Raw genomic sequence first — 57671 nt, forward strand, 5'->3', positions numbered from 1 at the left:
TGTAGTCCTTGCAGTAATCGCCGCTAAGGCCCTGACGCGCAACACCGAAGGTAGCCATGTGAAGGTCGAATACCGTGGTTACCGGCACCTTACCCTTGGTCTTGGTGTCGAGATATACGACCGGGACCTGTCTCTTATAGACTTCGCCGGTGTCGAGTTCGTAGGTGTTTACGCTCTCAACTCCCTGCTTATGTGAAAGAAGAGAAAGCGCGCAATCGAAGGTCTCATTGGACTTTCCGTCCTTAATGAGGGTGTTCCACTTGCCTTCGCTCTCCTTCTTCTTCGGGAAACGATAGCCGACGCCGCCGTATACTATACGGGCCTTGTTGGCCTTTGCATCCCACATCGCCATCTTCCACTCGGGGTTGTCCTCGTCTGCATAATCGGCGAGGTCAACGGCCTTTACGAAGCGGCTCATTTCATATGCGCCGTTCTTGCCCTTCTCGAGTATTACGAGATGCGGCATGTCGGTGTAGTTCTTCTGGTACTCTACGAAGTACGGAACCTGCCTGTCGACGTAGAATTCCTTAAGTATTACGTGGTTTACTGCCTGCCAGAACGCTCCGTCCGAACCGGTCTTTACAGGTACCCAGAGGTCGGCGTACTTTGTATTTTCGGCATAGTCCGGGCTCATGACGACGAGCTTTGCTCCGCCGTGCCTGAGTTCCGCGTAGAAGTGGCAGTCCGCTGTCCTGGTTCTATTGGGTGTTGCGCCAAGGCTTACGACGTAACCGGCATTGTACCAGTCGGCTGATTCGCAAACGTCGGTCTGCTCGCCCCATATTTCCGGTGAGGACGGCGGAAGGTCTGTATAATAGTCGTAGAAGCTCATGGAAACGCCGCCGATGAGCTGGTGATACCTTGCGCCCGCTGCGTAGCTTATCTGGCTCATCGCCGGGATGACCGAGAAGCTGATGTTTCTGTCCGGGCCGTACTTCTTAATAGTGTATATCTGGGCTGCGGTGATTATCTCGGCCGCATCCTCCCAGTTGTACCTTCTGAAACCGCCCTTACCTCTGCTCCACTTGATGGCCTTGCTGGTCTCGGCGTTCTCGACGATACTTGCCCATGCGTCTACCGGGTCTGAGTACTTGCCCTTTGCCTCGCCCCATGCGTTCAAGAGGGCTTCCCTGATGTAAGGATACTTTACCCTGACAGGGCTATATACGTACCAGGAAGAGGATATGCCTCTCTGGCAGCCTCTGGGCTCGTAAGGCGGAAGGGTGGACTCGAGGAGCGGATAATCCACTGCCTGGAGTTCCCAAGTGATAATACCGTCCTTTACATAAACCATCCAGGAACAGCCGCCCGTGCAGTTGTTGCCGTGGGTGCTCCTGACGGTCTTATCATACTGCCAACGATTGCGGTAAAACTCTTCCCAACCGCGCTTGGCAGGTTCGAAAATATCTTTTATAAGCGTAGACATTTATTTCCCTCCTTTTCCGCCGTAATTTCTCCACAGGGCATCGTGGGCTGTGCCGCTGTTTCTGTTCCTGTAACGATCACCCCAGCCTATTGCAAAAATGATGAGCAGGCCGATAGCAACCACAATGCTGATGCCTATAAACTTGCCGGAAGACTGCTCGGGCTGAGCCCCAACGCTTGTGACAAAGGCCTTAAGGTCTTCGACCTCACCCTCGGTCACCTGTCTGGTTGCATAGATCTGGGACATGACCGGCGAGCCGCCGCCGTTGATCCATGCTGCCATGAGAAGGTCCTGCTTGCCTGTGAGTGTCGGCCCGAGAGAGCCTCCGCCCAAAGACCCTGTTGCACCTACCGAATGACACGATATACACGCCGCCCCGCCTGCAGAGAACTTTACCTCACCGGTAAAAAGCTTCCTGCCTTCCTCGGCTCCCGCAAATGCGGCCGCAGGCACCAACACGGTCAGAAGAACTACCGCGGTGAATGCCGCAAGCAACACCTGCAACTGCTTCATTGAGATTACGCTACGTACTTGCATTTATACCCTCCTTCCTTTTATGTAAGAATTAAGAGCGCATTCGCCGCTTTTTTCGATTCGGCTGGCGCGGCGACGCCACCCTTATTTGAACCCTTTAACCGAGAAAAATGGTACACCTCCCCTTGCGGGCATGGATGTACGCACAGTGGCGATTATATTTAAATGCCACCCCATTGTCAAGATAAATATTAAATAATTTTTAATGATACTTAGGAAGAAGGAATTACGTGTCTGCAACTGCGGATTAAACGGAAAAGAGACCTTTATTTACGCGGAAAAGCTACTCTGAATGTAGTGCCCTTGCCCTCCTCGCTCTCAACGGATATGGCCGCTCCGTGCGCGTCCATTATGCCCTTTACAATAGAAAGCCCAAGCCCTGTGCCATCGGCAACGCTTCTTGCGCCGTCAGCCCTGAAAAAGCGGTCGAATATCTTTTGCTGCGAGGCCTTGTCAATGCCGACACCGGTATCCGATACCGTAACAACACAATATTTAGCGTCCGAGCGCACGGCTACATCTACATATCCGCCTCGCCTGTTGTACTTTATGGCATTATACACAAGGTTCACGAAGGCCTCGGTAATGCGCTCTCTATCGGCCGATACCACGGAATCATCCGCGTCTAGTTTTAGTAGAACGCCCTCTTCTTCGGCCTTTTGCCCAACGAGCCTGAAGACGTCGTCTATTACGTCCTTCACTCTGACATCGGCCCTTGTCATGCCGAGTATGCCGGCCTCGAGCCTTGCGACCTCGAGGATTCTGTCTATCATAAACGACATGCGGCCAACGGAATTGGATATGCCCTCGAGCGCTGTTATATACTCTGCGCTTTCGCGCTTCTTCGCCAGCGTCACATCGCAGTAGCTTTTAATCACAGCCGCAGGCGTTCTAAGCTCGTGCGAGGTCTCGGAGACAAAGCGCTGCTGCCGCTCAAACGAGGTCTCGAGGCGGGAGAGCACGGTATTGAAGCTCTCGGCCAGTGGCCTCAATTCATCTGACACGCCTTCGGTGTCTATGCGCCTCATAAGGCTTTTCTCGGTTATAAGCCCGACCTCGCGCGTAAAGAACCCTATGCCTCGAAGCGCATAACCAACGGCCGTGTATATGGCAGCGGCCGTAAGAAGAAACACTACCGTAAGTACCAGGAACGTGCGCCGCTTGAACACTGAGAGAAGCACATATGTTTCTGTAAGCGATTCAGAGGCCTGCACTATGATACTTTTGCCTTTGGGAGTAACAAAGCGCTGCTCTATCAGCCTGTGAGGCTTTCTATCAGGGCCGGTAATAAACGAAAGCTCGGGCTCAACCGAAGGCAGCCGAAACGGCAGCGCTGCGCCCACTATGGATAACGACGGCGAGGACTCAAGTACCTTGCCGCTCTCATCCGATATCTGGTAGTAATGGCCGGAGAGAGGCTCTGCGTAGTCGCCAATCGCTATGTCGGCCAGTTCGGCAAGAGAATCGCGTCCGTCCCTGCCGTAGATGTGCCCGGCAATCAGCTGCACCTCATCGTGCAGATGCTCGTCTACCGCGCCTATGGCTATGTTCTTCAAATTATAATAAAGGTAGAACCCAAGGGATGCGTATATGGCAGCCGACGTAAAAAGGAACACTGCAACGAGCCGCGACTTTATGGATGATGAAAATATCACCGAAGACCGACTCCGCTTATTCTTCCTGGCTTCTTAGCATGTAGCCCGAGCCCCTGACCGTCTGTATGAGCTTAACTTCCCTGTCCTTGTCTATCTTCTTTCTAAGATAGTTTATGAACACGTCCACAACGTTCGAATCCCGCTCGACATCCTCCTCGTATATACGCTCGCTTATGGCCTGACGGCTGACTACCCTGTCCTTATTGTACGCCATGAGTTCGAGTATCGAGTACTCCTTTGCCGAGAGCGCTATCTCCTCGCCGCCCCTTCTGACAATTCTCGCGGCCGTGTCTATCTCGAGGTCCGCTATCCGTATAACCGACTGCTTTGCCGAAGACTTTCTTCTAAGAAGCGCGCGCACCCTGGCAAGCAACTCACCGAACTCGAAAGGCTTTGGAAGATAATCGTCTGCGCCGGCATCGAGCCCCTTGATTTTATCCGCAACGGAATCAAGGGCCGTAAGAAGTATTACCGGGACCTCGGACTTTGCCGCTCTAAGCTTCTTTAACACGGCAATGCCGTCCATCTTCGGAAGCATTACGTCGAGTATTACTACGTCGACCGGATAATTCGCAGCCATATAAAAGGCCTCCTCTCCGTCGTACGCAACGTCGACGTTGTAGGAGGCCTCTTCAAGGCCCTTCTTTATTATATTGGAAAGTTCCTTTTCGTCCTCAACAAGCAGAATACGCACGTTCCACCCTTCCGGTTAAAGACGCTTCCATGCCTCTTACAGAATCAATTGACCTCGTCCTTTTCATAGTACTTCGAGCCGCTTATCATCGAAGAAAGAAGCCCTCTTCTCTCGCCTATCTCATGGAGTATCAATCCGGCAAGGTGCGCTGCTATGAAGAAGAGCAGGAAACCGTACCCGACTTCGTGGACCTCTTCCATTGCCTCGACAAGCGGGCTTTCTTCGCCGTGCCCGTGCTTAGCGCCTTCGCCTTCCACTGCGGCCGCGCCGTTTGCCTTTTCGTGCTTCTCGTCATCGTCGGCATAGGCAACACCGGTCTCTACACTTTTGCCGGCAAGCACGCTTCCGGGGAATGTGCCAAACTCCTCGCCCGAAAGTATGACGCCTGAGAAGACCTGCATTATAAGCACCGCGAAGAGCGGGACATACAGCATGGAGGCAAGGCTGTTATGCCCTTTCTCAACAGGCGGCTTGCCCTTGAGGCCGCCAAACACCCAGCCAAGGTTCTTGAAGGCATTTATCCATCTTTCCTTCTTATAAGGAATGATATCGGACCACTGCGCGTACTTGTTGCCGACAAACCCCCAGATTATTCTTAGAATGAGCGTCACGGCAAGCACGTGCCCGACGTACGCGTGTATTTCCTTTATCGGCTTTCTTATGGCTTTTCCTGCGCCGAGTTCTTCGAGAATTTCGTAACCGACCATCGAGAGGATAAGGAATATAATAAGCCCCGCGTTGGTCCAGTGAAGCACCCTAAGGGGCCAGTCCCATACCTTTACCTCGGTAAGCCCTTCTTTTCTAACTATATCGTTCATCTTCACATCTCCTTTGCAATGACTTCGCTAACCCCCTGCGCCTACAACCCTATCTCCACAATCAACGCACCAGACATCTTCGGGCGGGATAACAATATCTCTTATCATATTATACCCCGCCCTTCGAATGTCAACATTGGGCCAGTGTTACTTCTTATCGGTCGTCGTACCCTTGGTGTTCTTGTCGTCTCTGTCCTTACGATCCCTTATGGTTCCTTCATCAGCATCGACATAGAGCTTTTCAACACCGTCCTTGGTGCGTATCTTTACTTCATAGGCGCGCTTGCCTCTTTCGTACTCGACCTCGATAACCTCGCCGGGCACTTTATCCTTTGCTATCTTTACGGCCTCTTCGAGCGTTACCTTTGTCTTTTCCGCGCTACCCTTCTTACCTTCGTCCTTAGATGCATACGAATTGCCGGAAGTAAGCGCCACTGCCGCCAACACCGCTGCAAACGTTGCAATCACCCTTGAGTACTTCATGTTATACATCTCCTTAGTTGGTTTCTGTTTTGACATCTCGCCCTAGGCCGGCCGTGCTTCGGGCTTCATATGACAAAATTATAACAAACCAACATTAATCGGAGATTAAAGGTAAAGATTTTTCAGGTACTGCAAATAACCGCTGCTATAAAATTAATTGCCTGCCGCAGAGGCCTTGATATAGGCCTCCTCGCTGCTTCTTTCGTCAACGATCTTTACGGAATCACCCGATATCTCGGCAACCTTATAATAATTCTCTATTACATCGCCGACCTTTACAATGTAAACGTCTGCGCCCCTGGCAATGAAGATGGTCTTTTTCTCCGACTTATTGACATAGCCCATGAACCTGGCGTCCTTTGCAAAAACCGCCACAAGCGGCTCTGGCGGCGGCACTGGCGCAGGAATTGCTACAACCACCGGCGGCGGAGGCGCAACAACCGCCTTTGCCAGCCCTACGGGCCTGAATATATCGCGCTTGACAGATGCCGAGGGCTTGGGCCTCGTATCCAGAGTACCAAGCATGACCTTTACCGACTGGCCCCGCGTAACACCCGTAAGCGCCACGGATGAAGAGCCTTTGCCGAGCGCGACATAAAAAATAACGGCCAGCGCCCACAGGGCAACTATTACTGCAATATGTTTTTTATCAACGCCTCGCATGAATGATTACCTGTAGTACGCCGAAAGGCTAAGCTGTATTGTTATGACCGAGCCAGAGGCGCTGCCCTTTGTAAGCGCCATATCTTCTATGACGACCATCTCGGAAGTGGCGTCAAGGTACGCTATAAAACGCTTTATATGGGCGTAGCCGCCCTCGACCGGCAGCGTCACCACGTAGCGCGATATGCGGGCCTTCTTTATCGTATCGGACTTATACGTTCCCTTCGTTATCTTGAGCCCGAGCCTTTTGCCCTCGGCGTATATGGCAGAGAGCGTCTTATTTACCGCCTCTTCGTCAGGGAGCCTGCTTCTAAAAGTATCGAGGTCCTCCGAGGCTTTAGAGAACATGAACACAGGGTCGTTGCCGCGCCAATCGCCGCCTTGCCCCTTACGAAACTTTATCAGGCTCACATCCCTGTCCTGTGATGCAGCCACGGTGAACGAAAAAACCGCGTTCACGAGCAACAGTACTGCTGAAATAACGGTAACTGCGGCAGCCGGCGTCCGTAGCCACGCCAAAACGGATTTTCTGTATACCGCAAAAGCCACGGCTACGCCCTTCCCTTGTACACTGCGTGCACTGAGAACATTATCTTTTTCGCTCCGCCAATTGTCTTTTCGTCATGCGCCTTCAAAAACGCCTCGCTAAAGCGCCCCGACTTGGAAAGCTTCTCTACAAAACTCATCGCGTCGTCGAAGCTCGATGCCATGGCGTTTATCTCCACATTGCCGCTCTCGGGCTCGGGCGCTATATCGACTATCGTAACGCTTGCGGGCACGCTCTCCTCTATATGGGTAAGAAGCGTCGTCCATGAGAACGCCTTACGCCCTATGATTGAATTTACGGCCACTGTCTCGTCCTTGATTCTCATCGCCTCTTCGATAGAAGGCGCCTTGGCATTGACCAGGTACGCAGAATTTTCGGCCATAAAAGAACGCGCCGCGAAATATCCGTATGCATTGTACGCGCTGTACACGGCGGCGCACACGGCAAAAGCGGCCGTGACCCACACCGGCACGCTAAGGCGCCTGTGGCGTTTTGTCGAGAGGTCTATGTGTATCTTCGTCATTTGAGCCATATATCCGTCAGTACTTGAGCGCGCCGAACGCGGCTACAACGCTTAAGACATCCATCCCCGGCGGCGTATCCACGCCTGAAGGAAGAAGCGAGGCAGGCGAGATGGCCTCCACCTCGACGTTGCTTACGGCTGCCTTCAAGATAGACTTCTCCGCGAAATCGAGCGAATACAGCCTGTCCGGGGCGCCCTCGCCAGAGTGCGCCGCATAGTACGAGAACGACCGTTCGACCTCGCCAAGGTACTCCTCGTCGCCAGAGACGTCCTTTGTGCGGCAAAACTCGAGGACATTATCCCTTACGGCCATGAATGTGAAATACCCTTTTCTCCTAATGACGAGAGAATACGAAGCCGAAAGCCCTGCCCTGTCGGTAAAGACGTTGAATATGTCGAAGCTCTGGAGCGTTACCCTCTCGACCACCATGCCGGCCCTCTCGAGGCAATCCTCGAAGAACTCGACAAAGGCCCTTGGTGCGGCAACTGCCGCAACCCTGGCCCCCTTGTCAGGCACAAGCTTATGGTACGACACAACGCATTCCTCTGGCTTTAGGAACAATCCCTTTGCGGTCTTCATTCCTATGAGCCTTGCTTCCTCATCGGCATTTTGCGGAAGCGTTTCGAAGTCCATTATCGATATTTTGGCGACGGTATCGGGCAAGGAAAGCGTTACAGCGGAGGCCTTGCCCCTGATTTTTTCGAGAGAAAGAGAGAGGGCCTCTGCCTGCGGCAGCATGGCGCCGCCGCCCCACGCAAAAGTAGCAACGGAGAGCGCCGGCGGTTTGCCAGGCTCCGTGGCATCGAGGCGCGCGGCCGAGGCATCGGGCGACGGAGTAATCACAACGCTCGAACCTGCTGATTTAACGGTTTTCCTCAACGAACGTAACCCTGTTAATTTCTTCAAGCGTAGTATGACCGGAAAACAGACAGTCTATGGCCGCCTGCCTTAAGTTCCTCATGCCCTCGGCAGCGGCCTTTTTCTTTATGGCCGAGACAGGCTGCTTTGCGCCTATCATATCCTTTATATCGTCTGAAAGGTCGAGTATCTCGAGTATGGCCTTTCTTCCCGAGTATCCGGTATTAAAGCACTCGGGGCATCCCTTGCCTGCGTAAAACACTGCGCCCTCGGCCTTCTTCGCATCTATGCCAGAGGCCTCGAGCGCGGCGTTGTCTATACTGACGACAGCGCGGCACTTATCGCATACGAGGCGAAGAAGGCGCTGCGCCATGACGCAGTTAAGTGACGAAACGAAGTTATATGGCTCTATGCCCATGTGTATGAAACGCCCTATGACGTCGAAAACGTTGTTGGCGTGCACGGTGGTGAACACAAGGTGCCCTGTGAGCGCGGCCTGTATGGCTATCTGCGCAGTTTCCGGGTCCCTTATCTCTCCGACAAGGATTTTATCCGGATCGTGCCTTAATATCGAACGAAGCCCCTTTGCGAATGTAAGCCCCTTTTTCTCGTTAACGGGGATCTGCACAACCCCCTTAAGCTCGTACTCGACCGGGTCTTCTATGGTTATTATCTTATCCTCGCCGGTGTTTATCTCGGAAACAGCGGCGTATAGTGTCGTAGTCTTGCCGCTTCCGGTTGGGCCGGTGACGAGCACCATACCGTAGGGCTCCCTTATAAGGCGGCGTAGAAGTTTTTTATCCGGCTCTCCAAACCCAAGGGAGTCGAGGCTCAGTTTTCGAAACTCCTTGGTGATGTTCTCTTTGTCGAGTATACGTATGACAGCGTCCTCGCCGTAGATGCTTGGCATTATCGAGACTCTGAAATCTATGGTCTTCTCCTTTAGCTTTACCTTGAACCTTCCGTCCTGCGGTATGCGTTTCTCGGAGATATCCAATTCGCTCATTACCTTTATTCTTGATATTATGCTTGCCTGAAAATTCTTATCCAGAGGCCCCATGACGGCATGCAGCACGCCGTCAAGCCTGTACTTCACGATAAGCCCATCCGCGGTAGACTCCATGTGTATATCGCTTGCGCGCTTTGCAAGCGCGTCGTATATGGCGGTATCCACGACCTTGATTACAGGGCTCGAGTCCTGGCTTATTTTTTCAAGAGATAGTACGTTATCTTCCTCGCCCTGCTTTCTGGAAGCGTCTCTCCCCTTCGCGCCAAAGCCGCTTACAGCCTCGGTAAGCATCTTTCTTGATCCCTTGCCTGTTGCAAGAAGCGCGGAAACCGCGCCCACGGTGGCAACCCCTCTGCCAATGACCTTCCTGCCGCGCTGCCGTATAATGCGCTCTATGTCGTCTATGGCCGATATGTCGGTTGGGTCGCTTGTCACTATAAACGTGCCCTCGCCTGAAGGGTCCTTCATTGGCACAACGCGCGCGCCGTGCAGGGCCTCGTAAGGAATAGCGTCAAGGGCCTCGTCATCTATATGCATGGCCTCTGTCTCAACGAACTTAAGCCCGTACTGCTCGGACAAAGTAATCGCAAGGTCTCTTTCTCCGATAATGCCAAGTTTCACGCAGGCCTCGCCAAAACGCATGTCTTCGGCCTCCGACATATCGAGTGCGCGTGATAACCCCTCCTCGCTAATGAGGCTCTTCTCCACGAGAAGTTTTCCAAGCCTTTTATACGCCTTAAGCTGCATCACCCTTCACCCCTTAGAACCTTGAACCCATCTGGAATATCGGCAGATAGAGAAGTATCACGATAGTGCCGATGATAAGCCCCATGAATATCATAAGCGCGGGCTCTATCATGTTCGTCATTATCTGCATCCTATGGTCGACCTCTTCGTCGTGATAATCGGCTATATCGAGTAGCATCTCCGGAAGGCTCGCTGTTTTTTCTCCGACCGTGAACATGCGCTGCGTTATGTCCGGATAGAACGAAACCTCCTCCATGGCCGAAGCGACAGAAGAACCCTCGCGCGTCTTTTTTATCACGTAATCGAGCTTCTCTTCAAGCACCGAATTCGAGAGCACGGGCTTCGCGGTCTCTAGCGCATGCATTATAGGCAACCCGGACTTGAAAACCATCGCAAGCGTTCTCGAGAACTTTGCCGCCGCATACCCCCTGTACACGTCGCCAAACTGCGGGAACCCGAGCTTTAGGGAATCGAGCCGCCTTTTGCCGGAAGGCGTCCTTAAGTACAGCACCGCGCCGGCAAAAACCGCCGCCATACCTATCACAAGCGCTATCCAGTACGCGCGCACCAACACCGAGGCCGCAAACAGCGCGCGGCTTGCGACCGGGAGTTCTCCTGAAAAACCCTCATAGACCTTGGAGAACGTCGGCACAACATACCACATGAGAAAGCCTATGGCAAAAGTGCTCACAAAAGCAAGTATCAGCGGGTACGAGACCGAGCGCACTATTTTCTTTCTAAGCGTCTCGATACGCGCCGCGTACTCGATATAACCTTTCATGGCAGGCAGCATATCGCCTGTCCTCTCGCCCGAACTTAGCGCAGCGGTATAGAGCGGAGAAAACACGTCCGGCCTCTTGGCCATTGCCTCTGAGAGCTGCATGCCGCTTCTTACGCCGCTTGAAACGTCCCTTATCGCGCTCTTTAGCGTCACCGAGGCCGCGCCGGCGCCAAGCGCGTCGAGCGCATCCACGACCGGTATGCCTGCCTTCATGAGCGCTATAAGCCCCTTGGTAAAGACCATGAACTCGGCCCTCTTTACGCCCTTGCCGGAAAAAAGCACAGGGCCTGAAAGAAAGCCGAACATGCCCTCTGCCCTGACATCCAGGGCGTAGAGCCCCTCGCGCTCGAGCTTTACGTGCACATCGTCCTCGGACACTGCCTCCATGTCCCTCACAAACACCTTGCCCGAGTCGTTTGCGGCCTTTACCTTGTACAATGCCATAATATCCTTATTTGCCCTTTGCCAAAGCCCCTGACGTCTTCACGCCACCTGGGGCGCCGCCAGGCAAAGCAGCCCTAATCCTGTATCTGAACTCCCAATCGGAATAGCTCGTCTTTCCGGCCATATCCTCGAAGTCCTTTGGAAAATTATCCTGCTTAAACGGAGTCTCGCTGCTCTTGCTTCTTACGCCAACGATTGAGCCGTCCGGTTCCTTGATGATATCCAAATCGTCGTTTTTTCCAAGCGGATCTTTATACAGGCGCCGTATGTGGCGCTTTAGCACAGGAAACCGCCTGTCGTTCTCGAGCTCGGCTATGTCGCGCGGGAACCTGCGCTCTCCGGGCCCTGTCTCGTAATAGCTCTTTATGGCCTGCACGTACGCCGTGCCTACGAACAAAAGCTCTTCTTCCTTTTCCCTTTTGTCAACAGTGCTCCACGCGGAACCCGTAACCGCAAGAGCTACTCCGGCTATCACCACAAGAAACAGCGCGCCAAGGTAAGTAAACCCCTCATCTTCGCGAATATCGATACGCCGTTTAAACATGCCAAACCCTCTTGCCAGGGGCATCACCACTCGGAATACGGCACGCCGTTTAGCCCTTCCCCGTCGCTTCCGGAGCGAACATCCGATATGCCTTCGGAAGTATCCGAGTCAACGGTTACCCACGTATCCGTTGACTTCGTGAACGGATCCTCCGGGACCTTACGAAGGTACTTCTTACTGACAAGCTCTCCAAGCGCAGCCGGGTACTTGCCGGTATCGGCAAAGTGCTTATCAAGGGCATCGCGCATCTGAAAAAGATCTTCGCTAAGTGCAGCTTCCCTGGCCTTGATAAGATGCCGCTGGTACGTCGGCACGGCTATTGCCAGAAGAACGGCCAGCACAGAAAGCACTATCAAAAGCTCGATGAGCGTAAATCCGTTATCGTGTTTTTTTTCGCTTACCATTTCTTATACGGCGTTCCGTCTATGGCAGTGTCCTCGCTTAACGAGTACACATCGAAGACATCCTCGCCCTCCTCCGGATCTTCTGCGCTGCTCTTATAGCTTCTGAGCCCCCATGTCTTCTCAGGCGGCAGATACGCGTCCGTGTTCATAGGGTCTCTGGGGATGCGGCGAAGGAACTTGAGCTTTTTTCCAAACTCCGGCGAAGACGCGTCGTCAATGCCCTCGACAAGGACATCAAGGCTTGGCGGATAGCCAGAGGCTCCGGCCTTTTTGATAATCTTGCCGTCGTCCCACGCTTTCTTGTATGCATCGAGCGCAAGACGTATCTCGCGCAGATTCCTCTTAAGCTCTATTTCCCTGGAACGCTTTGCCGAGAGCTCGGCAAGCGGAACCGCAATCGATGCGAGTATCGCGATAATGGTGATAGTGACGAGGAGTTCGATTAAAGTGAAGCCTTTGTCGTTCATCGCGCACTACGCCTCTCGTACCGGTATTTTAAGGCGTCCTGCGCTGCGGAGCCGGCGCGCCTCCGGGCGAAAACGGTGTTGGCATGGTCATCGGCGGCGGCGGAAGCGGCGGGGCGCCAAACTTATCACTATCATCGGACGGGGATCCACTACCCGGCTGAACCGGCATGACCCCTGGCGCCGTATCATACGCAACCGGCGCGGTATCGGTATACGTCACAACCCCTGCGGCAGACGGGTCGTCCTCTCTTCCGGACCAGAACGAGCCTTCTTCGGCGCTTGGCACATCCACCCTGCGAACGATATGCGGGGTTATGGCAAGAAGTATCTCGGAGTTTACCTTGTCTCCGGTGTTACTGGCAAAGAGGCTGCCGACAAGCGGTATGTCGCCAAGCCCGGGGATCTTTATCCTGCCCTTTCTCTCTTCATCGGTTATGAGGCCGCCTATGACCTGTGTCTCTCCGTCATAGAGCCTAAGTATCGTTTCCACATTCCTTGTTCCAATCTGATAGACAACGCTTCCGCTTTGCGTAACGGTCTTTTCTCCAAGCGTGCTTACCTCGAGCCCGAGCTTTAAATCTATCTCGTCGTTTGGCCTTACAGTTGGCTCGACGTTTAGCTTAACGCCAACGTCCTGGTACTGCACGTTCTCTGTCCTGGTATCCGTTGTGCCGCTAACCGTTGCTGTTATGATGGGCACGCGCTCGCCTATGTGTATCTTGGCCTTGGCGTTATTTTTGACGCGAATCTTGGGGTTTGCCAGTATCTCTGTGGAGCCGTCCTTTGACTTGAGGTTTATAACCCCTGGCGGCAGCGTAAAGAGCATCTTCGAGCCAACGAGCTGGCTGCCGAAGTTGCTTGCGAGAAGCCCTCTTGGAGAGTCCGCGTACCCGTATGTATCCGGGTTCGGGACGTTCACGCCTATTGCGTCCGGTATGGCGAGGCCAAGGTTATAGTTCTTGCTTTTGCTGACCTCCATTATCTCAACGGCAAGTACGACTTCGGCATCGGCCTTATCGGTTGCATAAAGTATCTTCTCTGCAAGATCTATGGACGCGGGCTTGCCTCTTATGACAAGGGCGTTAAGCTCATCGTGCACGTATATGTCTTTAGCCTTGACCATGCTGCGAATGAGGTTAACGGCCTTTTTCGCGTCGATGTTGTCGAGGTAGAACACGCGTATCATCAAATCCTCGTACTGCTTGTCCTTTGCCGGAGAGGCCGGGTAGATGATAATGGTATTTTCGCTCACCACCTTCTTCGAGACGTTGTTGGTCTGAAGAAGTAGATCAAGGGCCTGCTTAAAGGTCGCGTCTTTTAGGAATATAGAAGACCTTGTGTCCCTCAAATCCGAATCGAATATGAAGTTTATGCCGGAAAGCTTCGATAATACTGAGAAAATGTTCTTTAGCCCGGCGTCCTTGAACTCGAGGGTTATGGGTGTGGCAGACTTGATGTCGAGCATCACGCCGTCCATCATGATACCGGCGTCCTTGGAGAGCTTATCGAGTTCGGCAGATGAGGCGGAATTCTTCGGGTCGAGGCTAACGGACTTCTTAAAGCTATTTCTCGCCTCTTTGATGTTGCCCTTATTCAGTGCGTCCACGCCCTTGCCGTAGAAGTAGAGCGAGTCTATGGTGTTCTTGGTTCTCTTTACATCTTCCTCGGCCTTCTTGTTTGTCGGGTCGAGTATTGCGGCAACCTGGAACTCTATGAGCGCCGAGTCGTAGTCCTTTGACTCCGTAAGCCTTACGCCGCGCTCATGGTGAGAGCGCGATGATTCCACGCGCGCGTTCCTGTACTTCATTATGTAGCCGACGTTTTCCGGGTCTTTCTTAACCGCCTCGGTGTATATGAGAACAGCCTCGTCCCAGTCGCCAGAGGCGGCTTTCTTGTCAGCGCGCTTTACAGCCTGGGATGTTGAACATCCGGCAATAAGGGAAATCGCCAGTATAGACAGGAAAATCTTGCTTAAAAAGGTCTTTTTTATGGTAGAAAACACACCAAACCCCTTTCACCTTAGGTTTTTTTAAGGTGTTACAGTGTATTTTAAATCTAATTAAGTATAAAACACCTATAATTATATGTCAACTAAATAAAGAAAAACGCAGAGTTAGGCGAAAACCATCAAAACCGCCCTCGCCCCTCTTTACTTTGTTATTTTATCATTATCGGCAGCGAAAGAAAAGGCATTACTGGAGAAACGAGAGCCGTAGATACCGCCCCTTCTGCCTGGTGGCACATGACAGCAGGCCGACGGCCTGCACCCGAATGCAAAGGATTAAGCTTCGTAACCCCTCACCTTAATCCTCTCCCCAATGCGATTGGGGAGAGGGAATTTTTAAAAAACATCGCTGCTATTGGCGCATGAGAATATCCTCGTTCGAAAATAAAATCCCTCTCCACGCATCAACGCGGGGAGAGGGAGAAAGGGAGAGGGGTGCGGGCTTGGTTTGCATTTCGTAAGCTCCGTGGTTCAGTTGACCTCGATTGCAAAACTTGCCTCTATTGCGGGGCAAGAACCGCTTGACTTTCAAGACGGTATCTACCTGGCTCCTTTTATTTTATCCATCTGCCCTCACGAATTGCGTCAACAAGATCCTGTACCGTTATAGCTCCTTCTCGTTGCCTTAGATGAAATATATTTAGCATACTATCTATTAAACTAAATAAATTGGCTCCAGCTTCCGGACCAAAGTATTTAGCATAAGAAAAATCTCCTGGCTGAACAGAAAATCTCTCAAAAAAAGCATCCATTAATTCAATTCCATCGTCCCCATCCACGCCCAAATCATAATTTATACGTGTGTTCGGTGATATTTTATCTTTTTCAATCCCCAACACATCATCTAAAAAATTTACACACTTTTCATAGATATCATCAGTCATTTCCGCACCCCTCATACATACAGTAATGTCTACAATGCTGAATGCGCGTTACATCAGCTGCCAGAATAGTCCGTAGGGTGAGCATCGCCCACCGAATCTTAACGTGCCTAATTTTACCACAAAAACCTTATACAACAAAGCGCCGTAACCCCTCACCTTTATCCTCTCCCTCAATGCGATTGGGGAGAGGAAATAATTTTAAGGAGCACCGCTGCTATCGCGCATGGGAATATCAACGCCCACAGACGTGACGCCTGCACCCGCAAATAAAAATCCCTCTCCACGCATCAACGCGGGGAGAGGGAGAAAGGGAGAGGGGTACCGGGCTTGATTTGCATTTCGTAAGCTCCGTGGTTCAGTTGACCTCGATTGCAAAACTTGCCTCTATTGCGGGGCAAGAACCGCTTGACTTTCAAGACGGTATCTACCCGGCTTTAGCGCCGTTCTATCAGCAGCTTTATAGCACCTTAAGCCCGGTGCATGCGCTTATGCGCTCAAAATCGCTGTCTTTGTGCAAAAGGGTCAAATCATTTTCGAGGCATATTGCAGCAATGACACAGTCAACGGTTTTTCTTACTGTCTTGCCGTTTTTCCTGCATATTCTATAAATTTCAGCCGCCTTCAAATAAGTTTCGATACCGCTCGGCTTCCAAATCGGAAATTCCAAAAGATAGTCCTTAACCTTCTTGAAACTATCGTCGTCCTTAATTCCCTGAAGAACTTCGACAACAATTATTTCGGCAAGTGAAATATCGTTTTCCTCTTCGATAAGCCTATGTAGAATACGGCGCTCTCTTGAATTTGCTCCATTCAAAAAATCTATCCAAACACTGGCGTCAACGAGTATCATACCCTGCTTTTTCTCGACCTGCCGAGGCAGCCGGTCCATTTAACCTTGCCCTCAAGCTCAAGAATCCGCTTCCTTTTAAACCTGCTCACCAGCTCCGTGAGGGCATAATTTACCAGGGCCTTTTTGGTTTTTTTGTGGGTAAGCTTCATAGCTTCCTTTATAAGCTTTTCATCGAGTTCGATGTTCGTTCTTAACATGGCGCTCCTCCTTTTCCAATATTCCTATACACATAAAATAGCATATTTTTGTGTACAAGACAAGCATGAAAATGTCTGTGCCTGCAAATAAAAATCCCTCTCCCCGATTATAACGGGGAGAGGGAAAAAAGGAGAGGGGCACCGGGCTTGATTTGCATTTCGTAAGCTCCGTGGTTCAGTTGACCTCAATTGTAAAACATGCGCCGGGTGTGACCCGCCCTACGCCGCTATTTGAACACAAAAGCCGGCAACTCGCTCAAATCGGCTACCACTGAAATCTCCTTTATCCCAGCAGCGAGAACCCAAATGTACGCCTCATCATCGAAATAAATGGAATAGTGCTTAAACCTATGTTTTCCACCCAACTCCTGCAGATATTTATGATGTCTTCCAACATCATGATACCATGTATTCAAAACTCGCTCTTGCCAATCCGAACCATCACAAATAAGTATCGAAGAGGAATCTATAAGCTTAGAAAATTTGCTTTCAATACATACGGCTTGTCTACATTCGAAAGCAAGTGTATAATCAAAATCTATTTTGACCCACTGCTTATCTCCATTATTATATTCATAAAAGTAATACAGAACAAGTTCTATGCCTTCAAAGCATATCTTCGGCCCAGTGCTGCAATTTGTTTTTAACGGCAGGGCTATTTTATCTCGAATTTTAAATTTCTTAAAATATCTTTCGAGAACCATAAAATCATCTCCTGGAGTCCGTAGGGTGGGCATCGCCCACCGAATCTTAACGTGCCTAATTTTACCACAAAAACCTTATACAACAAAGCGCCGTAACCCCTCACCTTTTTCCTCTCCCCAAGGCGAGTGGGGAGAGGATTTTTTTGAAAAACACCGCTGCTATCGCGCATGAGAATGTCCGCGCCCACAGGCGTGACGCCTGCACCCGAATATAAAAATCCCTCTCCCCGATAAAATTCGGGGAGAGGGATTTTTGGAAGAGCACTTTGCATGGCAAGAACCGCTTGACTTCCAAGACGGTATCTACCCGGCTTTCACACGTGAACAGCCACCATACACCGCTGGTGGCGATGTACCCTACAAACTAATCGCCATAAAATTTTATATATAAATGAATGTCGTCCTTACACTTATTTGCAAGCACCAATATTTCCTCTAGTATTTTCAACTCTTCTGCCACATCAGTTTTTTTTATAAGCCTCTCCCATTCTGATATAAACTGTGGCATCTGTATACTATTAAAAACAGTATTCCCGTACCAATCTACGAAACGCAAAAGCGGAAATGTTTCATCGTCTACACTTGGTAAAAGTCTAGGAAGAAAACTATGCGGGTCTCCAACGATAGCCAAACTTTCGCCACGCCTCAACTCTAAAGCGACATCGATTCCCATTTTATATACACCCTTGCTCCTTACCTTATCTCGCTTATGAACTTAATAAAATAACGCTAATTCGACCATTAGAAACTATACCGTAAACATAAAAACCGACACCGTATCTTCCCATTTAACTCAAAAATTCTTTTTAAAAATCGGTCAAAAAAACTACTTCGTCCTGTAGCATTCCGAGTTGCGATTAATCTACAGAAAACCTTAAATACAAATGAACACCTTCAGCACACCGTTCTGCAAGTATCATTATTTCCTCTAACAGGTTTATCTCCTCGGGTACACTCGCTTGTCTTCTAAGTTTCCTCCAATCTAAAATAAACTGTCGCATTTGAAATTTATTAAAAATTGTGTCGCCATGCCTGCTTATAAATCTCAACAACGGAAATGCGCTGTCGCTTATGTCCGGCAATAATGCAACCAAGCACCCATGTTTATCCAGAACACTTTCCTCCACCTCCCCACTTTCGCTTTCCAATGTAACACTTAACTCCATTCCTATTCCTCCTTATGGCGCACCAGAAAAGGGGACAGCGCCCTTTTTACGGCTTTTCCTTTTTTAGCCTTCCCTGCCCTGCTCGCTATCTTACCAAACCACCTAAAAAAATAAAATCCATTCACAGGCCCGCAAGGTTACCGTCAGACGCGGCAGCAGCCTTTACCTAATCATAAACCGGCAAGTTGCCTGTCAGGCTAGACATCGCGCCACATTAGCGGCGCGTACAAACAACACATTTTTGCTTCGCAGGCCTATCCGTAGGATACGTCGAGGACGCAAAAATGACCGGCAACAACGCATGACAGGCAAATCGCCGGTTTCCTGTGGCGTGAAAATCGGCGGCCTTCCCGAATCACCCCACCTCCGCAAGCTCGAGGCGGCCCTTCCACCTGGCCTTAACGACTTTGAGCGCGGCGGAGCCTTCGGCGGATTTAAGCGCAGGGTCTTTTTCAAGAAGCCCGTTTGCGTCCTCTCTTGCAGCCTTCAGTAGCGCCGGGTCCGAGAATATGCCGCTTGAACGAAACTCCGGCATGCCGGACTGCCGCGTGCCGATAAAATCCCCCGGCCCACGTATCTTCAAGTCCTCTTCGGCAATCTTAAAGCCGTCAAGCGTATCCTCTAAAACCTTCAGCCTCTTCCACGTGTCCTCGTTCTTCGTATACGCTGCCATGAGGAGGCATAAAGACGGCTTTGTGCCCCTTCCAACGCGCCCCCTTAATTGATGCAACTGCGCAAGGCCGAACCGCTCGGCATGCTCAACGAGCATCACCGTGGCGTTTGGCACGTCAACTCCGACTTCAATCACAGTGGTAGAAACGAGCACGTCGATCCTGTGCTCCTTAAAGTCCCGCATAACTGCCTCTTTCTCATCGCTCTTAAGCCTTCCGTGCATGAGAGCGACCTTAAACTCCGTGAAGATATCCTTGGCAAGGTGCTCCTTCATGCGCGTTGCGTCCTTCAACGGCAGTTCCTCGCTTTCCTCGATTAGCGGGTATACGATATACGCCTGCGCGCCTGCGTTAAGCTCCTTCTTGATGGCAGCATAGGCAGCGGTGCGCGAGGACTCTCTAACTATCTTCGTCACAATCGGCTGCCTGCCCTTTGGAAGCTCGTCTATGACAGACACGTCCAGATCGCCAAATACCGTCATGGAGAGCGTTCTCGGTATGGGAGTTGCCGTCATGACAAGAATATGCGGAGGCGCGCCGTCAGCGCCCTTTTTCTTAAGCTCGGCCCTTTGCACAACGCCAAAGCGGTGCTGCTCGTCTATCACTGCAAGGGCGAGCGAAGCGAACTCAACGTCCTTTTGTATGAGCGCGTGCGTGCCGACTATTACATCGACCTCGCCTGCTTTTATGAGAGTAAGGAGCTTCTTTCTCTCTGCCTTTGTAAGAGCACTCGTAAGGAGCGCAACGCGTAGCCCAAGCGCCTCGGCGTAGCCGTGCATGTTGATATAATGCTGCTCCGCAAGTATTTCCGTCGGCGCCATGATAGCGGCCTGATGATCGCACTCCACGCAATCGAGCGCAGCCATGAAGCTCACTACCGTCTTGCCGCTCCCTACGTCTCCCTGCACAAGGCGGTGCATGGGACTGCCGGATGCGATGTCGCGTCTTACCTCGTCTATGACCTTGTCCTGCGCCCTGGTAAGCTCGAATGGCAAGAGTTTTCTAAGCTTTTCGGCAAGCTCGCCCTTTGGCCGCACAACACACCCTGCCTCTGCCTTTTGTGTTTTCCGTTTAAGGAACAGCCCGAGCTCGAGCGAGAAGAGCTCGTCGTAGGCAAGCGCTTTCTTCGCGCCGTCGGCATCCTGCATGGTCTTTGGTAAGTGCGCCATTCGAAAGGCCTCGCTAACTGGCGAAAGACTTCGCTTCGATAGAGAGCCGCTTGTCGCAGCGCCAATGCCAAAAGCCGCGTACTCGGCAGCAATGCTGCCGATAATGCGGCGAAGCGTTCTCTGGTGCATGTTCTCGATTTGCGAGTACACCGGGACTATTCCCTCGGCCTTTAGAGCAGCCGCGCCCTCGGATGCGTCGTCGTCCTCGAACTCTACGTCAGGGTGGATGATTTCCTTCTTATGCCCGAATACTGTGACAGGGCCGTAGCAGACGAGTTTTTTACCCGGCTCGTAGAGTTTTTTCATGTAAGAGATGCGGTAGTTGAACCATTTAAGCGCCATCAAAGACGCGCCGTCGGTGATTGCGGCCTCGAAGACCTTGCGCCTGCCGTACCTGGCCTCGCCTGCTGCAACGACCTCGCCCCTGACTACTTCGTTAACTCCGGCAGTCAGCTCTTTTATCTTCTTAATGCGCGTCCTGTCTTCGTAGCGTATGGGCAGAAAATAAAGCGCGTCCTCGATTGTAGCGATGCCTTTATTCTCGAACCTCTCGCCAAGCTTCGGGCCAATACCTTTTACGTACTGTATCGGGGTTGAAAGTTTTTTAAGGTTTTCGTCGATATCATTTGGAACGGAGGCAGACGCGCCGGATACAGACGGCCCCTTAGGCTTAGAAAGAACGCCGACAATCTCTATGGCCCTGCCAACGCGTTCTTTTTTTAACTCGACATCAAGAGAGTCAAAACCCGCGAAGATGAGCTTAAGTTCAGAAAGTATTTTTTTCCTTGCAGGAGCGGCGGCTATCGCCTCATCTGCGACCTTCGTAACCAGCCCTTCGAGGCCTTTGACAGTATGGATGTGGGCAAAGTTGTCCTTGGATGCAAAGGCAAGGGGTTTGGTAAGAGTATCTAAGATGTCGGAAATGGATTTATTTGGCATATCGTTCCCGGAAGCCTGCGATTCGCCTGTCATACTTCGTTAGCCGTCATTTTTGAATCCTCAACGTATTTTCCCAATACGCCTGCGGTTCAAAAATGCCGTCTGCCTCGTCTGACAGCCGACTTGCAGGCTTAACGTAACACTCAAACAATATTTATAATTTTTCTACCGCACTACTCGATATAATCGCTTTTATATTCTCGGGATACGAAAAACAATATACAACCTTAAACCCTCCGATATCGCAACTAAAATCCGATGGAAAATATATTTTACCTGAATCAAACATCCTATCTGCCACCAAAAGTAATCTTACATCCTTCATGTGCATTTTATACTTCGGCAAGTTCTCCGCTTTCTCCCTTATAATAGACTCAACAGAAACTCTATCGACAGTCCTCACCCAGCCTACCTTATCAGGCACATAGACCCACTCCCGCTCCTTTTTCCACATATCCGGGAGCCTTCTAATATAAACGACACAACCTTTATATGGTTCACATCGCTTTTGTTCCAACTCGGCCATCCCTTTTACGTTTTCCACTATGCAACTTAGCAACTCTTCCTCATTATCGATATCGCCTAAAAACTGCGCTTTTATTGGAACAGCAAGCTTATCCTCAGATCTATAATATGCATTAGCCAATTCCTCGACTACCCCTCTACTTTTACTTTCGGATTGCTTTTTTATAGAGCCACTGTCGGATTCATCAGAAAAGATATGTCTGACTTCCAGACCAAACTCACCTTTATCGCTTTTTACAACCAAATCCGGCCACTCTTTCTCGTTGAGAGGTTCCGTTATGTCCCAATTTGCACAAAGTAATTTACCAGCAGCCTGAGCATAAAACACTTCCTCTTCTTTTTGACGTTTTCTAGTCATACAACATCTCCATTTTCACAATAACCTTTTATTCACCGCCGCTACCCACCATAAAGCGGCAAGTTGGCTGTCAGGCTAGGCGACGGTCATTTTTGCTCCGCAGGCGTATTCGATAATACGTCGAGGAAGCAAAAATGACCGGCAACGACGCATGGCAGCCAAATCGCCGCTTTCATATCGCCACCCAAATAACTACAGCCCGCTAACTTCCTTAAGCCTCTCCACCCACACGGCAGAACCCAGCAGATTGAACTTCCACCCCACATACCCAATGCCTTTTGCATATACGTACGTCTTTGCCGAGCCAAGAGAACTCAAATCCCCGCCCTTTGGCGCGCAGCCGATTTCAATGGACTGATACTTAACGCCCGCAACGTCTACCGTAGAGGCTTTGTCGAACACGCAGCGCATGGTGCCGATTACTTTTCCAACTGGCTTTATGCGCTCGCCGTTTTTATCTAACATATCGGCATAATCGGCAAGCGGCATGTCCCACTCCGTGCCTTTTTGAAGCGGGTTTTTAAGTACCGGATACCCGCCGCTGCCAATAACCGCCGCGCCGCCGCTATCCACGCTGTACTCAAGCGCGGACTTAAAGCTGCCGCTCACTAGCGCCATGGACTCCTCGGCGCGCATTGCAACAGCGCCGCCATCCGGCTTCTTTACCGCGAGTATGCGAACTACGCGCTCTTTACTATTTTCTATGGAATAAACGTATTCGACGTTTTCTTTTGCAGGATAGAAATAAGCGGCAGCCACCGGGACATCGCCGATCTTCTCTGCACATCCGGCAGAGACCAGCGCACAAACCAGAACGCATGTAGCGACAAAGGCCGCATTCCTCATTTCTTACGCCTTCCCTGTCTTATTTCTTAAGCTCTTTGGCAAGCGTGGAAAACGGCAGATCGACATTAAAATAAAGATCCTTCTTTTCTCCGCTCTTTTCATCCGTAACCGTCATAAGGTCGAAGGAATGTCCGTCCTTATTGACAAGCTGCTGCTTTTGCGGCTTGAACCCGTTCACGCTAAACCAGATATACTCCTCGTGCACGTTTATGACTATCATGGCCGTATCCTTTGTAAGCCCGTCGCCGCTTGAGGTTATGGAATCAACAAGGCCGCCGAATATGCGCATATGGAAACGCGCCAACTTCTCATCGCCTTTTCCTCTGTAAGCAAGCACGGCAATGTAGTGCCCGTCCATATCAGTGTAATTAGTCTCCAGAAGACCACTGGCCACATCGAGCGCCACATCGTATTTGCCGTTATCCAGGGCGTCGAAGGCAAGGTTGACTATCTCGGAAGTCAACGCATAGGGTTTATAAAAGCCGGTCTTTGTGTATGAAACGCGGAAGGCAAGGTAATCTATCTCCGTGTTTCCTGCCTTAAGGTCCTTCACATAATCATCGTAGGATTTTTCCTTGACGCCTGCCTTAGGAGCCTTTTTGCCCTCTGCCGCAGCCGCAACGCCGGCCAGAACACCTAAAGCCGCCGCAAGGCAAATAACGCATAACAGCGACCTCATCGCGATCCTTTTCATAATCACCTCCGTTGCTTTTCGTTATTGACCGCAGCGCCACATCGCTAGTTACCGGACTTTCTTTTCAGATACGCCTCCGGCAAATCGACGTTAAAATAGAAAGTCTTGTGCTCACCGCTGTCCTTATGGATGCACATGAGCTCGTCAAGCATGCTGCCCTTATGCGCCATACCGGCAACCCGCCCCCTCCTGAACCCGTTAACACCGAGCCACACGTATTCCTCGTGCGCGTTTATGACTATCATGGCCGTGTCTTTCGTAAGACCGTCGCCGCTTGCGGTTATGGAATCCACAAGGCCGTTAAAAACGCGCGTATGAAAACGGAAATTCTTTTCATCCCCCTTTTCCCTGTACGCAACAGAGGCGAGGTAATGCGCATCCATATCGGTGTAATCGTATTCGAATATGGCATTCGCCGTCTCGAGCACTTTGTCATACTCGCCCCTTTCTTTTGCAAGGAACGCGGCGTCGACCTCGACGTTCTTCATCTTATAAGGGTTGTAAAACGCAGTCCTGGTATACGATATGCGAAAATCGAAGTAATTGATTTCTGTGTTGCCGGACTTAAGCCCGCTTACATGCTCTTCGTACGTCTTCTTCGGCGTTAAGGACAAGACCTTTGACGCGCCGTTTGTGCCCACTGCGGCGCAGCCCCAGAAAACCAGGCACAGGCACAGAAAAAAAACAGCCTCTCTCGTTACCCTCATCCGTAACCTCCGTTAAATTAGGCGTGGCCTACGCCTTCGCCCTCTGCCACTCCTGTATGGTAGTCACGCCGAGCCCGTCCTTCTGAATGGCCTTTATGGCCTTGGACGCGGCATACGCTCCGGCAACGGTTGTAAAGTACGGCACGCCCATCTCTATCGAGCTTCTGCGTATAGAGTACGAGTCCGCGACACTCTTGGCCCCGAAGCTCGTGTTTATCACCATCGCGACCTCTTTGCTTTTTATCTTGTCTACTATATTTGGCCTGTCTCCTTCCGCGACCTTGGCCACACGCTCGGTCTCTACACCCCCGGCATTGAGGAGCCTCGCCGTGCCTGTAGTGGCTATGACATGGAAGCCAAGCGATTTAAGTTCCTTTGCAACCCCAACTATCTTCTTCTTGTCCTCATCCCTCACACTTACGAACACCGTGCCTTTAAGAGGCAACGTGTTGCCTGCTGCAATCTGCGCCTTGGCAAATGCAGTGCCGAAGTCGTGCCCTATGCCCATCACCTCTCCTGTAGACTTCATCTCAGGGCCAAGGAGCGTATCGACTCCCGGAAACTTTATGAACGGGAACACGGCCTCCTTAACAGACGTATGCGTTGGAATTATTTCCGAATCAAAGCCAAGTTCCTTTAGCGTCTTCCCGGCCATTATCTTTGTCGCAAGCTTGGCAAGAGGCCTGCCGATTGCCTTGCTGACATACGGAATGGTGCGTGAAGCCCTCGGGTTCACCTCTAATATGTAGACAGCGCCGTCCTTTACGGCAAACTGCACGTTCATAAGGCCTATGACCTTGAGTTTTTTGGCAAGCGAAACGGCCTGCTTGCGTATCGTGTCCATCGTCTTCTTATCTAGCGAGTAAGGCGGTATGGAGCAGGCCGAATCGCCGGAATGCACTCCTGCCTCTTCTATATGCTCCATGATGCCGCCGACTATGACGTCCTTGCCATCCGAGATACAGTCAACGTCGACTTCCTGCGCGCCGTCGAGGAAACGGTCAATCAGCACCGGATGCTCCGGCGAGGCCTCTACCGCCCTGGTCATGTACTCAAGAAGCTTTGCCTCTTCGTAGACCATCTCCATTGCCCTGCCTCCGAGCACGTACGAGGGCCTGACCATAACAGGATACCCGACCTTCGCGGCAATCTTCACCGCTTCGTCAACGCTTCTTGCGATGCCGCTCTCCGGGCGTTTTAACTTAAGCTTATCGAGTAATTTGTCGAAACGTTCCCTGTCCTCTGCCATGTCGATTGAATCAGGCGACGTGCCTAGGATTCGCACACCCGCCTTTTCGAGCGGCACAGAGAGCTTCAAAGGCGTCTGCCCGCCAAGCTGCACGATTACGCCGTAAGGCTTCTCCTTCTCAACAATTGCCATGACATCTTCGAAGGTAAGTGGCTCGAAGTAAAGCCTATCGGACGTATCGTAATCCGTTGAGACCGTCTCCGGGTTGCAGTTCACCATGATGGACTCGATGCCTTCTTCACGTAAAGCGAAGCTCGCATGCACGCAGCAGTAATCGAACTCTATGCCCTGGCCAATCCTATTTGGGCCGCTTCCGAGTATCATTACTTTCTTTCTATCGGTCGGCTCGGCCTCGCACTCGGCCTTTTTTGTCTTGTCATCCACATTATAAAACGCCCTCTCGTAAGTCGAGTACAGGTACGGCGTATGCGCCTCGAACTCTGACGCGCACGTATCAACACGCTTATACACCGGCTCGACGCCAAGCTTCTTAGAAAGTTTTTTTACAACACTCTCGGTCTTCTTCCCGGTTACGGCAGCTATCATCTTATCGGAGAAGCCCCACTCTTTAGCCTGCCTCATCATGTCTTCGGTAAGCGCGCCGCGTTTGCTCCGCTTAACCATCTTATCCTCGAACTCGACTATCTCGCGTATGTGCGTAAGGAACCAGTTGTCTACATTCGTTAGCGCGTGCACTGCCTCGACCTTCATCCCCGCCCTGAAGGCGTCGGCTATATAGTAGATGCGCTGCGGCCTCGGGGTCTTAAGCTCGTGCGATATCTTCTCGATTTCTTCTGGCAAGCCTTTTCTAATACCGTAGCGCGGCGAGACAGGCTGCTTATTAAAGCCGTAGCTCCCGGTCTCCATAGAGCGAAGCGCCTTCTGGAAACTTTCCTTAAAAGTACGGCCAATACTCATCACCTCTCCAACACTCTTCATCTGGGTTGTAAGGGTCGAGTCGGCCTTCGGGAACTTCTCGAATGTAAAACGAGGTATCTTGGTTACCACGTAATCTATCGTCGGCTCAAAGGACGCAGGAGTTTTCTTCGTGATGTCGTTTGGAATTTCATCTAGCGTATAACCGACCGCAAGCTTTGCCGCAATCTTCGCTATCGGGAACCCTGTTGCCTTGCTTGCAAGGGCCGAACTCCTAGAGACCCTCGGGTTCATCTCGATTACGTAAATCTTGCCGTTTTCAGGGTTCATGGAGAACTGTATGTTGCTTCCTCCGGTATCTACACCTATCTCGCGGATTATTTTTATCGCTCCGTCGCGCATTATCTGGTATTCCTTGTCAGTAAGCGTCTGTATCGGCGCAACGGTTATCGAGTCCCCTGTGTGCACGCCCATTGGGTCGAAGTTCTCGATAGAGCAGATGATGACGACGTTATCCGCGGTATCGCGCATGACCTCGAGCTCGAACTCCTTCCAGCCGATGACGGACTCTTCTATAAGCACCTCGCTTGTCGGGCTTGCGTCAAGACCTCTCCTTACGATGTCCTCGTATTCTTCTCTGTTGTAGGCAATGCCGCCACCTGTGCCTCCAAGCGTGAACGAAGGCCTAAGTATTACGGGGAAGGAAAATTCATCAATTAACGCGACGGCTTCGGCAAATGTATGCACGGTGCCGCTCTTTGGCACAGCAAGGCCTATCTTCTTCATCGCCTCTTTGAAAAGCTCCCTGTCCTCTGCCTTTTTGATGGCATGCAGCCTTGCGCCAATGAGCTCGACGTTGTATTTATCGAGCACCCCTGCCTCGGCAAGCTTTACCGCAGTATTTAACGCGGTCTGTCCGCCCATTGTCGGAAGTATCGCGTCGGGCCGTTCTTTTGCGATTATCTTCTCGACAGTATCGGGCGTGATGGGCTCGATGTAGGTCTTGTCCGTCAGCTCCGGGTCGGTCATGATGGTCGCGGGGTTCGAGTTTATGAGTATGACGTCGTAGCCCTCTTCACGAAGCGCTTTACAGGCCTGCGTGCCGGAGTAATCGAACTCGCAAGCCTGGCCGATGACGATTGGCCCGCTTCCGATGATGAGTATCTTCTTTATATCAGTGCGTTTTGGCACTTAAGTTTCTCCTGCGGTTATTTAGTCCGGCTTACCAGCCGAGTATCCACGCGAACACAAGCGGCGCGACAATTGTCGCGTCACTCTCGATTATGAACTTCGGCGCTTCGATGCTAAGCTTGCCCCACGTGATTTTTTCGTTCGGCACTGCGCCCGAGTAAGACCCGTAGCTTGTTGTCGAGTCCGATATCTGGCAGAAGTAGCTCCAGAACGGGGTTTTCTTAAGCCTCAAGTCCTGCTGCAGCATCGGCACAACGCATATCGGGAAGTCCCCTGCTATGCCGCCGCCGATTTGGAAGAACCCGATGCCCTGGCCCTTTGCGTTCTTTATGTACCAATCCGCAAGAAAGGTCATGTACTCGATACCTGACTTCATGGTCTGCGGCCTTAGCTCGCCTGTGATGCAGTAGGACGCAAAAATATTTCCGAGAGTCGAATCCTCCCAGCCGGGCACGATGATTGGCAGGTTACGCTCCGCAGCCGCAAGAAGCCACGAGTCCTTTGGGTCTATTTGATAGTACTTCTTTAGCGTGCCGGTTTTGAGAAGCTCGTAGAAGTACTGGTGCGGGAACATCCTGCCGCCCGAGTCGTTCTCTCTCTTCCATATCCTGTATATGTGGTGCTCGATTCTCCTTATGGCCTCGCCCTCCGGGATGCATGTGTCGGTTACGCGGTTAAAGCCGCCTTGGAGAAGCTTCCATTCGTCCTTTGGCGCAAGGTCGCGGTAATTGGGTATTCTCTTATAGTAATCGTGCGCAACGAGGTTAAAGACGTCTTCCTCGAGATTCGCGCCCGTGCAGGTGATGATGTCGACTTTGCCTTTGCGTATCATTTCGGCAAGTGACTTGCCAAGCTCCGCCGTACTCATTGCTCCGGCAAGGGTGACCATCATCTTGCCGCCTTTTTTAAGGTGCGTTTCATAGCCCTTTGCCGCGTCCACGAGCGCTGCGGCGTTGAAGTGCTTATAATGCCGTTCGATGAATTTGGATATGGGGCCCTTATTTTGCGCTGCGCTTTTTGCCTTTTTCTTTGCCATTGTTACTCTCCTTTGGTTGGTTTTATAAGTCAAAAGTTATTTTAATTGCGCTCGCCGGCAGGCCGAGGGCCTGCACCCGAATGTTCTTCAATTAGCCGATGAGCTTAACGCAACTTCTGCGCTCGCCGCGCGGCGCATTACACATCATAACGTTTCAAACCAATCTTTATTTACAGTAACCCTTTCTACAACTTCCTTCTTTACATCTACACCTAGCGATAAGTTCTTAAGCCTCTCTGCTAACTCTTCACCATCCACCAAATCAACAGGAATTGCACCATCACGTTGAGCTTCATTCCTTGCATCCCGAGTAAAGACACCGGTAGTTATGACAATACCTCTATCAGCCCTACCTTGCATTGCACCCCTAAAATCTCTTATAACACTCGGACCAACGACATCCTTCCATCTTTTCGCCTGAAAAGCCACATGGAACGACAAAAGATTTCCAAGCTTAACAACGCCCTTGCCGTCAATCCCTCCATCTCCGCTTTTTCCCGTAACCTCCACATTCACGAAGCCAGACTCTCTTAGTAATCTCTTACATAAATTCTCAAATGCCCCCGGCGAAACACTTTTCAACACCTCTAAAAGCCCATCTTTCCAATTCACCTCTCCAACTATATCCGCACCCAAGTCACTATCTTCATCTTCGACATCACTTCTCTTTTTTTGTACTTCTTTAACCCTACGAACAACTTCCTTACTATCAACACGCTCTATCCTTCTACCTTCTGAAGTTAATGCCCAAACACCGCGGGACGAATTTTCCAACACACCATAATTCTTAAGATAAGTTCTAGCCCAAGCCATACGATAGCTTAGCTTTGTAATGTTTCCACGATGTATATCGTTAACATCCTTTTCGGAAAGATTGAGGTTTCGAGCCACAACTTCCTCCAATTCATCCACCGATGCCGAACCACCTAACTGCTTCATTGCTTGAACAGTTGGGGCTATCAATCCATCATATGTAGGAACAGCCATAAGACCTCCTTTTTTAATTACCCCTCCATCATGTCCGCGAGCAATTCACTTGCCCGGTTTTTCCAAAAAAACCTTGAAGCGTCCGTCCTCCTCGGCGCGTTTTTCGAGGCCGAGCGCGTTATTGAGGAACACGTTCGCATCCCAGAGCCACTTCAAACGCAAATGCACGGGCATGGACTTGAACTCGTCGAGCTTCTCCTCGGAAAAAACGCACACCGCGCCGTTATCCGCGCTATTTTTCTTCATGACGCATCGCCCCTTTTCTTTATCATCTCGAGAGCCTCTATATCGAGCAAATCCTGTCTCCTGCCCGACGCTTTTTTAAGCGCTATCATGTCGTCGAGCGCGGCAACAGGGATCGGCGTATTCACGGACTTACGCGTCACCGAACGCTCCTTCAAGCCGTCGTAAGCGACAACTTCGTTTATCAAAACATCCACAAGCCCCATCGCTTCCTTTGAATTATAAAAAGAAAACACCAGCATGTTCTTTTCCTTTATAAACGACTCTCTCTTAGACGATTCGGCAAGGCTCGCCGCGCCTGCCGGCACGTTCGGCTTAAAACCAAGCTCCTCCATGGCCTCGATAAACTTCAAAACATTCCCGCGCTCAAAGGAAATCACGATATCCAAATCAGCCGTCATCCTCATGGCGCCGTAAAGCGCCATGGCAACGCCGCCGACCACGACGTAACTGACGCGCTTCTCGTTTAATTTATCGAATATATCCTCGTAACGCATCCCCTCTACCCCTCCATCATATCCGCGAAACGTTTGAATAGATACATCGAGTCATGCGGGCCGGGCGAGGATTCCGGGTGGTACTGAACAGAGAAGAACCTGCCCGCCTTGTCCGCGATGCCCTCGTTAGTCTGGTCGTTAAGGTTGATGTGCGTGATGTCGGCTGTCTTCTTAATCGGCTCCGCGTCAACGGCAAAGCCGTGGTTCTGGCTCGTTATCTCCACCCTGCCGGTGGTAAAGTCCTTCACAGGCTGGTTGCCGCCGCGGTGCCCGAACTTAAGTTTATAAGTCCGCGCCCCGATTGCGAGGCTTAGTAACTGATGCCCAAGGCAGATGCCGAATATGGGCTTTTTGCCAATGAGCTTCTTTATCGTCTCCTGCGCGTAGGTCACAGGCTCCGGGTCTCCGGGGCCGTTTGAGAGAAACACGCCGTCAGGGTTCATTGAGAGAACTTCGTCTGCTGATGTGGATGCAGGCACAACAGTTACATCGCATCCGACATTCAGAAGGTTACGCACGATGTTGCGCTTCATACCGAAATCGAATGCGACGACCTTGAATTTTTTCTCGATACCCTTCGCATACCCGCCCTCTATTTCCCAGAGCCCTTCTTCCAGTTTATACGGCTTCTTGCACGTGACTTCCTTAACAAGGTCACGGCCCACAAGCCCGGGCGAAGTCCTCGCCTTATGAACAAGCGACTCGGCCTTTGTGTCTACCGTGGATATCACGCCCTCCATCGCGCCCTTGTCTCTAAGCCTTCTTACAAGAGACCTCGTGTCTATGCCGTAGATACCGACAATCTTATTTGCCTTCAGGTACTCATCCAAGGTAAGGCCGCCTTCTTTCCTGTGCCTCCATGAGCTCGGCTCGTCGCACGGGTCTTTTACTATGAACCCCTCTGCCCAGGGCCTGTGGGATTCGACATCCTCTACGTTCGTGCCGTAGTTGCCGATCTGCGGGTATGTCATCGTGACCATTTGCCCCTTGTACGACGGGTCTGTGAGGATTTCCTGATACCCTGTCATCGAGGTGTTAAACACCACCTCGCCCAAGGCCTCTCCCTCGCTTCCGAGCGAATGACCTTCATAAACTGTCCCGTCGCTTAACGCCAACAGCGCCTTCTTCTTCGAGCTCATCGTATCCCCTTATAAAAAAATATTTATGCCTTATGCACTACCTTGCCGTTATAGACCGTTGTGACAACGCGGCCCTTAAGCTTCCAACCCTTAAACGGCGTATTCCTGCCTTTACTTAAAAACTTCTCAGGCTCAACCGTCCATTCGGCATCCAAGTCAACGACCGCTACATCTGCCTGGCTTCCGACCCTAAGCGCGCCGCTACCAAGCCCCATTGCCTTTGCCGGGTTGGCTGTCATAGCGCGTATTACATCTACAAGCGTCAAGTGGCCGCTATTAACAAGAGTCAGCACGACTCCGAGAGAGGTCTCCAGCCCGACAACACCGTTTGCCGCAACGTCGAACTCAACGTCCTTTTCCAATGCAGAGTGCGGCGCATGGTCGGTTGCAATGCAATCGATTGTGCCGTCCTTTATGCCCTCTATTAGCGCGTCCACGTCAGCGCGCGACCGAAGCGGCGGGTTCATCTTCGCGTCCGTATCATAGCCGCCGTGAAGCGTAACCGCGTCATCGGTTAAGGCAAGATGATGGGGTGTTGCCTCTGCCGTAACCTGCACTCCCCTTTTCTTTGCAGCGCGTATCAACTCGACAGCGCCTTTTGTCGAAACGTGCGCAACGTGCAGCCTCGCGCCCGTAAGCTCGGCAAGGCCGATGTCGCGGCCAACCATCGAGTCCTCTGCTTCGTTTGGTATGCCGCGAAGCCCGAGCCTTGTAGAGACAGCGCCCTCGTTCATCGAGCCCTTTGACAATGTCGGCTCCTCGGCGTGCGTTATCACAACAAGCCCCGCGCCCTTTGCGTACTCAAGCGCCCGTCTCATAACAGAAGCAGATGCAACCGGACGGCCGTCGTCGGACACCGCAAGGCAACCAGAGGCCTTAAGCTCGAAGAACTCTGACGATGTCTCGCCCTTAAGTCCTTTTGTTATCGCGCCAACGGGATACACTGCGCCAAACCCCGAAGCCTCGGCGCGGTCTTTTATGAACTTCGTTATTGATTCGGAATCGTTTACAGGCTTTGTATTGGCCATGCAAAACACGGTAGTGACCCCGCCTGCTGCAGCAGCACGCGTGCCACTCTCAACGGTTTCCTTGTACTCCTCGCCCGGCTCCCTAAGATGCACGTGCAGGTCAATCAAGCCGGGAATGACAAGCTTGCCGGAGGCCTCGATTATATCCCAACCGGCATCGGTAGTCTCTGGTGTCTCGAGTTTTTCTCCCGAAGGCTTGATGGACGCAATCCTGCCGCCCATGATGACAAGGTCGAAGTTGCCGTCCACATTCGAGGCCGGGTCTACAACGCGGCCGTTTCTTATAAGCATTCTCTTCATAAGTTAAGCTCCATTTCGCGTCAAACTTTACAGCGCATCCAATTACGTCAAAACCCTGCGCGCACAATCGAAAAAAAAATTACTCCTTCACCCCGCCAAGCAGGAGATAGAACATCGCCATACGAACAGCAACGCCGTTATTGACCTGGTCGAGGATAAGAGACCACGGGCCATCTGCCACGTCGTTGGATATCTCGAGGCCTCTGTTTACAGGCCCCGGGTGCATGATGACAACGTCCTTTTTCGCATTCTTAAGTTTTGCCGCATCCAGGCCGTAGACCTTCGAGTACTCGCGTCCGCTTGAGAAAAGCGCTTCTTCCTGGCGCTCAAGCTGGATTCTAAGCATCATTATCACGTCCGCGTTCTTTATCGCACCCTGAAAATCGTGTGTTGCCTCGCATCCGAGCTTCTCGATACCCTTTGGCATCATCGTCGGAGGAGCGCACACCGTAACCTTCGAGCCCATCTTCGTAAATCCGTGGATGTTGGACCTGGCAACGCGAGAGTGCGCAATGTCGCCTGCGATTAAAACATTCAAGCCGTCCAGACGGCCAAGCCTGTCCCTTACTGTCAGCATGTCGAGAAGCGCCTGCGATGGATGCTCATGCGCTCCGTCTCCGGCGTTCACAACGGCGCATTTTACGTATTTGGCTATCAGGTGCGGCGCGCCGCTCGAAGCGTGGCGTATGACGATGCAGTCCGGGTTCATGGCCTCGAGGTTTTTGGCAGTGTCCTTTAGCGTCTCGCCCTTTTTAACGGAACTCGTTGCTACGGAGATATTGACTGCGTCCGCGCTCATGCGCTTTGCCGCTATCTCAAATGACGTCCTGGTCCTGGTAGAAGACTCGTAGAAGAGATTGATAACGGTCTTTCCCCTAAGTGTCGGGACCTTCTTTATCTCTCTCTTCGAGACGTCCTTGAAGCTCTCGGCAGTGGATAGAAGCGCCTCTATCTCATCCTTTGCAAGATCTTCTATTCCGAGTATGTCTTTTCTCTCAAGCCTCACAGAATAAAACCCTTTCTACGGCTTCTCGGGCGCGCTGACCTGCACCTCGCATTTGCCGTCCACTTCTTCGAGCATCACCTTAACGCCTTCTTTTCTTGAGGTCGGGATGTTTTTTCCGACGTAATCGGCCTTTAGCGGCAGCTCCCTGTGGCCCCTGTCAACGAGCACGGCAAGCTGTATGGCGGTCGGGCGGCCAAAGTCCATAAGCGCGTTCATGGCAGCGCGTATGGTGCGCCCGGTAAAGAGCACGTCGTCGACCATGACAACGACCTTCGAGTCGATATTGATTGGTATTTCCATTTTCTTTAACGGAGGAGCTTCCTTCATGCCGATATCGTCGCGGTAAAGGGTGGCGTCAACAGCGCCAGAGGGCACGTTCGAGCCTTCGATAGAGTCGATTTTGGCCTTCAGCCTTTTGGCAAGCGTATCGCCGCGCTCGGGAATGCCGAGAAGAACTATATTCTCGACACCTTTATTTTTCTCGATTATCTCGTGAGCAATCCTGGAGAGAGCCCTGTCAACGGCCTTCGCATCCATCACTGTCTTATCGGGCATGATAAAACCTCCTTTTGCTCGCGATAGGGCCTGAAACCGGGCATAAAAAAACCTCCGCGCCCTTAAAGGACGTAGAGGTCATATAAGCATACACGTATGGCGGCAGGCCGGGGCCCGCCTCTATGTGAAGTGTGTGGGTCACTTTCCTCCCCTTTCCTAATCTCTCAGGATTAAGTTAAAAGGGTCTTTCGTTTTCCGGCAAACAAAGTTTTGTTTGCCGGCAATCATGCTACCAAATCAAACGGCGCTTGTCCAATTATTTCTAATACCACGCCGCTAAGTTTTCTGTATCCTCTTCCTGCTCGCAAGATTATAATCAAACCTCTTCTCGTAGGCTCCGAGGAAACTCACGTTCACAGAATACTTTATCCGTATATCTATATAATCATTATCCCTTGTCACCTGTATCTGCTCGCGCTTTATCGGCAGTTCCCATTTGGCGATAGATTCCATAAGATGCTTTCTTATCTCCTCGTCGTCGTAGTGGTGCGCGTTCTCGACCTCGTCCTCCATATCGGCCTTGAGCATCTTGCTTGTGACCTCCGGCACACCCACGAGGTAGCCGCAATACCCTATGAGCCCAACTATCAATATCCAGACAAGCAGACTGCGGTTGGATTCACCAGAGTCGTTCTTAAAAAATGCCATTCGCCGTCATCCTCCGTTTTTTAAATTTATACACCGTAAATACAGAAACGTCAAGCCCTTCGTTGAAATCCCTACCTGCCCGAATAGTTCTTTTCGTAGTACGCAGCGTACTCGCCGCTTCTTACGCGGCTGCACCAATCGAGGTTGTCGAGATACCACTTCACGGTAGACCTTAGCCCGTCCTCGAACTTTATAAGAGGCCTCCAGCCAAGCTCGTTTGTAACCTTTGCCGGGTCTATTGCGTAGCGCAAATCGTGCCCCGGGCGGTCGGTAACGAACTTTATAAGCCTGTCATGTGGCTTGGAAGCAGGCCTTAGCTCGTCGAGTATCCTGCATATCAGCATGACGATGTCGATATTCTTCCACTCGTTATCGGAGCCTATGTTATAGACCTCTCCGGCCCTGCCTTTATGGAACACGAGGTCTATGGCAGCCGCGTGGTCTTCGACATGCAGCCAGTCCCTTACGTTTTTCCCCTCGCCGTAAACGGGGATGGGCTTACCCTCTATGGCATTCAATATTACGACGGGAATGAGCTTTTCAGGGAACTGATACGGACCGTAATTATTCGAGCAATTAGTTGTAAGCGCATTTAAGCCGTATGTCTTGTAATACGCCCTGACAAGGTGGTCTGCCGAGGCCTTTGATGCCGAGTACGGGCTGTTCGGTGCGTACTGTGATTTTTCAGTGAACGCGCCAATCTCACCAAGCGAGCCATAGACCTCGTCGGTCGATACGTTTAAAAACATATTCCTGCCTTGGGAGTCCTTCCACGCATGACGCGCCGCGTCAAGGAGCGTGAAGGTGCCGAGTATGTTTGTCCTCAAAAACTCTTCGGGCCCCATTATGGAACGGTCGACATGGCTCTCTGCGGCAAGGTGCATGACGCCGTCAACAGCGTGCTTTTTAAATACAGCCTCGACAAAGCCCCTGTCCGTTATATCGCCCTTTTCAAATGCGTAGTTCGACGCACTCTCGACATCCTTAAGGTTTTCCAGATTGCCGGCATAGGTGAGCTTATCAACGACTATTATCTTATAATTCGGATACGATTTAACCATCCACCTTACAAGACAGCTGCCTATGAACCCTGCTCCGCCTGTTATAATTATATTGGACATTTTACCTTTTTAATCAAGGAGATACGGCGAATCCTTAATATCCTCATGACGTATTTCGTCGACATCTTCAGTCTTGCCAGGGCCTTTGTAGAGCTTATTAGGGCCGTTAAAAGCAAGACCGTCCATAGTGCCGACGTTCTTATACGCATGAACAACACCCGGAGGTACTATTACGGCCTTCGGCTCACCCTCACCGGCTGTAAGCGTCATCTTCTCGCCGTGGGTCTTTGAGCCTTTTCTATTGTCCCAAAGGTATATCTTAAAGGTAGATGGCCCGACAAAGCAGAATAAATCGGTCTGGTGGATATGCTCGTGCGGCCCCCTTGCAACTCCGGGTTTTGTCATGGACATATAGCTCATCACAGGCATAAGGGAAGCGTCCAATTCATCGGCCCTGAAGAATTCGGAAAGCCAGCCCCTGCTATCGGAATGCTTTGCAAGGCTTCGCACTATTACGCCCTCGATCATTTACCCTCCCACTCCCTGTCAACGAACCTCTTTAACGCGTCTGTCCAGTGCGGTATAGCAGCTCCGGTAATATTCCTGTACTTTGCCTTATCCAGCACCGAGTACGGCGGCCTCGCTGCCGGGGTCTTGTACCCTGCAGTGAGTATGGGGTTTACCCTGTTTAGCTTCAAGGCGCGGCCCTTATTCCTCTCGAGTTCGAGCGTCAGATACGCGAAGTCGTACCAGCTGGCTATTCCGTCGTTCGTGAAGTTAAATATTCCAGACGCCTTTTTTCCGAGCAGGTTAAGTGTTGCCTCTGCCAAATCCACGGTATATGTCGGAGTTCCGGTCTGGTCGTATACGATATTAAGCTCATCTCTCTCGCCCGCGAGCGTTACGATGCGCTTTGGAAAGTTAACGCCTGTATGCCCGAAGAGCCACGCCGTGCGTATTATCAGATATTCGCAGCCAGAGGCGATTATGCGCCTTTCGCCTTCAAGCTTGCTTTTACCGTAGACTGAAATCGGGTTTACCACATCCTCTTCGGTGTATGGCGTAGACTTAGAGCCGTCAAAAACAAAGTCCGTCGAGTAATGCACGAGCTTTACCCCTGCCTTCCTGCACGTCTCGGCGAGTATGCCCGGGGCCTCGCCGTTTACCTTCATGGCAAGGGCTTCATCGTCCTCGGCCCTGTCGACCTTTGTATATGCAGCGCAGTTGATGAGCACGTCCGGAGCCGCTGCCCTTACGGCCAGGTCAACGGCCATCTTGTGCGTGATATCCACGGCGTCTTTTCTGACGACGATGACGTCGTGGCCCTTTGCCTTGAACACCGGGCGCAAGTCCTCGGCAAGCATGCCGCCCGAGCCTGTGAGAAGAACCTTCATGGCCGCTGATTATACCTTATTGGCGCCGCCCTCTGCAACCAGGCGGTTCGCGTGATAGAGCGACTCGAAGGTTCCGGCATCCGTCCACCAGCCGTCAAGCTCGCTCCAGGTGAGGTTTTTGGTCTTTATGTAGGCGTTATTGACGTCCGTGATTTCGAGTTCGCCCCTGTTCGATGGCTTAAGGGTCTTGATAATGTCGAAAACCGTGTTGTCGTACATGTAGATGCCTATCACCGCATAGTCTGACGCGGGGTCCTTTGGCTTTTCGGTTATGGATACGATGCTTTTGCCGTCTATTGTCGGCACGCCAAAGCGCTGCGGGTCGTGAACCTTCTTTAGAAGTATCATTGCGCCGTCCTTCTGCTTATCAAAGGCAGCTACTGAGTGGACTATGTTATTCTCTATTATATTATCGCCCAGCACAACGCATATCTTTTCGCCATCCGCAAAGTGCTCGCAAAGGCCAAGGGCCTCGGCTATACCGCCCTCGCCCTCCTGATAGGTGTAGTTAAGGTGCTTTAGGCCAAACTCCTTGCCGTTTCCAAGGAGCTTTAGAAAATCTCCGGCGCTATTGCCGCCTGTGACTATCATGATGTCCTTTATGCCGGCGTTTACAAGGCACTGAATGGGATAGTAAATCATCGGCGCGTTGTAGATTGGCAAAAGGTGCTTATTTGTGACGCGTGTAAGCGGCGATAGCCGCGAGCCAAGCCCGCCTGCGAGTATTATTCCCTTCAAGATAGTCCTCCTCGTTCGGATATGCTAAGACGCAGTTCTAAGGGTGCCCACCGCGCAGAATATAATACTATATTTATCCATACATTGCAAACGGGTAACGAGTTTCGAGAGTCAATAAAAAACCCCGCTCCCTTAATAAAGAGAACGGGGCAAGCTCTCCTGCCCTGCAGCCCGGAAACATCGGAAGGAGTACCGGGGCGCAGGACAGGCCCTGCTAAAACGCCTATGGCCCTTTCTTTTGCGCTTTGCGACCCTCTGGGCTACGCGAACGCCGCCATGACGTTTCGAGCCGATATCCTTGTATACGACTCCGGCGAGGCAAGCGCCTTTTGGTACTCGCCAAGCACCATTGACTCGACAGCCTCCCTCGTGGGCTTATCGAGCGGATGGAATAAATCCCTATACGTGCCGTCCTTCATCTTCTTTGCCGGCATGGCGACAAACAGCCCGGTGTTGCCGTTTATCACCTTCACATCGCGAACGATAAAGCATCCGCCAAGCTTTAGCGTTACATACGCCTTCAACCTCTCGTCCCCGTCCACCGGTAATACCTTGACCTCAGTAATGTTCATTTGCCTGCTCCTTTCTTAGCACCATGATTTAGTAGTTACAACTATTACAGTGATACCAAAAGCCGCGCGATATATGATGCAAGTAACCAAACTCTACACCATACTATTGCAATGCGCGTGCCAACTTTTATCATGACAAATTCAATGCGCTCATTCTTTACAAAACAGCATGTTACGAAAATAGAGCAACATTTACTCAAGCCCTTTGCTGCATACTCGCCTGTGCAACGCACAGAAAAATATGCAGCGTCCTGCAAAACTAAAAACACCCATTGACATTGAATATGCGTTTTATTAATCTAAAGGGGCATGCCGAAAAAAATCACATACAAAGACTCGGGCGTTGACATAGACGAAGGCGAAAAACTCGTTAGCCTTATCAAGCCCATGGCAAAGGCAACGAACGTAAAGGGCGTGCTCTCCGGCATAGGAGGGTTTGGCGCGTCGTTCTCAGCTAAATTCTCGGGCATGAAGGACCCTGTGCTCGTGTCATCGACAGACGGAGTCGGCACAAAACTCAAGGTCGCGTTCCTTTGCGACAAGCACGACACAGTCGGCATAGACCTCGTTGCAATGAGCGTAAACGATATCGTCACAACAGGGGCGCGCCCCCTATTTTTCCTCGACTACTTCGCAACCGGAAAACTTAGCGCAAAGACAGCGGCAAAGGTAATCAAAGGCATAGCTTTTGGATGCAAAGAGTCGGGCTGCGCCCTGATTGGCGGCGAAACAGCAGAGATGCCGGGCCTTTACAGCGAAGGTGAGTACGACCTTGCCGGGTTCGCAGTCGGCGTCATAGACAGGAAAAATATCATAAGCGGCAGCCGCATCAAGCCCGGGGACGCTATAATCGGGCTTCCATCAAGCGGCCTCCACAGCAACGGGTACTCGCTTGCGAGGAAAATCGTATTCGATAAAATGCGGCTAAAGCCATCGTCCAAGGTAAAGGGATTTAAGAAACCCATTGGCGAGGAACTCCTAACACCTACGCGCATATACGTAAAGCCGGTACTCGAACTCGCAAAGAAGGTCGACGTGCTCGGCCTTGCGCACATCACAGGCGGCGGCTTTACCGAGAATATCCCGAGGATACTGCCAAAGAACACGGTAGCTGCCATACAGCGCGGCTCATGGACAGTGCCGCCGATATTCCGCCTTCTTATGGAAAACGGCCCGGTCGCAGAGGCCGAGATGCTACGCACCTTCAATTCCGGAATCGGCATGGTCGCGGTCGTAAGAAGTAAAGACGTAAACGCCGCGCTTGCCTGCCTTAAAAAGAGCAGGATTTCGGCTCGCGTCATAGGCACGATAGAAAAACGCGCAGGCCGCGCGCCTCAGGTAAAATTCATTTAAACAACAGAGAATATCTCCCATGCTAAAGCTCGGAGTTCTCATATCAGGCGGAGGAACGAACCTCCAGGCAATAATCGACGAGATAGAGGCAAAGCGCCTTGATGCGAAGATATCGCTTGTCATAAGCAGCAAGCCTGACGCCGGAGGGCTCGAACGGGCGAAAAAGCACGGCATCAAAACCCTTGTCATAACAAAGGCCGACCATCCGGAGCGCGAGGCATATGACAAGGCAATCGTAGCAGCTCTAAAGGACGCGGGAGCGGAGCTTGTCGTGCTCGCAGGCTTCATGCGAATCGTAACGCCTACACTCATAAACGCCTTTAAAAATAAAATCATAAACATCCACCCTGCGCTTTTGCCTGCGTTCCCGGGGCTCGACGTACAACAAAAGGCCATAGACTACGGCGCGAGGTTTTCGGGCGCGACAGTGCACTTTGTAGATGAAGGCGTTGACACTGGGCCGGTTATATTACAGGCCGTTGTTCCAGTGCTCCAAAATGACACCGCAAAAACGCTTGCAGCAAGAATACTTAACGAAGAGCATAAAATACTACCCGAGGCAATACGCCTCATCTCAGAGGGCCGCGTCAGCGTACAGGGCCGCCGCGTAATCATAAAAGACGCGGCAGAGAACGATACCCCGCTTACAAACCCCAAGACCCGCTAAAGTGGCAAAAGAGACTGTCATAGTAAGCGCGTGCCTTACTGGAATGAAGACCCGCTATGACGGCAAGGACTGCCTTAATCAGGAGCTCATGCAAAGGCTCTCGGATGTTACGGTGGTAACGGTGTGCCCTGAGGAGCTTGGCGGGCTTTCAACACCAAGGCCGAGAGCAGAGATAGAAAAAGGCAGCGGCAGCGACGTGCTAAACGGCTCTTCCCGCGTAATGGACGAGCATGGCAGGGACGTAACGGCACTTTTCATCAAAGGCGCGAAAGAAACGCTTAAAAAGGCCCTTTCAACAGGCGCGGCAAAGGCCTATCTCAAAGAAAAGAGCCCGTCCTGCGGTGTAAGGCTTATATCAAGGAACAACGAGACTGTAAGCGGCGCCGGAGTTAGCGCGGCATTGCTTATGGAAAACGGCATAGAGATAATCGGCGTTGAATAGCACAAAAAACTACGCCCCAGGCGGATTATGAAAGTGGTTCGAGGCGCGGCATAACGGGCTGTCCTCGGCGGTTGAGCCGTCACGGAGCCAATCAATAACGGACTTATTAAAAACCACCGAATCAAACCCCAGAGAAAATATATTGTCAAAATTATCCTTCAAATAACTATCAAGCTGCGAACCCTGAACCGCCTTTTTCGTCATTTCAGGATGTGTTTTCTCGTCGTCATAACACCACGATATTTTACTAGTGCACAATGTAAGCAAAATAGCGGCAAAAAATATAAGCACACGCTTTTTCATAAACATCCTCCTGATGGCTTATTCTTTATTTTTATGCTTCTTCGCCTTAATATCCCGCTCTTCTGATGCCAGAACAATCTCCCAGAAATATGCCGCCTTAAAATTCATTTTCTGCTCTGTATTACGATGAGTACTGCCAACGCTCTCTATAAATCTTACATGATCATCACGCATATACCCTTCCTTAAACCTCTCCAGCCTGATTACCGCCCCGTCCTGCCACTTAAAATCTTCGCGCTTTTTGTAATCCGGAAAGATATACTGGTTATTCCATGCGACATACCCCTTTTTATAGACCGTAAGCGACGGCTTATTGACGAACGGATTGAACACTCCAGATACTGCCGCAACTCCGTCCTTGTTTGTCACGGCCTCGATGACTTTATACGAGTCCGTATGCGTCAGCCCGGGGGCCCCTTTTGTAACCGTCCACTCCGCGAGCACGACCGCGCCTTCGATTGGCTCCCCTGTCTCCGCGTCTATTACAGTGCCGCTGATGGTAGCGTAACAGCCGGAAAGGAAAAAAACAATACATACAAGAACCAGCCGCTTAAATATCGTCGCCGAAATATTAGTCATGCGGGTCTCCTTAACCATTTCCTAAGAAACTATACTCTCTCTACGAAACTACGCTGACAGATAAAACCTCGCCTCGTACCGGTTATACTTTACGAACTCTGCAGAAACGCCAGCAGGGCCCTGCATTCCTCTCTATCACTTCATCCTCGGGTTGGCCTTACGTATCTCTTCTCGCGCCTCTTTTATCTCTCTGCTGTAAATCCCGCCCTCTTCCCTTACAAGCTCATCGAGAACCGCGAGCGCGGAGGCATCCCCCATACGGCCAAGCGCCTTTATGCCCGCGCTCCTTGCATGCCCGTTTACGTCCTTATCCCTCACCATCTCGATTATCGCCGGAACCGCGGCCTTTACCTTTTTCTTAACGAGTATTTCGGCGGCAGCCTGCCTCGCATCGTCGTTATGGTCAAACCATGCGTTCGGTATGCTATAGTCGCCCTTCACCGCCTTAATAAGCGCGCTAATGGCCGGCTTATCGTCATAAACACCGAGGGCTCGCACCAGATTAGCCGGCTCCCCGTATTTCCTGGCCTCTAGCGCCTTAATCAACCTTGGAACGGCCCTGGTATCAGGATACTTTTTCAGGTAATCGCACGCATTGGCAAACAAGTTGACCTTGTTTTCATCGAAAATACCCAGCATAACGCCGTGCGCCTTGGCGACCTGTTCCTTACCGTCAAAAGACATAATGGCACGGAACAGTTCATACGTAATACCGGAGTCCTCGTTGACAAGACTTTGCATGAGCGGCTCGAATGCCCTCTTATCCTTCGAATACCCGAGCGCCTTGGCAGCAGCCGCCCTGATAGAGTTGTCCTTATCCTTTAAGAAACCGATAAAATCCGGAATAACGTCTGTGGGCATGTCGTGCCTTCTGCCAAGCGCCCATATCGCCCAAGAACGGGCAGACTCGTTTGCAAGCGCCTTTTTGTATATTTCGATGCTCCTTGTGTCATCGAGTTCACCAAGAAGCTTTACTATCCAGACAAGCCTGTTCGGCTCTGCCACGGCAGCCGCGGCCACGAGCGCATCGGCAGCGTTCTTGCTGGTATATATATAGCCCCTGTCCCTCCATTCCTTGTCTTTTGCCCAGGAAGCGCCATCTTTCATCTTTTTCTCGAAGGTATCGGTCAAGACCTTGAGCGTTTCTTTGCTTACGCTGCCCCTGGCTATCACGTCAGCGAGCACCTCCAACTCCTTCCTTGATGTATCTCCATAGCTCGTCTTTCCAAGGACGCCTATGCCTATTTTCTGCACTGCGGCATCAGGATGGGCAATCATCTTATAGGCGTACTCTCTTTTATCCCACCGGTCGGCAAGCCCTGTAGCAACGGCACGCCGCACGTTGGCAGAAGGGTCGTTAAGGAGCTTGTCATACACAGAATCCATCTGGTCCGGCTCTCCATCGTGCGGACGCTTCTCAAAGAGTTTAGCCACGTACTTTTTATCAAGGGCGGCAGCCTCGCTTTCAGGGGCGGCACTGAAAAAACATACGTTGCCTCTGCCTGCCCGAATTTTAGTGAGCGCGATAGCCGCGTAAAACCTATCTTCTTCGTCGACGCTGCCGGACAACTCTATCCAATCATCGGTAAGTTCCCTGCAATTCATCAGGGCAAGCGCCTTGAGTATGTCCGGACGAAGCATCGGCTCCCCGCGCTTTTCATAAAGAACTCCGCCGAAATCCCCTGAGCAGCTAGGCAACTTGGCGCACGCTTTAAGATACGTAATAACGGCCTCGCGCTTAAAAAACACGTCGCTCCACGCCTTGTCCCCGGCCCTGACAATATCCTTTATGGCCTCCAGAATCTGCTTTGATTCGTCCGGGGGCTTCCAAAAAGGGAGATTGCCAAGACGCCAGAGCGCGTCCATCTTGTCCTCGAAGGAACCTGTCTTTAACGCGGCAAGGAGCGCCGGAACATCCTCGGCCTGTTCCTTTTTCTCCCGCTTTATATCGAAGGTCTCCTTGAATTCCTTCTCGTATCTCGAGCGCCGCTTGAGCCACTCTGTTTTCTTTTCAATCATTTTTTTCAGATCGTCGCCCTCGTTAGAAAAAAGCGCGTCATCGAGGGCGTCGTCCACATCCTCATAGCCCTTGCCGTAATCGAACCTGGGAGGTATCCTCTTCAGCTTCAGCTTGAAGTTCCATCCGGAAAACCCGCCGCTCCACTTCTTACCCGTGCCGGTTGCGCTCAATTTATCGGAATAAACGAGATATCCCTGCGCATACACGACCACGTTAGTGCTAATCGTGGCGCTAAAGAGCGGCACGTCCGGCTTTACTATAACGTCGGTGCGATATTTGCCGTCCTTATCGGTAGTGAAACTTTTAGCATAGGCTATCTTATAATCCGGCCCCTCGAAATGAAACCTTGCAACCGCCTTTTCCATCGAAACGATAATAACGGCCCCTTCAATGGGCTGCCCGGTAGTCTCGTCAACGACCGTGCCGAAAAAAGATCCTACCACATCGGCCATGGCCAAGGACGCGCACATAAAGAGCACCGACATAAACGCCGCAACAACGGCGCATATTCTGAAATATTTCACTTCAAACCTCCGCATAATTATTTACATACGCATGTCAGTTTGACAGATAAAACCTCGCCTCGTACCAATTGTACTTTATAAATTCGGAGAACATGAGAAAAAATCCCGATTCGCTCTCGACAGGATAGGCAATTATCACGACATCCGGCGGCATAACCTGTTTAAAGGTCATCAGAGCGCGCTTCATGTGGTACGACGACGTAATGAGCACGATGGATTTATGTTTAAGCCCGGCAAGAACGCCCCTTGTCTCGATTGCATTCTCGTAGGTATTAGCAGAGCCCTTCTCCAAGATGATGCTCCCAAGCTCAGCGCTGCTTATCTTTTCGGGGAAAAATATGGCTGCCGCGTCAGAGCCCGGATCAACGCCGCTTAGTATAAGCGCCTTTGCGCTGCCCTTTCTAAGCAGCCCGAGCCCTATATCGGCCCTTTTGGCCCCGCCTGTCAAAACAACGATAGAATCGGCAGAGGGAGTGGCGACAGGCCTGCGAAATCCTCGTAATTCCTTGATAAACAGGGCAAAATCCGCGGCAACAACCAGCCCTATCAGGGCAGCGCAAAGAACCATGAACCTGGATTTTCCGGAAAGTTTGACCAAAATGCGTTTCCCCGTAAAAAAAGCTTGAATTAAGAAGGCTTTTTATGGTATAAATTCTTTTTACCGAAAAGCGCCCGCATCAGGCGGGCGGATAACTTGCAAAAACGGGAGGCAATACAATGGCTTTAAAGTGCGACATCTGCGGCAAGGGCCCTGCTTACGGCAACAACGTGAGCCACGCCAACAATAAGACAAGAAGGCGCTGGAACCCTAACATACAGAAAATCAAGATAACAAAGAACGGCAGGAACATGCGCGCCAACGTGTGCACCAGGTGCCTGCGCTCCGGAGCGGTCACAAAAGCCGCATAAGGAAATATCAATCAGCGTCAAACACGCAGCCGGCCCTGTGCCGGCTGTTTTTTTTGCGAAAAAAAACTACCTCTTCGCCGCGATAGCGTCTATCTCTACCGAAACGCCTTTTGGAAGAGCGCTTACCTCGACAGTCGCCCTTGCCGGATACGGCTCCTTGAAGAACTCGGCATAGACCTCGTTCATGTCCACGAACTTCTTTAAGTCCGTCAGATACACCGTGGTCTTGACCACATCGTCCATCTTTAGCCCGGCTGCCTCGACTATCGCCTTTATATTGGCCAATACGCGCCTTGTCTCGTCCTTTATGCCGCCGCTTATAAGCTCCCCTGTCTCCGGAATGAGCGCAACCTGGCCCGAGACGAACAAAAACCCGTTTGCTACGACACCCTGCGAGTACGGCCCTATTGCCTTTGGCGCGCCGTTTGTCGATACGTTCTTCTTCGAATCTGCAGCCATTTTACAGCCCTCCCCTGTCTCGTCAGCTCTTTACCTGGCCCTTGCCGTGATTGTCGGCAGCCTCGGGCTTCTCTATTACGCGCGTCACGTTTATGACGCGCTTTACGCGCTGAAGCGAGCGCATTATGGTCTTTAGGTGCTTTACGTCCTTTACTTCAACTATAAAGGTGCAAACGGCCCTGTTATCGGAAGATGTTTCTATATCCAATCCGGCGATATTGGCATCCGCTTCCTTCACGGCCGCGCACATGTCGGCGAGTATGCCCTTCTCGTTCTTGCACATCACGTCGAGGCGGACCTGTCTTACGCCCGACACCTGTTTTTCCCATTCCGCGTCTATCACGCGCTCCCTGTCCACGTCATGCAGGCTCTGGCATACCCTTGTGTGCACGGTTATGCCGTGGCCGTGCGTGATAAAGCCGACTATCTGGTCGCCCGGAAGGGGGTTACAGCAGGATGCGAACTTTACCATCGCGTCCTCTACTCCCTTTACGACAACGCCGCCGGACACGGGCTTTTTCTTTTGCGGCTTAAAGCGGTCGAAGACGTTCATAAAGCCCCAGCCCTGCTCCGCCTGCGGCTTTGGCTTCACTGCCGCAGCCGGAGAAAACTTCGCGATTACGTCCTTAACGTCAAGTTTGCCGTACCCGACGTTCATGAAAAGATGGTCTACACTCTGAAGCCCGAGTTCCTTGACAGCGTGCTTAATCTCGCCCGACTCCTCGGCCTTCGCCATATCTATCTCGATACTGCCAAGCCCGGCGCTAAGTATCTCCTTGCCAAGCTCCACGCCCCGCCTTCTCTCCTCGGCCTTCAGCCACTGGCGTATCTTGGCCTTTGCCCTGGACGTGACGACGAACCTTAGCCAGTCGTGCTTTGCCACGTGCCCTTCGGCAGTCACTATCTCGACGACATCGCCGTTCTTTAACTGGTATTTAAGCGGCACGCCCTTGCCGTTTACCCTGGCACCCAGGCACCTGTGCCCTACGTCCGTGTGAACGGCATATGCAAAGTCAACGGCCGTCGAGCCCGCGGGAAAGGCCTTTATCTCGCCCTGCGGGGTGAACACAAAAACGTCCTCAGAGAAGAAATCGAGCTTTAACGTGTCGAGGAACTCGCTTGAGTCCTTAAGGTCGCGCTGCCACTCAAGAAGCTGTCTGAGCCACGCATACGTCTCGTCGTGTCTGTCTAAGAGAACGGCCTTGCCTTCCTTATACTTCCAGTGCGCGGCTATGCCGTACTCGGCGCTCCTGTGCATCTCCTCGGTCCTTATCTGCACCTCCATCCTCTCGCCAAGCGGGCCGATGACGGTTGTGTGCAGGGATTGATAAAAGTTCGGCTTAGGCAACGCTATATAATCCTTAAACCTTCCTGGCACTGGCCTCCAGAGCGCATGCACTACCCCGAGGGTCGAGTAACACGCCTTCATATCGTCGACAAGGATTCTAAAGGCCGTCAGATCTCCTATGTCCTCGAAGTCCACCCCCCTCTCGGTCATCTTCTGATGCACGCCGTAGATGCTTTTAACGCGCCCGGAGACCTTTGCCGTTATGCCGTTCTCGGCAAGCTTGGCCTCTATGGAAGCGGCTATGCCGGAAATATTTGCCTCGCGCTTTTCTTTTTCGGCATTGAGAAGCCCCTCTAACCGCTCGTATTCATCCGGCTCAAGGTACTTGAATGCCAGGTCCTCGAGCTCGTTTTTCACCCACCCTATGCCAAGCCTGTTTGCAAGAGGAGCGTAGATGTCGATTGTCTCTCTCGCTATCTTCATGCGTTTTTCAGGGGCAAACACGGAAAGAGTCCGCATGTTATGAAGGCGGTCGGCAAGCTTTATCAGCACGACACGCATGTCGCGCGCCATGGCAAGAATCATCTTACGGAAGTTCTCGGCCTCCCTGTCCTCGCGCTTATCAAAGGAAAGCTTGCTTATCTTCGTAAGCCCGTCGACGAGCACTGCGACCTCGGCGCCAAAGAGCTCCTCGATTTTTTCTATGCTCGTGTGAGTATCCTCGACGGTATCGTGTAAAAGCCCGGTTGCGACAACGGGCGCGTCCATCTTGAACTCGGTAAGGATGTTCGCCACCTCCAACGGGTGCGAGAGATAGGGCTCTCCTGAGGCTCTAAGCTGGCCTTCATGTACCTTTGCCGAAAAGACGTAGGCCTTTCTTATAATGTCCAAGTCGGCCCCTGGGTTATAAGCAGAGACCTTATCGAGTATGTCGTCTAATCTGACCATACACATAATTTAGCTTAAAATAAGGTTTTTTTCAAATGAAACAAGGCCTTCTACGCATATTAAAGGCGTATTATTGCCATAAAAGCAGTATTCTGGTATAATAAGAGTGTTTGCGCCGCAAAATACCTCCGGGAGAACCCCTACTACCAATGAGCACATCAGCCACCATACCAAAACAGGCAACCGCACAGGGCAGCTCGCAAGAGATAATAAAACGGCTCAAAGCCAACCTCGAGAAAGTAATCCGCGGCAAGGGCGACGTAATAGACTCGGCCCTGGTAACGCTTTTCTCGCGCGGACATCTTCTTTTGGAAGACGTGCCAGGGGTCGGTAAAACGACACTTGCCCACTCACTGGCAAGGAGCATAGACGCAAGCTTTCAGAGAATCCAGTTCACAAGCGACCTCATGCCCTCCGACGTCATCGGGGTTACCATATATAACGAAAAGGCTCGCGCCTTCGAGTTTCGCAGGGGCCCCATATTCTCTAACATCATCCTCGCAGACGAGATAAACCGCGCGACTCCGAAAACCCAGAGCGCGCTTCTCGAGGCCATGAGCGAAGGCCAGGTATCGGTAGATAACGTAACGTACAAGCTCCCCGCCCCTTTCATGATACTCGCAACCCAGAACCCGCTTGAGTACTCTGGCACATTCCCTCTGCCCGAGAGCCAGCTCGACCGCTTCATGCTCTCGCTAAGCATCGGGTACCCTGACGCCGAGGCCGAGCGCGGCATAATAATGTCGTCTCCCTCCACCCTGTCTCCCGAGCACCTCGAACCCGTAATCAGCGCCGAATCCATAGCAGCAATCCAGGACGAGGTCGTTACGGTAAAGGCCGAGGAGGATGTGGCGGCATACATAGTGGACATCGTCAGGGCAACGAGAACGCACAAGGCGGTAAAGCTTGGAGTGAGCACCCGGGGCGCCATGGCGCTTTTCAGGGCATCGCAGGCAGCGGCGCTAATGGCCGGCAGAAACTACATCATCCCTGACGACGTAAAGAAGGTGGCCCTTGCGGCGATGCGCCACAGGATACTTCCGCTCGGATACGGCGCCGAGGAAAGAGGCTCGAGCCCGGCACTTATCATCGAAGAGGTGCTATCGGGCGTAAACGTCCCCGTATAAATGAGCTTTCGCCTGACGATATCGGCTCCCATGCCCTGGCTCGTAAGCATTGCCGGCGCGTTCCTCGGAAAGAAAAGCGCCAGAGTTGCGGCAATGGCCTATATCCTGCCAAGAACGCTCAGGTTTACAAAGGAAGGCCGCAACTTCACCATAGCGCTAATCCTCATAGGACTTGCTGCCATAAACACCGGAAATAATCTTCTCTACCTCATAACGGCCGCCCTCATGAGCCTCATAATCGTCTCCGGGCTGCTTAGCGAATCCACACTTCGCCGCCTGACGGTAGAGCGCGAGATGCCAAAACACATATACAAGGACACGGAGGCCCCGGCAGCGCTGCACGTTGGAAACGGCAAGAAAAAACTCGCATCCTTCTCGTTTACCGTAAACGAAATGCAGTCGGCCGGGATATCGTCCGCTGCGCAGTATGTGCTCAAACTCCAGCCCTTTGCCAAACTCACGCTCTACACGCCGTTTGTTTTCAAAAAACGCGGCTACGCCGAACTCACCGGATTCGAGCTCTCGACGCGTTTTCCGTTCGGGTTGTTTCGAAAAGGCAGGGCAATAGTATCTCCTGGCCGCGTCCTTGTGTACCCAAGCGTCAACGTAAACGTCTCGGACGATATACGCATATTTTCAGAGAGCGGGACATCCGGGGTCTCCAGAAAAGGGCGGGGCTTCGAGATATACGGGCTAAGAGACTATGCCGTTGGCGACGACTCCCGCCACATACACTGGAAGGCGAGCGCGCGCGCGCTAAAGCTCATGACGCGCGAATACGAAAAAGAGGCCGAGAAAAAAGCCCTTATCACCTTCAATAACTTCAGGGACTCCAACGATGCCTTCGAATCGGCAGTGGACAGGGCCGCATCGTCGGCATACCGCATGATAAGGCTCGGCTACAGGGTATCGCTAAAGACCCTTACTTTTGAGACACCATACGGCTTTGGCACAGAACACCTGCACACGATACTCTCCAAGCTCGCGCTGATAGAGCCGGTCGCCACAAAAGGCGCGGCAACGGTCGCTATAAGCGGGGCTGGAAACTGACCATGCAAGCGGCGTCCCGGATAAATACGGTAACCATATCGGTTGTGGCCTCGGGTTTCTTCGCTCTCGCGCTCATCGAGGAGTTTGGCGCCGTATTTCTATCTATCGTAGGCGCGCTCACCGCTGCGTGCCTCTTCCCTGCCGTACGCAGAAAAATAGAGCTCCCGGCGGCCCTGTGGAACGTGCTCGCCGTAGCTTTGTTCTTCGTGGCTATAGCCGACTACTTAACGGTATCGGGCTCGCTCGTAGCCTCTGCTTCCCACATGACATCGGTCTTGATAGTATTTAAGCTGCTGGACCTTAAGAGGGGGCGCGACTATATGCTTCTCTACCTTCTCGTGTTCCTGGAACTTCTCGTGGCGGCAACCTCGACCGCAAGCCCGTTATTCTTTCTCCTGCTTCTCTCGTACGTGATAACAGCGACATGGGCCATGACCATATTCAGCATGAAGCGTGATGCGGAGGAATATACGAAAAAAGAGTTCGCGCCGCCGCGCTCGCTTTTCGGCGCGTCCTTCGCGGCCCTGACAATCGCAGTGACGGCCTTTTCCATAATCACAACCCTTATCCTGTTCTTTAGCATACCGAGAATGGCAATAGGCCTCTTCGAGTTCAAAACGCTAAACGCCCTCCAGGTAGTTGGCTTTTCCGATAGCGTCACCATGGGAGCCTTGGGAGACGTAAAACTCGACGGCACGGTAGTAATGCGCGTAAGATACCCGAACGCAAAGCCGGAAGGCAACGCTTACTTTCGGGGCGCTGTGCTCGATAGTTTCGACGGCTCGACGTGGACCAGGACGCCGCAAAAAAAGTACTTCGCCCGTACCGCTGCCGGCGGCATCTTCACCTCTGGGCAAAAAATGGCCGGGCGGCACGTGCAACAGGAAATACTGCTCGAGCCGATAGACACCGAGGTCATATTCGCGCTCGAGGGATGGTCCATGCTCAATGGAAAATTCCGCAACCTCTTAACCGACGACACAGGAGCGCTTTACCTCGGATACACGCCCTACACAAAGCTCGAGTACACGGCATGGTCTGTTGTGCCGACGATTGCCACAGAAAAACTTAGGGGCACAATACCTCCGCTACCGAAAGAAGAACTCTCTTCATATATGCAACTGCCGGATATAACGGAAATCGGCAAAATAAAAGCCCTTACAGCAGAAGTTACCAAGGGGCTCAAGACCGACGAGGAAAAAGCGCGAGCCATTGAGACACACCTCAAAACAAACTACGCATACACACTGACGCCTAAGAAGACCGAAGGCATAAGCGCCATAGATAATTTTCTCTTTTATTCCAAGCAAGGCTACTGCGAGCACTACGCAAGCGCCATGGCGCTGATGCTTCGAACCATCGGCATACCTTCCAGAATAGTCACCGGATTCGTAAACGGCGAATATAACGACGTGGCAGGCTACTATATGGTGCGCCAGAGGGACGCGCACAGCTGGGTCGAGGCCTACACAAAAAACAAAGGCTGGACAAGGTTCGAGCCAACAGCCCCTGGAGGGTTCGAGTACGAAAGCGGCTCGTCGCGCTTTGGCATGTACATCGATTCATTTGCATGGCAGTGGAACCGCTATGTCATAAACTACGCCATCACCGACCAGATAAAGGTAGGGCTTGCGATAGAGGGCACCTCGCACTCTGTAAGGAGTAAGCTTAAGGCGTTTCTCTCGAACCTCGCTAAAAGCGGGCGCGTGACAACCCCTCGCGCAATCGGCATTGCGCTAATCGCAATACTGGCAGTCCTATCGGCAATACTAATTGCCGTATACGCCATACGAAGAGCGCGGCGCAATAAAACCTGCAGGAAAACACCGGCCTTCTATACCGACATGCTAAGGATTCTTGCAAAGCGCGGGTTCGAGCGCATGAAACACGAAACGCCGCTCGAATTCTCGGCACGGATAAAGGACAGCGCGGTAGACGAACTTACCAAGATGTTCATGCGGATACGTTACGGCAACGAAGCGCTTGACGGCACATCCAATATACAGGCAAGAAAACTGCTTGAACGGCTCGAAGAAGCGAAATAAAGGGGCTTACTTTTTCGCGGCCTTGAGACAAGCTTCCAATTCCTCTATCAGTTTCTTTATGTCGATTGGTTTTTGTACGTAGCCGTCGAACCCCTCGGTCACTATCTTCTCCCTGTCGCCCTTCATGGCAGAGGCCGTAAGCGCGACTACCGGGATAGCAGACAAATGCGCATCCTGCTTTATTATCCGCGTGGCGGTAAAACCGTCGACCTCGGGCAGATGCAGGTCCATCAACACAAGATCTGGCATCTCGGCCTTCGCGGCCTTGATGGCCTCGGCGCCTGTCGAGGCCTCGACTATCTCGTACCCGTTTAGGGTGAGTATCTCCTTAACGAGCACCTTGTTCATGAAGTTATCCTCGACGACCAGTATCTTGAGCTTTTTATCAGCCATCGCTACGTTTCCTTCCGTAAACCGATATCTTGTTGCCGCCTGTGTCCCTCGAATTCCTGAGCGTGCCTTCGAGCTTTGTCAAGATATCATCGGTGGCATTGTCGGGACAGGATATGATGGCGATGCTTAGCGAGACCGTGCCCGGCGGCAGTACTCCCCTGAAGCCGTGCTCCATCAGCCCTTCCTTAAGTTTTTCGGCAACACGTATTGTCTCGTCCACGGCAGTGCCCGGGAGTATCGCGCAAAACACGTCATCATCGTAACGCGCGCAGCAATCCGCCCTTCGAAGCTTGCTCTGCAGGAACTCAGAAATATCACACAGCACCGTATTGGCGGCCTCTATGCCGTACTTCGAAGCTATGTCGCCTAGATTATCGACGCCTACAAACATTGTAGAGAAGGCCTGTCCGTAACGCTCGCTCCGCGCCACCTCGCGCGGCAGCTGAAGCTCCACGTACCTTCGGTTATATGACTTGGTAAGAGTATCCACCATGAAGGCCTTTTCAGGGTACGCGAGCTCTAAAAGTCGTATCTCGGATACAAGGTCGTCCTTGGAAAAGCCGGCCTTGGGTATGACCCTGCGTATGCCGCTGCCAAGGCGCGTCTTGTCATCGCTCGTTATGTCCTTGGCCGTGAATATCATGACGGGAATGTTCTTTGTGGCAAAGCCCTCTTTCAGCTTATCCACAACGTCGAAGCCGCTCATCTCGGGCATCATGAGGTCGAGTATTATCAGGTCCGGCACTTTTTCCGTGGCAATCTCGACGGCGTCTTTGCCGCTTTGCGCTCTAAACACTATGAAACCTTCCTTCTTTAGCATATCGCCAAGAAGCGTCAGCACCTGGGGGTCGTCGTCCACTGTCAGGATTGAGAGCTTTCTGCTCTTTACCTTGGTTGTGAAGCTAAGGCGCTTTAGCGCGCCCATGAGCATGCCCTTGTCAACGGGCTTCTCGAGGTAATCCACTGCTCCGAGCGCAAAGCCGAGCTCGCGCTCGTTGGCCGAAGAAATAATAACGACCGGTATGTCGCGTGTCTCCTCGTAAAGCTTAAGTTCCTTCATAACCTGCCAGCCGTCTTTTTTCTGCAGCGCTATGCCCATGACTATGGCAAAAGGCCTTTCCTCCCGGGCCTTATCGACAAGTTCGGCGCCGTCGGAGGCCGTTATGACGTTATAGAGGTCGGGGGAACTAAGGTACGCGTCCACGAGCTTGGCAAGCTCGTTACTCTCGGCAGCGACCAGTATAAGAGGCCTCTCGTAGCCGGCCTTTGCCGCCGCCGTCTCCGCTGCGCCGGGCTGCATGTCAAAGAGCACCTGCGGCTCCACGACCTCGAGCGTTGTTCCGGCATGAGGAAGCTTTATCGTGAACTTGCAGCCCTTGCCCTCCTCGCCCTCGCCCCATATCTCGCCGCCGTGAAGCTCTATGAGCTTCTTTGTGAGCGCGAGCCCGAGCCCGGTGCCGCCGTACTCGCGCGTAACGCTCGGATCAAGCTGCTCGAACTCCCGAAAGAGCTTGCCCATGTCCTCGGGCTTTATCCCTATGCCGGTATCCTGCACGGAAATGAACAGGAAGCGGCGCATGGTCATGCCAAACGGTTCCTCGCGTATGTCCCAGTCTACTATCACCCTGCCGCCCTCGACATTGAACTTGACGGCATTGGACATGAGATTTAAAAGCACCTGGCGCATCTTGCCCCTGTCTATGCTAAGCACCGGAGAAACAGGCGCTGCCTTGGCCTCTATCGAGATATTCCTCTTCTGCGCTATTGGGCGCACCGTGCTTATCACCTCGACGAGGAAGTCGCTCAACACTACGTTCTCGGGCATGAGTTCCATCTTCCCGGCCTCGACCTTGGAAAGATCGAGGATGCTGTTTATGAGGTTTAGTAGATGCGTGCCGCTCGTATTGATGAACTTCACGTACTGGAGCTGCTTCTCGTTAAGCTCGCCAAAGGATTTCTCCTGAAGAAGCTCGGAGAAGCCGATAACGGAATTTAGCGGCGTCCTTAGCTCATGGGAAACGTTTGCAAGGAACTGGCTCTTCATGCGGCTGGCCTTGTCGAGCTGGTCGTTCTTTTTCTCGAGTTCCACCTTCTTTACCGAAAGCTCTTCGTTCGCGAGCCTTAGTTCCTCTGTCCTTTCCTCGACCTCTTTGCCAAGGTTGTCGTAGTGGTACTGAAGGGCGTCAGCCATTCTGTTAAAGTCGCGCGCCAGGTTGCCGAGTTCGTCGTCGCCAAGCACCGCCGCCCTGTGGGAAAGGTCCCCAACCGTCATCTTGCGCGCGGACTCTGCTATGACCCGGATTGGCACCACGATGGACCTGGTAAGAAGCCACCACATTCCAATTGCCACAATCAGCGCTATGGCGGTTGCCGACACGGTGATGAGGTTAACCCTGTTGCCAAACATTTCGGCCTCGTGGTAGCCGCCTGCGATATCGCTCTTCTCCTCGGTTATCATATCGTGGAGAGAAGACACCGCCTTCATGAACGCCGGTTTTACCTTCTCGCTCTCGGCCCTTAGCGCCAGCTGCTTCTTACCCGAAAGCGAAAGCCCTATTAGCTCGGCCTCGAACTTCCAATAATTCTCGATATTTTCCTTAAAGACAGCCACCAAGGCATGGTCCTCTTCCTTTGCCATGCTCTCAAACTTGGAAAGCAATTCCCGTATCTTTGTCCTTCTCACATTAAGGGATTCGGACAAAAACACCTTGGAGTCCTTATCGTCGAGGCTCACGTGTATAAGGACCTCTTGTCTTTCGCTCATCAGCTCGTTTTCGAGATCTGTAAGCGTCTCGAAGAGCGTAAATGCTCCTGCATAAACCCCACCAGCCATCCTTACGACAGCGGTCGCGTTGTAATACCCCACACCGCCGCCTATAACCATCATGACGGCAAGGAAGATGAAGACCGCTCCGAGCTTGTTCGATATCTTAAGACCGCGCATCATGTTCATCATGACTTCACCCCGCGGTCTTCCGGACTCATGGCATCGTACTTCAGCACAACGTGCTCGACACTGCCGCCCGGGGTAAACACCGGGGACACGGTTGCACGCATCTTCTCGGGCCTCTTGCCGATCCCTGGCGACAGAGTGTTATCGTATATAAACTCGGCCGCAACGCCGCCGTATGCCTTCTTTACGTATTCGACAAGCCCCTGCCGCATAAGCAGTTCATCCTCGAGCACGTTGTAATTGCCGGCAAACTCACCGGAGGCGTGCCCCAAAAGATATTTCTTGAAAACGGAATTGGCTATAACGCATTTGCCCGTCTTGTCGAAGGCCGCGATGCCAAACGACATGCTCTCGAGCATATTCTCGTAGAACATCTTTGCCGAGTACTCTCTTGAAAATATCGCGGCATGCGCGTATATGGCGGAAAAGAGCTGTGCAAGGGCCGCGACAAAGGCGGTCTCTCTCTCATTTAACTGCCTCGTCTCCCTGAACGCGAGCATAAGCTCTCCGGTTATTTCGCCGGCTGCGCGCATGGGCGCGGTCACAAGCATGGCAACTCCTTCTTCCATAAGAACGCCCTTGAAATCGCCGGAGGGGTATTCGGCAGCAACGTTGAACACGTGCGGCAAAGATGCCGCCTCTTTGCCTCCCTTGCCGACAACTACGGAAGCAAACTCTCCCTTGTAGAAAAATGAGCCCGAAAAACCTTTGGACACGAGAAGCTTAAGCCTGTGGCCGTCATTCACGTAGACCGCAGCCCCGGAGGAACCAAGCACCCCGAGCGCATTGGCAAGGGTAGTCAGGAACACGTCGTGGTATGAAAGTGTCGAACTCGACGCCTCTGCCATGGCTCTAACCAGTTCCGTGCGCCCGAGCTCGGATGCAAGCGCGCCCTCGGCATCCGAGAGCCTGGTCTTCGCCGCCTTTTCGAACTCGTCGTGCTCTGCCTTCATCCGTATAAGGTCGCGGCAGAGGTCCGCGTACTCGCCGCCCATGTCTTCGCGTGCAATAAGGTTTGCCCCGCCGGCCTCGCGCACGCCGCGCACAATGCGCAGGAACTCGCGCTGCGGGGCCATCACGCGTATGCCGTAATATAAGGCCGCTGCCGCAAAAAAAATGAGGGAAAAAAGATGCACGGCAAAGTCCATGTCGGCCTTACTCTGAAGAACGGCCTTGCGCGAGCCCTGGACTATGACGCTTAACTTCTTTAGCTGCTCGGAGACCTCGTAGGTATGCTGATCTACGTAGTTATGTATGAGCAGCAGGGCCTCGCTGCCCTTTGCGCTCCGCATGCTCTTAAGCTCGTTTAGCACGAGATCCCATTTGGCAGATATTGCGTCGCGAAGGGCCCTTGCCTCGGGATTGGCAAACACGGCCACGGACTCAGAGGCCTCCATGCGCTTTATGGCTGCGGATATGAGGCCTGCGTCCCTGTCAAGCAGCTCTGAGCGGCCGGACTCGAAGGACCCGGCTACGACATATATGTCGAGAAGGTACTCGAACTTTACGACGTCTATCTCGAGAAGCGCAATGTCGTTTACGAGCGCGTCGTATCTGTCGATATCGCCTGGCGCCCTTGTCACGAACACGGCATTGACAAGCAGGATGGCCACGAAAAAGACCATCAGGAGCCAAAACTTGCCCATTATCGAAAATCCGGATTTCGAATGCGTATTGTTCATCTTGTTGTTCTTTGTGCGGCGCGGAGAGTGAGTGTGGTGAGAAATAGCTGCTTAGAGGGCCGCCTCTCTTGTAGTGCCTATCAATTTTGCAACTGC

59 protein-coding genes (2 of these 59 cut by a window edge) are annotated in these 57671 nt (G+C 52.0%); 7 read left to right on the top strand and 52 right to left on the bottom strand.

The genetic code is table 11. The annotated features are described in order from the left end of the window. The 42 genes from OEV59_00570 to OEV59_00775 all read right to left on the bottom strand — a co-directional run. Positions 1–1426 carry the beginning of a nitrate reductase subunit alpha gene (locus tag OEV59_00570; protein MDH4226234.1) on the bottom strand. The gene continues 2324 nt to the left of window position 1, outside the view, so 1426 of the gene's 3750 nt are visible here — the first part of the coding sequence; it begins with the start codon at positions 1424–1426; its stop codon lies beyond the left edge, outside the window. Beyond that, a complete protein-coding gene (locus OEV59_00575; GenBank protein ID MDH4226235.1) occupies positions 1427–1963 on the bottom strand; it encodes a hypothetical protein in 537 nt (178 codons plus the stop codon). Between the two features lie 263 nt (positions 1964–2226). Then, positions 2227–3615, bottom strand: a complete 1389-nt coding sequence (locus tag OEV59_00580; protein MDH4226236.1) for an ATP-binding protein — start codon at positions 3613–3615, stop codon at positions 2227–2229. A gap of 16 nt (positions 3616–3631) precedes the next feature. Beyond that, entirely contained in the window at positions 3632–4309 is a 678-nt protein-coding gene (locus OEV59_00585) for a response regulator transcription factor (GenBank protein ID MDH4226237.1), read from the bottom strand. Between the two features lie 44 nt (positions 4310–4353). Continuing rightward, positions 4354–5127 (bottom strand): cytochrome b/b6 domain-containing protein, encoded by a 774-nt coding sequence (locus tag OEV59_00590; protein MDH4226238.1) that lies wholly within the window; start codon positions 5125–5127, stop codon positions 4354–4356. 147 nt (positions 5128–5274) lie between these two features. Beyond that, a complete protein-coding gene (locus tag OEV59_00595; GenBank protein MDH4226239.1) occupies positions 5275–5646 on the bottom strand; it encodes a PepSY domain-containing protein in 372 nt (123 codons plus the stop codon). A gap of 117 nt (positions 5647–5763) precedes the next feature. Beyond that, complete coding sequence (locus OEV59_00600) at positions 5764–6273, bottom strand: hypothetical protein (GenBank protein MDH4226240.1); 510 nt, start codon at positions 6271–6273, stop codon at positions 5764–5766. 6 nt (positions 6274–6279) lie between these two features. Beyond that, entirely contained in the window at positions 6280–6708 is a 429-nt protein-coding gene (pilO, locus tag OEV59_00605) for a type 4a pilus biogenesis protein PilO (GenBank protein ID MDH4226241.1), read from the bottom strand. A 116-nt stretch (positions 6709–6824) separates the two neighbouring features. Beyond that, complete coding sequence (locus OEV59_00610; GenBank protein ID MDH4226242.1) at positions 6825–7343, bottom strand: PilN domain-containing protein; 519 nt, start codon at positions 7341–7343, stop codon at positions 6825–6827. Between the two features lie 16 nt (positions 7344–7359). Next, entirely contained in the window at positions 7360–8250 is an 891-nt protein-coding gene (locus OEV59_00615) for a hypothetical protein (GenBank protein MDH4226243.1), read from the bottom strand. Further along, positions 8207–9958 carry an ATPase, T2SS/T4P/T4SS family gene (locus tag OEV59_00620; GenBank protein ID MDH4226244.1) on the bottom strand — a complete coding sequence of 584 codons (1752 nt, stop codon included), beginning with the start codon at positions 9956–9958 and terminating at the stop codon, positions 8207–8209. The genes OEV59_00615 and OEV59_00620 overlap by 44 nt, the downstream gene beginning before the upstream one ends. Before the next feature lie 13 nt (positions 9959–9971). Next, the gene (locus OEV59_00625) at positions 9972–11183 is read right to left on the bottom strand and encodes a type II secretion system F family protein (protein MDH4226245.1); all 1212 of its coding nucleotides are present in this window, start codon (positions 11181–11183) and stop codon (positions 9972–9974) included. A gap of 7 nt (positions 11184–11190) precedes the next feature. Continuing rightward, complete coding sequence (locus OEV59_00630; GenBank protein MDH4226246.1) at positions 11191–11727, bottom strand: type II secretion system protein; 537 nt, start codon at positions 11725–11727, stop codon at positions 11191–11193. Positions 11728–11750: 23 nt separating this feature from the next. After that, positions 11751–12131, bottom strand: a complete 381-nt coding sequence (locus OEV59_00635; GenBank protein ID MDH4226247.1) for a prepilin-type N-terminal cleavage/methylation domain-containing protein — start codon at positions 12129–12131, stop codon at positions 11751–11753. Further along, entirely contained in the window at positions 12125–12598 is a 474-nt protein-coding gene (locus tag OEV59_00640; protein ID MDH4226248.1) for a type II secretion system GspH family protein, read from the bottom strand. Before OEV59_00640 ends, OEV59_00635 begins: the two co-directional genes overlap by 7 nt. A 28-nt stretch (positions 12599–12626) precedes the next feature. Further along, positions 12627–14600, bottom strand: a complete 1974-nt coding sequence (locus tag OEV59_00645) for a secretin and TonB N-terminal domain-containing protein (protein ID MDH4226249.1) — start codon at positions 14598–14600, stop codon at positions 12627–12629. A 557-nt stretch (positions 14601–15157) separates the two neighbouring features. Then, positions 15158–15487 carry a DUF1493 family protein gene (locus tag OEV59_00650; GenBank protein MDH4226250.1) on the bottom strand — a complete coding sequence of 110 codons (330 nt, stop codon included), beginning with the start codon at positions 15485–15487 and terminating at the stop codon, positions 15158–15160. 457 nt (positions 15488–15944) lie between these two features. After that, positions 15945–16337: a PIN domain nuclease gene (locus OEV59_00655; GenBank protein MDH4226251.1), complete on the bottom strand. Its 393-nt coding sequence runs from the start codon at positions 16335–16337 to the stop codon at positions 15945–15947. Further along, the gene (locus OEV59_00660) at positions 16334–16534 is read right to left on the bottom strand and encodes a type II toxin-antitoxin system VapB family antitoxin (protein MDH4226252.1); all 201 of its coding nucleotides are present in this window, start codon (positions 16532–16534) and stop codon (positions 16334–16336) included. The genes OEV59_00655 and OEV59_00660 overlap by 4 nt, the downstream gene beginning before the upstream one ends. A gap of 227 nt (positions 16535–16761) precedes the next feature. After that, positions 16762–17238, bottom strand: coding sequence for a hypothetical protein (locus tag OEV59_00665; GenBank protein MDH4226253.1), 477 nt, complete (start codon positions 17236–17238; stop codon positions 16762–16764). A 364-nt stretch (positions 17239–17602) separates the two neighbouring features. Beyond that, positions 17603–17911 (bottom strand): hypothetical protein, encoded by a 309-nt coding sequence (locus tag OEV59_00670; protein ID MDH4226254.1) that lies wholly within the window; start codon positions 17909–17911, stop codon positions 17603–17605. Positions 17912–18095: 184 nt separating this feature from the next. Further along, complete coding sequence (locus OEV59_00675) at positions 18096–18404, bottom strand: hypothetical protein (protein MDH4226255.1); 309 nt, start codon at positions 18402–18404, stop codon at positions 18096–18098. 355 nt (positions 18405–18759) lie between these two features. Further along, entirely contained in the window at positions 18760–21216 is a 2457-nt protein-coding gene (recG, locus tag OEV59_00680; protein ID MDH4226256.1) for an ATP-dependent DNA helicase RecG, read from the bottom strand. Positions 21217–21337: 121 nt separating this feature from the next. Then, positions 21338–22066, bottom strand: coding sequence for a hypothetical protein (locus tag OEV59_00685; protein ID MDH4226257.1), 729 nt, complete (start codon positions 22064–22066; stop codon positions 21338–21340). 192 nt (positions 22067–22258) lie between these two features. Continuing rightward, positions 22259–22912, bottom strand: coding sequence for a hypothetical protein (locus OEV59_00690; GenBank protein ID MDH4226258.1), 654 nt, complete (start codon positions 22910–22912; stop codon positions 22259–22261). Between the two features lie 19 nt (positions 22913–22931). After that, positions 22932–23606, bottom strand: coding sequence for a DUF4919 domain-containing protein (locus tag OEV59_00695; GenBank protein MDH4226259.1), 675 nt, complete (start codon positions 23604–23606; stop codon positions 22932–22934). A 44-nt stretch (positions 23607–23650) separates the two neighbouring features. Next, complete coding sequence (locus tag OEV59_00700) at positions 23651–24313, bottom strand: DUF4919 domain-containing protein (protein MDH4226260.1); 663 nt, start codon at positions 24311–24313, stop codon at positions 23651–23653. A 28-nt stretch (positions 24314–24341) separates the two neighbouring features. After that, positions 24342–27629, bottom strand: a complete 3288-nt coding sequence (gene carB, locus OEV59_00705) for a carbamoyl-phosphate synthase large subunit (protein ID MDH4226261.1) — start codon at positions 27627–27629, stop codon at positions 24342–24344. Between the two features lie 31 nt (positions 27630–27660). Then, positions 27661–28665 carry a deoxyhypusine synthase family protein gene (locus OEV59_00710; GenBank protein ID MDH4226262.1) on the bottom strand — a complete coding sequence of 335 codons (1005 nt, stop codon included), beginning with the start codon at positions 28663–28665 and terminating at the stop codon, positions 27661–27663. 144 nt (positions 28666–28809) lie between these two features. Continuing rightward, positions 28810–29652, bottom strand: coding sequence for a restriction endonuclease (locus tag OEV59_00715; GenBank protein ID MDH4226263.1), 843 nt, complete (start codon positions 29650–29652; stop codon positions 28810–28812). Positions 29653–29697: 45 nt separating this feature from the next. Then, positions 29698–29898: a hypothetical protein gene (locus tag OEV59_00720; protein MDH4226264.1), complete on the bottom strand. Its 201-nt coding sequence runs from the start codon at positions 29896–29898 to the stop codon at positions 29698–29700. Further along, complete coding sequence (locus OEV59_00725; GenBank protein ID MDH4226265.1) at positions 29895–30392, bottom strand: hypothetical protein; 498 nt, start codon at positions 30390–30392, stop codon at positions 29895–29897. Before OEV59_00725 ends, OEV59_00720 begins: the two co-directional genes overlap by 4 nt. A 5-nt stretch (positions 30393–30397) precedes the next feature. Next, positions 30398–31531, bottom strand: coding sequence for a glutamine-hydrolyzing carbamoyl-phosphate synthase small subunit (gene carA, locus OEV59_00730; GenBank protein MDH4226266.1), 1134 nt, complete (start codon positions 31529–31531; stop codon positions 30398–30400). A gap of 23 nt (positions 31532–31554) precedes the next feature. After that, positions 31555–32859, bottom strand: a complete 1305-nt coding sequence (locus OEV59_00735; protein ID MDH4226267.1) for a dihydroorotase — start codon at positions 32857–32859, stop codon at positions 31555–31557. A 79-nt stretch (positions 32860–32938) separates the two neighbouring features. Further along, on the bottom strand, positions 32939–33865 hold the full coding sequence (locus OEV59_00740; GenBank protein ID MDH4226268.1) for an aspartate carbamoyltransferase catalytic subunit: 927 nt from the start codon (positions 33863–33865) through the stop codon (positions 32939–32941). Positions 33866–33880: 15 nt separating this feature from the next. Continuing rightward, the gene (pyrR, locus tag OEV59_00745) at positions 33881–34420 is read right to left on the bottom strand and encodes a bifunctional pyr operon transcriptional regulator/uracil phosphoribosyltransferase PyrR (GenBank protein ID MDH4226269.1); all 540 of its coding nucleotides are present in this window, start codon (positions 34418–34420) and stop codon (positions 33881–33883) included. 276 nt (positions 34421–34696) lie between these two features. Further along, positions 34697–35068 (bottom strand): hypothetical protein, encoded by a 372-nt coding sequence (locus OEV59_00750; protein MDH4226270.1) that lies wholly within the window; start codon positions 35066–35068, stop codon positions 34697–34699. Between the two features lie 71 nt (positions 35069–35139). Continuing rightward, positions 35140–36189 carry a dTDP-glucose 4,6-dehydratase gene (gene rfbB / locus OEV59_00755; protein ID MDH4226271.1) on the bottom strand — a complete coding sequence of 350 codons (1050 nt, stop codon included), beginning with the start codon at positions 36187–36189 and terminating at the stop codon, positions 35140–35142. A 9-nt stretch (positions 36190–36198) separates the two neighbouring features. Continuing rightward, a complete protein-coding gene (locus OEV59_00760) occupies positions 36199–36657 on the bottom strand; it encodes a dTDP-4-dehydrorhamnose 3,5-epimerase family protein (GenBank protein ID MDH4226272.1) in 459 nt (152 codons plus the stop codon). Then, positions 36654–37523, bottom strand: a complete 870-nt coding sequence (rfbD, locus tag OEV59_00765; protein ID MDH4226273.1) for a dTDP-4-dehydrorhamnose reductase — start codon at positions 37521–37523, stop codon at positions 36654–36656. The genes OEV59_00760 and rfbD overlap by 4 nt, the downstream gene beginning before the upstream one ends. Before the next feature lie 9 nt (positions 37524–37532). Continuing rightward, the gene (locus OEV59_00770) at positions 37533–38261 is read right to left on the bottom strand and encodes a sugar phosphate nucleotidyltransferase (GenBank protein ID MDH4226274.1); all 729 of its coding nucleotides are present in this window, start codon (positions 38259–38261) and stop codon (positions 37533–37535) included. Positions 38262–38521: 260 nt separating this feature from the next. Next, positions 38522–38833 (bottom strand): septation protein SpoVG family protein, encoded by a 312-nt coding sequence (locus OEV59_00775; protein MDH4226275.1) that lies wholly within the window; start codon positions 38831–38833, stop codon positions 38522–38524. 309 nt (positions 38834–39142) lie between these two features. Here OEV59_00775 and purM point away from each other — a divergent pair, with 309 nt between their 5' ends. From purM to OEV59_00790, 3 genes are read left to right on the top strand one after another with little or no spacing between them, the layout of a single operon-like run. Next, the gene (purM, locus tag OEV59_00780) at positions 39143–40186 is read left to right on the top strand and encodes a phosphoribosylformylglycinamidine cyclo-ligase (protein MDH4226276.1); all 1044 of its coding nucleotides are present in this window, start codon (positions 39143–39145) and stop codon (positions 40184–40186) included. Positions 40187–40205: 19 nt separating this feature from the next. After that, positions 40206–40853, top strand: a complete 648-nt coding sequence (purN, locus tag OEV59_00785; GenBank protein ID MDH4226277.1) for a phosphoribosylglycinamide formyltransferase — start codon at positions 40206–40208, stop codon at positions 40851–40853. Between the two features lies 1 nt (position 40854). Continuing rightward, positions 40855–41295 carry a DUF523 domain-containing protein gene (locus OEV59_00790; GenBank protein MDH4226278.1) on the top strand — a complete coding sequence of 147 codons (441 nt, stop codon included), beginning with the start codon at positions 40855–40857 and terminating at the stop codon, positions 41293–41295. Between the two features lie 9 nt (positions 41296–41304). Here OEV59_00790 and OEV59_00795 read toward each other — a convergent pair whose 3' ends face one another. The 4 genes from OEV59_00795 to OEV59_00810 form a co-directional block, all read right to left on the bottom strand. Further along, entirely contained in the window at positions 41305–41598 is a 294-nt protein-coding gene (locus OEV59_00795) for a hypothetical protein (GenBank protein MDH4226279.1), read from the bottom strand. A gap of 18 nt (positions 41599–41616) precedes the next feature. After that, positions 41617–42177: a carboxypeptidase-like regulatory domain-containing protein gene (locus OEV59_00800; protein MDH4226280.1), complete on the bottom strand. Its 561-nt coding sequence runs from the start codon at positions 42175–42177 to the stop codon at positions 41617–41619. Positions 42178–42312: 135 nt separating this feature from the next. Next, on the bottom strand, positions 42313–44721 hold the full coding sequence (locus OEV59_00805) for a HEAT repeat domain-containing protein (protein MDH4226281.1): 2409 nt from the start codon (positions 44719–44721) through the stop codon (positions 42313–42315). Positions 44722–44755: 34 nt separating this feature from the next. Beyond that, positions 44756–45319: a YdcF family protein gene (locus tag OEV59_00810; protein ID MDH4226282.1), complete on the bottom strand. Its 564-nt coding sequence runs from the start codon at positions 45317–45319 to the stop codon at positions 44756–44758. Positions 45320–45438: 119 nt separating this feature from the next. On the opposite strand from OEV59_00810, the gene rpmB reads away from it, so the two are divergent. Next, complete coding sequence (gene rpmB, locus OEV59_00815; protein MDH4226283.1) at positions 45439–45630, top strand: 50S ribosomal protein L28; 192 nt, start codon at positions 45439–45441, stop codon at positions 45628–45630. Positions 45631–45696: 66 nt separating this feature from the next. Here rpmB and OEV59_00820 read toward each other — a convergent pair whose 3' ends face one another. After that, entirely contained in the window at positions 45697–46089 is a 393-nt protein-coding gene (locus tag OEV59_00820; protein MDH4226284.1) for a RidA family protein, read from the bottom strand. Positions 46090–46111: 22 nt separating this feature from the next. Continuing rightward, positions 46112–48325, bottom strand: a complete 2214-nt coding sequence (locus OEV59_00825) for a bifunctional (p)ppGpp synthetase/guanosine-3',5'-bis(diphosphate) 3'-pyrophosphohydrolase (protein MDH4226285.1) — start codon at positions 48323–48325, stop codon at positions 46112–46114. Positions 48326–48474: 149 nt separating this feature from the next. Between OEV59_00825 and OEV59_00830 the strand changes: the two genes are divergently transcribed. From OEV59_00830 to OEV59_00840, 3 genes are read left to right on the top strand one after another with little or no spacing between them, the layout of a single operon-like run. Then, the gene (locus OEV59_00830; protein ID MDH4226286.1) at positions 48475–49452 is read left to right on the top strand and encodes a MoxR family ATPase; all 978 of its coding nucleotides are present in this window, start codon (positions 48475–48477) and stop codon (positions 49450–49452) included. After that, positions 49453–50502 carry a DUF58 domain-containing protein gene (locus OEV59_00835; protein ID MDH4226287.1) on the top strand — a complete coding sequence of 350 codons (1050 nt, stop codon included), beginning with the start codon at positions 49453–49455 and terminating at the stop codon, positions 50500–50502. 2 nt (positions 50503–50504) lie between these two features. Further along, the gene (locus OEV59_00840; protein MDH4226288.1) at positions 50505–52547 is read left to right on the top strand and encodes a DUF3488 and transglutaminase-like domain-containing protein; all 2043 of its coding nucleotides are present in this window, start codon (positions 50505–50507) and stop codon (positions 52545–52547) included. A gap of 6 nt (positions 52548–52553) precedes the next feature. Here OEV59_00840 and OEV59_00845 read toward each other — a convergent pair whose 3' ends face one another. The 4 genes in view from OEV59_00845 to OEV59_00860 are tightly spaced (at most 51 nt apart) and all read right to left on the bottom strand, a layout consistent with a single transcriptional unit that may run on beyond the window. Further along, on the bottom strand, positions 52554–52940 hold the full coding sequence (locus tag OEV59_00845; GenBank protein ID MDH4226289.1) for a response regulator: 387 nt from the start codon (positions 52938–52940) through the stop codon (positions 52554–52556). Then, a complete protein-coding gene (locus OEV59_00850) occupies positions 52933–55896 on the bottom strand; it encodes a response regulator (GenBank protein ID MDH4226290.1) in 2964 nt (987 codons plus the stop codon). Before OEV59_00850 ends, OEV59_00845 begins: the two co-directional genes overlap by 8 nt. Further along, positions 55893–57575 carry a GAF domain-containing protein gene (locus tag OEV59_00855; GenBank protein ID MDH4226291.1) on the bottom strand — a complete coding sequence of 561 codons (1683 nt, stop codon included), beginning with the start codon at positions 57573–57575 and terminating at the stop codon, positions 55893–55895. Before OEV59_00855 ends, OEV59_00850 begins: the two co-directional genes overlap by 4 nt. Positions 57576–57626: 51 nt before the next feature. Continuing rightward, a protein-coding gene (locus OEV59_00860; GenBank protein ID MDH4226292.1) for a response regulator crosses the window boundary here: on the bottom strand, positions 57627–57671 show its end. Its footprint extends 552 nt past the window's final position; only the last 45 of its 597 coding nucleotides appear in the window; the start codon falls outside the window, past its right edge; the stop codon is at positions 57627–57629.

This window comes from Deltaproteobacteria bacterium, from assembly GCA_029858205.1.
Taxonomy (GTDB): domain Bacteria; phylum Desulfobacterota; class GWC2-55-46; order GWC2-55-46; family DRQE01; genus JAOUFM01.

What these genes read in the sequence shown, in the direction of transcription:
- OEV59_00850 (MDH4226290.1), bottom strand. Translation starts at nt 55,896, where the DNA reads ATGATGAACATGATGCGCGGTCTTAAGATATCGAACAAGCTCGGAGCG.
- OEV59_00640 (MDH4226248.1), bottom strand. Translation starts at nt 12,598, where the DNA reads ATGAACGACAAAGGCTTCACTTTAATCGAACTCCTCGTCACTATCACC.
- OEV59_00610 (MDH4226242.1), bottom strand. Translation starts at nt 7,343, where the DNA reads ATGACGAAGATACACATAGACCTCTCGACAAAACGCCACAGGCGCCTT.
- OEV59_00675 (MDH4226255.1), bottom strand. Translation starts at nt 18,404, where the DNA reads ATGGAGTTAAGTGTTACATTGGAAAGCGAAAGTGGGGAGGTGGAGGAA.
- OEV59_00595 (MDH4226239.1), bottom strand. Translation starts at nt 5,646, where the DNA reads ATGTCAAAACAGAAACCAACTAAGGAGATGTATAACATGAAGTACTCA.
- OEV59_00735 (MDH4226267.1), bottom strand. Translation starts at nt 32,859, where the DNA reads ATGAAGAGAATGCTTATAAGAAACGGCCGCGTTGTAGACCCGGCCTCG.
- OEV59_00695 (MDH4226259.1), bottom strand. Translation starts at nt 23,606, where the DNA reads ATGAAAAGGATCGCGATGAGGTCGCTGTTATGCGTTATTTGCCTTGCG.
- OEV59_00750 (MDH4226270.1), bottom strand. Translation starts at nt 35,068, where the DNA reads ATGGCATTTTTTAAGAACGACTCTGGTGAATCCAACCGCAGTCTGCTT.
- OEV59_00665 (MDH4226253.1), bottom strand. Translation starts at nt 17,238, where the DNA reads ATGGTTCTCGAAAGATATTTTAAGAAATTTAAAATTCGAGATAAAATA.
- OEV59_00650 (MDH4226250.1), bottom strand. Translation starts at nt 15,487, where the DNA reads ATGACTGATGATATCTATGAAAAGTGTGTAAATTTTTTAGATGATGTG.
- OEV59_00835 (MDH4226287.1), top strand. Translation starts at nt 49,453, where the DNA reads ATGAGCTTTCGCCTGACGATATCGGCTCCCATGCCCTGGCTCGTAAGC.
- OEV59_00620 (MDH4226244.1), bottom strand. Translation starts at nt 9,958, where the DNA reads ATGCAGCTTAAGGCGTATAAAAGGCTTGGAAAACTTCTCGTGGAGAAG.
- OEV59_00590 (MDH4226238.1), bottom strand. Translation starts at nt 5,127, where the DNA reads ATGAACGATATAGTTAGAAAAGAAGGGCTTACCGAGGTAAAGGTATGG.
- rfbB (MDH4226271.1), bottom strand. Translation starts at nt 36,189, where the DNA reads ATGTCCAATATAATTATAACAGGCGGAGCAGGGTTCATAGGCAGCTGT.
- purN (MDH4226277.1), top strand. Translation starts at nt 40,206, where the DNA reads ATGCTAAAGCTCGGAGTTCTCATATCAGGCGGAGGAACGAACCTCCAG.
- OEV59_00710 (MDH4226262.1), bottom strand. Translation starts at nt 28,665, where the DNA reads ATGGCAAAGAAAAAGGCAAAAAGCGCAGCGCAAAATAAGGGCCCCATA.
- rpmB (MDH4226283.1), top strand. Translation starts at nt 45,439, where the DNA reads ATGGCTTTAAAGTGCGACATCTGCGGCAAGGGCCCTGCTTACGGCAAC.
- OEV59_00825 (MDH4226285.1), bottom strand. Translation starts at nt 48,325, where the DNA reads ATGGTCAGATTAGACGACATACTCGATAAGGTCTCTGCTTATAACCCA.
- recG (MDH4226256.1), bottom strand. Translation starts at nt 21,216, where the DNA reads ATGACAGGCGAATCGCAGGCTTCCGGGAACGATATGCCAAATAAATCC.
- purM (MDH4226276.1), top strand. Translation starts at nt 39,143, where the DNA reads ATGCCGAAAAAAATCACATACAAAGACTCGGGCGTTGACATAGACGAA.
- OEV59_00775 (MDH4226275.1), bottom strand. Translation starts at nt 38,833, where the DNA reads ATGAACATTACTGAGGTCAAGGTATTACCGGTGGACGGGGACGAGAGG.
- OEV59_00625 (MDH4226245.1), bottom strand. Translation starts at nt 11,183, where the DNA reads ATGGCATTGTACAAGGTAAAGGCCGCAAACGACTCGGGCAAGGTGTTT.
- OEV59_00820 (MDH4226284.1), bottom strand. Translation starts at nt 46,089, where the DNA reads ATGGCTGCAGATTCGAAGAAGAACGTATCGACAAACGGCGCGCCAAAG.
- OEV59_00725 (MDH4226265.1), bottom strand. Translation starts at nt 30,392, where the DNA reads ATGCGTTACGAGGATATATTCGATAAATTAAACGAGAAGCGCGTCAGT.
- OEV59_00715 (MDH4226263.1), bottom strand. Translation starts at nt 29,652, where the DNA reads ATGGCTGTTCCTACATATGATGGATTGATAGCCCCAACTGTTCAAGCA.
- OEV59_00655 (MDH4226251.1), bottom strand. Translation starts at nt 16,337, where the DNA reads ATGATACTCGTTGACGCCAGTGTTTGGATAGATTTTTTGAATGGAGCA.
- OEV59_00845 (MDH4226289.1), bottom strand. Translation starts at nt 52,940, where the DNA reads ATGGCTGATAAAAAGCTCAAGATACTGGTCGTCGAGGATAACTTCATG.
- OEV59_00700 (MDH4226260.1), bottom strand. Translation starts at nt 24,313, where the DNA reads ATGAGGGTAACGAGAGAGGCTGTTTTTTTTCTGTGCCTGTGCCTGGTT.
- OEV59_00840 (MDH4226288.1), top strand. Translation starts at nt 50,505, where the DNA reads ATGCAAGCGGCGTCCCGGATAAATACGGTAACCATATCGGTTGTGGCC.
- OEV59_00855 (MDH4226291.1), bottom strand. Translation starts at nt 57,575, where the DNA reads ATGAACAATACGCATTCGAAATCCGGATTTTCGATAATGGGCAAGTTT.
- rfbD (MDH4226273.1), bottom strand. Translation starts at nt 37,523, where the DNA reads ATGAAGGTTCTTCTCACAGGCTCGGGCGGCATGCTTGCCGAGGACTTG.
- OEV59_00685 (MDH4226257.1), bottom strand. Translation starts at nt 22,066, where the DNA reads ATGACTAGAAAACGTCAAAAAGAAGAGGAAGTGTTTTATGCTCAGGCT.
- OEV59_00670 (MDH4226254.1), bottom strand. Translation starts at nt 17,911, where the DNA reads ATGGGAATCGATGTCGCTTTAGAGTTGAGGCGTGGCGAAAGTTTGGCT.
- OEV59_00795 (MDH4226279.1), bottom strand. Translation starts at nt 41,598, where the DNA reads ATGAAAAAGCGTGTGCTTATATTTTTTGCCGCTATTTTGCTTACATTG.
- OEV59_00600 (MDH4226240.1), bottom strand. Translation starts at nt 6,273, where the DNA reads ATGCGAGGCGTTGATAAAAAACATATTGCAGTAATAGTTGCCCTGTGG.
- pyrR (MDH4226269.1), bottom strand. Translation starts at nt 34,420, where the DNA reads ATGCCCGATAAGACAGTGATGGATGCGAAGGCCGTTGACAGGGCTCTC.
- OEV59_00690 (MDH4226258.1), bottom strand. Translation starts at nt 22,912, where the DNA reads ATGAGGAATGCGGCCTTTGTCGCTACATGCGTTCTGGTTTGTGCGCTG.
- OEV59_00575 (MDH4226235.1), bottom strand. Translation starts at nt 1,963, where the DNA reads ATGCAAGTACGTAGCGTAATCTCAATGAAGCAGTTGCAGGTGTTGCTT.
- OEV59_00760 (MDH4226272.1), bottom strand. Translation starts at nt 36,657, where the DNA reads ATGATCGAGGGCGTAATAGTGCGAAGCCTTGCAAAGCATTCCGATAGC.
- OEV59_00635 (MDH4226247.1), bottom strand. Translation starts at nt 12,131, where the DNA reads ATGGTAAGCGAAAAAAAACACGATAACGGATTTACGCTCATCGAGCTT.
- OEV59_00800 (MDH4226280.1), bottom strand. Translation starts at nt 42,177, where the DNA reads ATGACTAATATTTCGGCGACGATATTTAAGCGGCTGGTTCTTGTATGT.
- carA (MDH4226266.1), bottom strand. Translation starts at nt 31,531, where the DNA reads ATGAGCTCGAAGAAGAAGGCGCTGTTGGCGTTAAGCGACGGGACAGTT.
- OEV59_00830 (MDH4226286.1), top strand. Translation starts at nt 48,475, where the DNA reads ATGAGCACATCAGCCACCATACCAAAACAGGCAACCGCACAGGGCAGC.
- OEV59_00720 (MDH4226264.1), bottom strand. Translation starts at nt 29,898, where the DNA reads ATGAAGAAAAATAGCGCGGATAACGGCGCGGTGTGCGTTTTTTCCGAG.
- OEV59_00630 (MDH4226246.1), bottom strand. Translation starts at nt 11,727, where the DNA reads ATGTTTAAACGGCGTATCGATATTCGCGAAGATGAGGGGTTTACTTAC.
- OEV59_00660 (MDH4226252.1), bottom strand. Translation starts at nt 16,534, where the DNA reads ATGTTAAGAACGAACATCGAACTCGATGAAAAGCTTATAAAGGAAGCT.